This window comes from Pseudomonas sp. 1121_17 (assembly GCF_052850745.1).
Window position 1 is genome coordinate 56,155 of the sequence record NZ_VXCX01000014.1, and the last position, 49,863, is coordinate 106,017.

46 protein-coding genes (1 of these 46 only partly in view) are annotated in these 49,863 nt (G+C 62.9%); 21 read left to right on the forward strand and 25 right to left on the reverse strand.

Annotated elements, in window-relative coordinates; genetic code table 11:
* On the forward strand, positions 1-349 hold the 3' portion of the coding sequence (gene thpR / locus FW789_RS21420) for an RNA 2',3'-cyclic phosphodiesterase (protein ID WP_411562992.1). The gene continues 197 nt to the left of window position 1, outside the view; 349 of the gene's 546 nt are visible here — the last part of the coding sequence; the start codon falls outside the window, past its left edge; its stop codon occupies positions 347-349.
* Between the two features lie 8 nt (positions 350-357).
* Here thpR and FW789_RS21425 read toward each other — a convergent pair whose 3' ends face one another.
* The 4 genes from FW789_RS21425 to FW789_RS21440 all read right to left on the reverse strand — a co-directional run bounded on the left by FW789_RS21425 (position 358) and on the right by FW789_RS21440 (position 5,076).
* Entirely contained in the window at positions 358-2,793 is a 2,436-nt protein-coding gene (locus FW789_RS21425; RefSeq protein ID WP_446431994.1) for a TonB-dependent siderophore receptor, read from the reverse strand.
* A gap of 94 nt (positions 2,794-2,887) precedes the next feature.
* Entirely contained in the window at positions 2,888-3,862 is a 975-nt protein-coding gene (locus FW789_RS21430) for a FecR family protein (RefSeq protein ID WP_446431995.1), read from the reverse strand.
* A complete protein-coding gene (locus FW789_RS21435; protein WP_103437603.1) occupies positions 3,859-4,365 on the reverse strand; it encodes a sigma-70 family RNA polymerase sigma factor in 507 nt (168 codons plus the stop codon). The genes FW789_RS21430 and FW789_RS21435 overlap by 4 nt, the downstream gene beginning before the upstream one ends.
* Before the next feature lie 111 nt (positions 4,366-4,476).
* Complete coding sequence (locus tag FW789_RS21440) at positions 4,477-5,076, reverse strand: NAD(P)H-dependent oxidoreductase (protein WP_446431996.1); 600 nt, start codon at positions 5,074-5,076, stop codon at positions 4,477-4,479.
* A gap of 90 nt (positions 5,077-5,166) precedes the next feature.
* Here FW789_RS21440 and FW789_RS21445 point away from each other — a divergent pair, with 90 nt between their 5' ends.
* Positions 5,167-5,763, forward strand: coding sequence for a TetR/AcrR family transcriptional regulator (locus FW789_RS21445; protein WP_181107457.1), 597 nt, complete (start codon positions 5,167-5,169; stop codon positions 5,761-5,763).
* A gap of 30 nt (positions 5,764-5,793) precedes the next feature.
* Here the strand turns inward: FW789_RS21445 and FW789_RS21450 are convergent, their stop codons facing one another.
* Positions 5,794-6,729 carry an AraC family transcriptional regulator N-terminal domain-containing protein gene (locus FW789_RS21450; RefSeq protein WP_446431997.1) on the reverse strand — a complete coding sequence of 312 codons (936 nt, stop codon included), beginning with the start codon at positions 6,727-6,729 and terminating at the stop codon, positions 5,794-5,796.
* Between the two features lie 179 nt (positions 6,730-6,908).
* On the opposite strand from FW789_RS21450, the gene FW789_RS21455 reads away from it, so the two are divergent.
* Positions 6,909-7,961 carry an NAD(P)-dependent alcohol dehydrogenase gene (locus tag FW789_RS21455; RefSeq protein ID WP_101319963.1) on the forward strand — a complete coding sequence of 351 codons (1,053 nt, stop codon included), beginning with the start codon at positions 6,909-6,911 and terminating at the stop codon, positions 7,959-7,961.
* 15 nt (positions 7,962-7,976) lie between these two features.
* On the opposite strand, the gene FW789_RS21460 is transcribed toward FW789_RS21455, so the two are convergent.
* The gene (locus FW789_RS21460; protein WP_181107461.1) at positions 7,977-9,293 is read right to left on the reverse strand and encodes a hypothetical protein; all 1,317 of its coding nucleotides are present in this window, start codon (positions 9,291-9,293) and stop codon (positions 7,977-7,979) included.
* Between the two features lie 200 nt (positions 9,294-9,493).
* Between FW789_RS21460 and FW789_RS21465 the strand changes: the two genes are divergently transcribed.
* Complete coding sequence (locus FW789_RS21465; protein ID WP_427117233.1) at positions 9,494-10,696, forward strand: sugar transporter; 1,203 nt, start codon at positions 9,494-9,496, stop codon at positions 10,694-10,696.
* 8 nt (positions 10,697-10,704) lie between these two features.
* Here FW789_RS21465 and FW789_RS21470 read toward each other — a convergent pair whose 3' ends face one another.
* Together FW789_RS21470 and FW789_RS21475 are read right to left on the reverse strand one after the other, a co-directional pair.
* On the reverse strand, positions 10,705-11,289 hold the full coding sequence (locus FW789_RS21470) for a LysE family translocator (protein ID WP_446431998.1): 585 nt from the start codon (positions 11,287-11,289) through the stop codon (positions 10,705-10,707).
* A 50-nt stretch (positions 11,290-11,339) separates the two neighbouring features.
* Positions 11,340-12,170: an AraC family transcriptional regulator gene (locus tag FW789_RS21475; RefSeq protein ID WP_103437595.1), complete on the reverse strand. Its 831-nt coding sequence runs from the start codon at positions 12,168-12,170 to the stop codon at positions 11,340-11,342.
* Positions 12,171-12,361: 191 nt separating this feature from the next.
* On the opposite strand from FW789_RS21475, the gene nfsB reads away from it, so the two are divergent.
* Positions 12,362-13,012, forward strand: coding sequence for an oxygen-insensitive NAD(P)H nitroreductase (gene nfsB / locus FW789_RS21480; RefSeq protein WP_101319950.1), 651 nt, complete (start codon positions 12,362-12,364; stop codon positions 13,010-13,012).
* Here nfsB and FW789_RS21485 read toward each other — a convergent pair.
* Positions 12,999-13,934 (reverse strand): LysR family transcriptional regulator, encoded by a 936-nt coding sequence (locus tag FW789_RS21485; protein ID WP_446431999.1) that lies wholly within the window; start codon positions 13,932-13,934, stop codon positions 12,999-13,001. The genes nfsB and FW789_RS21485 overlap by 14 nt on opposite strands.
* A 113-nt stretch (positions 13,935-14,047) precedes the next feature.
* On the opposite strand from FW789_RS21485, the gene FW789_RS21490 reads away from it, so the two are divergent.
* Entirely contained in the window at positions 14,048-15,247 is a 1,200-nt protein-coding gene (locus FW789_RS21490) for an MFS transporter (protein ID WP_411563002.1), read from the forward strand.
* A gap of 15 nt (positions 15,248-15,262) precedes the next feature.
* Here the strand turns inward: FW789_RS21490 and FW789_RS21495 are convergent, their stop codons facing one another.
* Together FW789_RS21495 and FW789_RS21500 are read right to left on the reverse strand one after the other, a co-directional pair.
* Positions 15,263-16,417 carry a cysteine desulfurase family protein gene (locus FW789_RS21495; RefSeq protein ID WP_446432000.1) on the reverse strand — a complete coding sequence of 385 codons (1,155 nt, stop codon included), beginning with the start codon at positions 16,415-16,417 and terminating at the stop codon, positions 15,263-15,265.
* A 132-nt stretch (positions 16,418-16,549) separates the two neighbouring features.
* Entirely contained in the window at positions 16,550-17,476 is a 927-nt protein-coding gene (locus FW789_RS21500) for a LysR family transcriptional regulator (RefSeq protein ID WP_446432001.1), read from the reverse strand.
* A 139-nt stretch (positions 17,477-17,615) separates the two neighbouring features.
* Between FW789_RS21500 and FW789_RS21505 the strand changes: the two genes are divergently transcribed.
* The gene (locus FW789_RS21505; protein ID WP_103437589.1) at positions 17,616-18,845 is read left to right on the forward strand and encodes an acyl-CoA dehydrogenase; all 1,230 of its coding nucleotides are present in this window, start codon (positions 17,616-17,618) and stop codon (positions 18,843-18,845) included.
* Between the two features lie 39 nt (positions 18,846-18,884).
* Here the strand turns inward: FW789_RS21505 and FW789_RS21510 are convergent, their stop codons facing one another.
* Positions 18,885-19,976, reverse strand: coding sequence for a TerC family protein (locus FW789_RS21510; protein ID WP_225912981.1), 1,092 nt, complete (start codon positions 19,974-19,976; stop codon positions 18,885-18,887).
* A gap of 164 nt (positions 19,977-20,140) precedes the next feature.
* Positions 20,141-21,448: a substrate-binding domain-containing protein gene (locus FW789_RS21515; RefSeq protein ID WP_103437588.1), complete on the reverse strand. Its 1,308-nt coding sequence runs from the start codon at positions 21,446-21,448 to the stop codon at positions 20,141-20,143.
* A 193-nt stretch (positions 21,449-21,641) separates the two neighbouring features.
* Here FW789_RS21515 and FW789_RS21520 point away from each other — a divergent pair, with 193 nt between their 5' ends.
* The 4 genes from FW789_RS21520 (at position 21,642) to FW789_RS21535 (ending at position 23,703) form a co-directional block, all read left to right on the forward strand.
* Entirely contained in the window at positions 21,642-22,526 is an 885-nt protein-coding gene (locus FW789_RS21520) for an EamA family transporter (protein ID WP_103437587.1), read from the forward strand.
* A gap of 53 nt (positions 22,527-22,579) precedes the next feature.
* Complete coding sequence (locus FW789_RS21525; RefSeq protein WP_101319930.1) at positions 22,580-22,900, forward strand: YbjQ family protein; 321 nt, start codon at positions 22,580-22,582, stop codon at positions 22,898-22,900.
* Between the two features lie 138 nt (positions 22,901-23,038).
* Positions 23,039-23,227 (forward strand): hypothetical protein, encoded by a 189-nt coding sequence (locus tag FW789_RS21530; protein ID WP_103437586.1) that lies wholly within the window; start codon positions 23,039-23,041, stop codon positions 23,225-23,227.
* Positions 23,228-23,409: 182 nt separating this feature from the next.
* On the forward strand, positions 23,410-23,703 hold the full coding sequence (locus tag FW789_RS21535) for a hypothetical protein (protein WP_186700937.1): 294 nt from the start codon (positions 23,410-23,412) through the stop codon (positions 23,701-23,703).
* A 47-nt stretch (positions 23,704-23,750) separates the two neighbouring features.
* Here the strand turns inward: FW789_RS21535 and FW789_RS21540 are convergent, their stop codons facing one another.
* On the reverse strand, positions 23,751-24,080 hold the full coding sequence (locus FW789_RS21540) for a hypothetical protein (RefSeq protein ID WP_446432014.1): 330 nt from the start codon (positions 24,078-24,080) through the stop codon (positions 23,751-23,753).
* 296 nt (positions 24,081-24,376) lie between these two features.
* On the reverse strand, positions 24,377-25,516 hold the full coding sequence (ampC, locus tag FW789_RS21545) for a class C beta-lactamase (RefSeq protein ID WP_446432002.1): 1,140 nt from the start codon (positions 25,514-25,516) through the stop codon (positions 24,377-24,379).
* Positions 25,517-25,640: 124 nt separating this feature from the next.
* Here ampC and FW789_RS21550 point away from each other — a divergent pair, with 124 nt between their 5' ends.
* Positions 25,641-26,633 (forward strand): bile acid:sodium symporter family protein, encoded by a 993-nt coding sequence (locus FW789_RS21550; protein ID WP_446432003.1) that lies wholly within the window; start codon positions 25,641-25,643, stop codon positions 26,631-26,633.
* A 40-nt stretch (positions 26,634-26,673) separates the two neighbouring features.
* On the opposite strand, the gene yghU is transcribed toward FW789_RS21550, so the two are convergent.
* Positions 26,674-27,513 carry a glutathione-dependent disulfide-bond oxidoreductase gene (gene yghU / locus FW789_RS21555; protein ID WP_186700940.1) on the reverse strand — a complete coding sequence of 280 codons (840 nt, stop codon included), beginning with the start codon at positions 27,511-27,513 and terminating at the stop codon, positions 26,674-26,676.
* 261 nt (positions 27,514-27,774) lie between these two features.
* Between yghU and FW789_RS21560 the strand changes: the two genes are divergently transcribed.
* Genes FW789_RS21560 through FW789_RS21585 form a run of 6 tightly spaced genes read left to right on the forward strand, consistent with a single transcriptional unit; the run spans position 27,775 to position 33,207 of the window.
* On the forward strand, positions 27,775-28,626 hold the full coding sequence (locus tag FW789_RS21560; protein ID WP_446432004.1) for an STAS domain-containing protein: 852 nt from the start codon (positions 27,775-27,777) through the stop codon (positions 28,624-28,626).
* A 3-nt stretch (positions 28,627-28,629) separates the two neighbouring features.
* Positions 28,630-28,992, forward strand: a complete 363-nt coding sequence (locus FW789_RS21565) for an STAS domain-containing protein (RefSeq protein WP_101319914.1) — start codon at positions 28,630-28,632, stop codon at positions 28,990-28,992.
* On the forward strand, positions 28,989-29,393 hold the full coding sequence (locus tag FW789_RS21570) for an anti-sigma regulatory factor (RefSeq protein WP_101319912.1): 405 nt from the start codon (positions 28,989-28,991) through the stop codon (positions 29,391-29,393). Before FW789_RS21565 ends, FW789_RS21570 begins: the two co-directional genes overlap by 4 nt.
* On the forward strand, positions 29,384-30,400 hold the full coding sequence (locus FW789_RS21575) for an ATP-binding protein (protein WP_411563006.1): 1,017 nt from the start codon (positions 29,384-29,386) through the stop codon (positions 30,398-30,400). Before FW789_RS21570 ends, FW789_RS21575 begins: the two co-directional genes overlap by 10 nt.
* Positions 30,393-31,265 carry a sensor histidine kinase gene (locus FW789_RS21580; protein WP_411563007.1) on the forward strand — a complete coding sequence of 291 codons (873 nt, stop codon included), beginning with the start codon at positions 30,393-30,395 and terminating at the stop codon, positions 31,263-31,265. The genes FW789_RS21575 and FW789_RS21580 overlap by 8 nt, the downstream gene beginning before the upstream one ends.
* Entirely contained in the window at positions 31,255-33,207 is a 1,953-nt protein-coding gene (locus tag FW789_RS21585) for a response regulator (protein ID WP_411563008.1), read from the forward strand. Before FW789_RS21580 ends, FW789_RS21585 begins: the two co-directional genes overlap by 11 nt.
* 25 nt (positions 33,208-33,232) lie before the next feature.
* Here FW789_RS21585 and FW789_RS21590 read toward each other — a convergent pair whose 3' ends face one another.
* The 4 genes from FW789_RS21590 to pdxR all read right to left on the reverse strand — a co-directional run bounded on the left by FW789_RS21590 (position 33,233) and on the right by pdxR (position 39,749).
* Entirely contained in the window at positions 33,233-34,336 is a 1,104-nt protein-coding gene (locus FW789_RS21590; RefSeq protein ID WP_207073489.1) for a sigma-54 interaction domain-containing protein, read from the reverse strand.
* A gap of 10 nt (positions 34,337-34,346) precedes the next feature.
* Positions 34,347-35,564, reverse strand: coding sequence for an acyl-CoA dehydrogenase family protein (locus tag FW789_RS21595; protein ID WP_446432005.1), 1,218 nt, complete (start codon positions 35,562-35,564; stop codon positions 34,347-34,349).
* A gap of 225 nt (positions 35,565-35,789) precedes the next feature.
* Entirely contained in the window at positions 35,790-37,676 is a 1,887-nt protein-coding gene (gene mrdA / locus FW789_RS21600) for a penicillin-binding protein 2 (protein ID WP_186700944.1), read from the reverse strand.
* Positions 37,677-38,246: 570 nt separating this feature from the next.
* A complete protein-coding gene (gene pdxR, locus FW789_RS21605; protein WP_446432006.1) occupies positions 38,247-39,749 on the reverse strand; it encodes a MocR-like pyridoxine biosynthesis transcription factor PdxR in 1,503 nt (500 codons plus the stop codon).
* Positions 39,750-39,841: 92 nt separating this feature from the next.
* On the opposite strand from pdxR, the gene FW789_RS21610 reads away from it, so the two are divergent.
* Complete coding sequence (locus tag FW789_RS21610) at positions 39,842-41,071, forward strand: benzoate/H(+) symporter BenE family transporter (protein WP_446432007.1); 1,230 nt, start codon at positions 39,842-39,844, stop codon at positions 41,069-41,071.
* 49 nt (positions 41,072-41,120) lie between these two features.
* Here FW789_RS21610 and FW789_RS21615 read toward each other — a convergent pair whose 3' ends face one another.
* Together FW789_RS21615 and FW789_RS21620 are read right to left on the reverse strand one after the other, a co-directional pair.
* Positions 41,121-42,488, reverse strand: a complete 1,368-nt coding sequence (locus FW789_RS21615) for an APC family permease (protein WP_411563011.1) — start codon at positions 42,486-42,488, stop codon at positions 41,121-41,123.
* A gap of 138 nt (positions 42,489-42,626) precedes the next feature.
* Entirely contained in the window at positions 42,627-44,009 is a 1,383-nt protein-coding gene (locus tag FW789_RS21620; protein ID WP_446432008.1) for an aspartate aminotransferase family protein, read from the reverse strand.
* 241 nt (positions 44,010-44,250) lie between these two features.
* Between FW789_RS21620 and FW789_RS21625 the strand changes: the two genes are divergently transcribed.
* A complete protein-coding gene (locus FW789_RS21625; protein WP_207073502.1) occupies positions 44,251-45,741 on the forward strand; it encodes an aldehyde dehydrogenase family protein in 1,491 nt (496 codons plus the stop codon).
* A gap of 33 nt (positions 45,742-45,774) precedes the next feature.
* The gene (locus FW789_RS21630; RefSeq protein WP_446432009.1) at positions 45,775-46,626 is read left to right on the forward strand and encodes a response regulator transcription factor; all 852 of its coding nucleotides are present in this window, start codon (positions 45,775-45,777) and stop codon (positions 46,624-46,626) included.
* Between the two features lie 9 nt (positions 46,627-46,635).
* Here the strand turns inward: FW789_RS21630 and FW789_RS21635 are convergent, their stop codons facing one another.
* From FW789_RS21635 to FW789_RS21645, 3 genes are read right to left on the reverse strand one after another with little or no spacing between them, the layout of a single operon-like run.
* Positions 46,636-47,127, reverse strand: coding sequence for a DUF1543 domain-containing protein (locus FW789_RS21635; protein ID WP_103437569.1), 492 nt, complete (start codon positions 47,125-47,127; stop codon positions 46,636-46,638).
* A gap of 44 nt (positions 47,128-47,171) precedes the next feature.
* On the reverse strand, positions 47,172-48,425 hold the full coding sequence (locus FW789_RS21640; RefSeq protein ID WP_446432010.1) for an arsenic transporter: 1,254 nt from the start codon (positions 48,423-48,425) through the stop codon (positions 47,172-47,174).
* 7 nt (positions 48,426-48,432) lie between these two features.
* Complete coding sequence (locus FW789_RS21645) at positions 48,433-49,683, reverse strand: MFS transporter (RefSeq protein WP_446432011.1); 1,251 nt, start codon at positions 49,681-49,683, stop codon at positions 48,433-48,435.
* Positions 49,684-49,863: the final 180 nt, after the last annotated feature.

A 49,863-nucleotide genomic window follows, 5' to 3' on the forward strand; every position in this document is an offset into this window, starting at 1 on the left:
TCTGTGCGCTGCGGTCGACCAGATCAAACGCCCGGCCGCGCCGTTACGCGTGTTGCTCGATCAATTGCAGGTGTGGCCACGGGCCGAAGCGCTGGTGTTGCAGGCAAGTGATGCGCCGCCCGCCCTGCGCCAGTTGGTGTATGCCCTGGAACAGGCCGCGCTGGGCCTGGGCATCGCCCGCAGCAGCCGTGAGTACCGCGCGCACCTGACCCTGGCACGGGACTTTCAGGGGCAGGTGCCGGAGGCCAGCGTGCCGGCTGATTTTTACCTCAGTGCGCGGCACTTCACCTTGTACGAGTCACGCAAGGGCCGCTATTTGCCGTTGGCGCAGTGGCCGCTGAAGGTCTGAGAAGCGCTTCAGAACTGCGGCGTGTACTTGACTGAGAACATCAGATTACGCGGCTCGCCATAGTTGTTGCTGCCGTTGAGCTGGTTGAAGCCGGCGACCCAGTATTTCTTGTCGAACAGGTTGTTGGCGTTCAGCGCAAGATTCACTTCTGGGTTCAGCTGATACGCCACCCGCGCGCTCCATACCGTGTAGCCGGGCACCTCGTAGCTGCGCTCGTAACCCAGGGTGTGGCTCTGGCTGGTGAAGCCCATGCCGGTGCTCCAGCGCTGGCCGTCGACCGGCAGCTGGTAATCGGCCCACGTACGCAACATGTGCTTGGGCGTCCACTGGCTGAAAGTGCGGCCTTCGTTTTCCGGGTCATCAAGAAACGTGGTGGTGTTGTAGGTGTAGCCGGCGAACAGCTGCAGGCCGCTGACCAGTTCGCCGCTGATCTCGGCTTCGACGCCCTGGCTGCGGACCTTGCCGGAGGCCATCGAGCAGTACCAGCCATCACATTCCTGGCCCGATGCGATATCGGTAACCGCGCGGTTTTCCTGGTCATAACGGAAGATCGCCAGCGAGGTGTTGACCCGGCCATCGAGCAACTCGCCCTTGAGGCCGGTCTCGTAGTTGCTGCCAACGATCGGCTTGAGTGGGGCATTGCCCAGGGCACGTTCGGTCTGCGGCACGAACACATCGGTATAGCTGGCGTACCACGACCATTGCTCTGTGAGGTCATAGATGAAGCCGGCATACGGGGTGACCTCACCGGACTCGGTCATACGGCTGGTGGGGTAGCGCCTGCCCGGATCGGTCGGGTTGTTGAAGTCGATCGAGTCCCAGCTGTAGTCGAACCAGCTGACGCGGGTGCCTGCAATCAGCGTCAGGTCCTGCACCGGCTTGACGCGCCAGACGCCGTACAGGCCCTTTTGCCGAACGTCGTAGCTGGCTTGGTTATGGCGACCAAAAGGACCGGCCAGCAGGCTGTCGCGGCTCGGTTCCGGGCGGTCATGATCGATGTCGAAGATGTTGCCGCTGCCGGCGTTGAATTTGCGCCAGTAGGCGTCATCCGAGGTCAGCTTGGCATAGTTGCCGCCGACGGTGATTTCGTGCGCCACCGAGCCGGTATCGAAGTGGCCGACCACGTTCATATCCAGCCCCAGCTTGCTGGAGTGGAAGTCAGTGATCCAGTCGGCGTAGCTGACGCCATCGCCGTTGGCCTCCAGGCCTTCGCCGGACGTCTGCACGCGCTGATGGGTAGAGGTGTTGGTTTCGTCCATGCGCACGGCGGCAGTCTTGAATGTCCAGTCGTCGTTGAAGCGGTGCTCGAGGTCCAGGTAGTAGGTGGTGACGTCGGTTTCGGCGCGGCTCCAGCGTGCGCCGGTGAAGGTCGAGCGGGGTAGATCGACCGGCTTGCCGCTGGCGTAACGCGGGATACCGCGCAGCATCGGGCGTGACTGTTCACGGCTGTAGCTGATACCTGCGCCAACCGTGGTAGCGTCGTTCAGGTCGATGTCCAGCGCGCCATACAGCGAGTGGGTTTTGCTCCATTGATAGTCGATGAAGCTGTCGCTCTGGTCTTCATCCAGCACCATCCGCCCGCGCACCTTGCCATCGCTGGTCAACGGCCCGCCGGCATCCAGTTGCAGGCCGTAATGGTCCCAGGAGCCGGCCTTGCCGGTGATGGCCACGGTCGGCGCCGCCTGGCCGCGCTTGCGCACCAGGTTGATCGCACCACCCGGGCTGCCGGTGCCTTGCAGCAACCCAGAGGAGCCGCGCAGCACTTCAACGCGATCGAAGAACACCAGATCCTGGGTCGCCCAGTTGCCCAGCGAGTAGTTGTTGCGCTGGATCGGTACGCCGTCGTACTGCCAGTCATCGATCTGGAAACCGCGCGAAGTCACTACCATGCCCGGGCCGATACCCTGCGCGCCGACGATGCCGGTGGTGTGATTGAGCGCGTCCTTGAGGTCGGTGATGCCCTGGTCGTCCAACTGCTTGCGGGTGATCACCGTGACCGACTGGGGGATCTCTCGCAGGGTATGGGTACCTTTGCCCAAGGTGACTGCGCGCGCGGCATAGGAGCCGCTGCCTTCGCTGGTGGCGTCGAGGTAGTTGTCATTGATACTGGTCGCGCCCAGCTCCAGCGCGTCGCCGCCGACACTGGCCGGGGCCACGCTGAAATGGCCGCTGCCGGCCACCCGCAGTTGCAGGCCGCTGCCGCTCAGGGCGGTCTGCATGGCCTGTTCGGCGCTCATCTGGCCGACCACTGCTGGCGCCTGCTTGCCGCGCACCAGGTCTGGCTCCAGCGCAATAATGCTGCCGCTCTGGCTGGCGATGCGGTTGAGGGTGGCGGCCAGGCTTGCGGCCGGCAGATTGAAGGTCAAGGTCTGCGCCTGAGCCAGGGCACTCAAGCTGCTCAGAGCGAGGACCAGGGGCAGGGCGCGGGGCCAGGTGTTGTGCACGGTGTTCTCCCGTTGAAAAGTGGCTGTCAGGAGATAGGTGCGACGAGAAATGAAAACCGGACACGGCTGCGAATGATTTTTAAAGATATTCTCACTATGCTGGCATTGGCCCGATCAGTGTCAGCCACGGTGCGTAGTGCTCGACCTTTATAGGCAAAGCTTCGGCGAGGGCGGCCAAGGCCTGTTGCGGCTGGTCCAGCGGGAACACACCCTGCACGCGCAGGCCGCGCACTGCCGGGGCCAGGCGAATGTAACCACGCTGGTAAGGGCGCAGCGCCTCGACCACGGCGTGCAGTGGCTCATCGAGGACCTCCAGCTTGCCGCAGACCCAGGCGGCGCGCTGCAGCTGCTCACCATTGAGTAGCTGAATGCCGTCAGCGCCAAGCAGCGCGGCCTGACCTTGCTGCAGCACTTGCTCCTGTCCATTCGGCAGGCTGGCGCGCACGCTGTGCTGCAGCACGGTAACCCGTGTTGTGGCTGGTTCCTGGCCGACCAGAAAACGCGTGCCCAGGGCCTGGATCTGACCTTGCGCGGCGCGCACCCGCAGCGGCCGCAGTGGGTCTTTGGCAACGTCGATCAACAGCTCGCCGTGACGCAGCACCACCAGCCGTTGCTCGCGATCAAAGCGCAGGTCAACCGCGCTGGCGCTGTTCATGCTGAGACGGCTGCCGTCTTCGAGGGTGAAGGTGCGGCGCTGGCCGCTAGCGGTGTGCAGATCAGCCATCCAGTCCTGCGCCGCGTCGCTGCGCCAGCCGGCCCACAGACCGCCACCCAGCAACCCAAGCCCGGCGAGACTGCGCAGCACCTCACGGCGTGTGCGCGTCGGTTGCAGCAGCAGTTGGCGGGCCTCACTGGCTTGCCCGGGCACGCGCTGATCCAGTGCTCTCAGCGCTGCGCACGGCCGGCCCAGGCGTTGCTGTAACAGATCCCAGGCGTGTTGATGGCGCGGGTCTTGCGCCAGCCACTGGTCGATCCGGCGCAGCAGCGCTGGGTCCGGGCTAGCGGCATTGAGCTCGACCATCCAGTCGATGGCTTGCTCGATCACGTTGTCCAGGCTGCGCGCACTCATGGCTGCAGCTCGCTCAGGTAGCACTGGCGCAGCGCCTGCTTCATGTAGCGGCTGACGGTGCGTTCGGATAGCTGCAATTTGGCCGCGATGTCGACGTAGCTCATGCCGTCGAGCTGACTGTAAAGGAATGTGCTCTTGATGATCGCGGGGAGGCCATCGAGCGCCTGGTCGATAGTCACCAGGGCCTCGATCAGCAGCAGTTGTTCTTCAACTGACGGCGCCACTTGTTCCGGCAGATGGCTCAGGCGTTCCAGGTAAGCCTGCTCAAGTTGGCGGCGGCGGTGACGATCGAAAATCAGTCGACGGGCAATCGTCGACAGGTAGGCCCGCGGCTGCAGGATGCTGTCTGGATCAACCCGCGCACCGAGCATCTGGCAAAACGCTTCGGCAGCCGTGTCTTCAGCATCTGCGCGGTTACGCAGGCGCTTGTGGATGTGTTGGAGCAGCCAGCGGTGATGATCGCTGAAAAAGAAGCCCAGCTTGCGGGTCGAGGTGCTGTCCAACGGTTGATATCCGATCGTGAGTGTGAATCGTTCTCAATGGTAGCTGGATCGGTAGAACTCCCGCAATGGCAGCGTGCTGGCGGTTCACTGCCGTATCAGGGGGCAAAGAGGTCAGGCGCTTATCGCAACCTTGTCGAACAGCTTCTGCCCGATTGAGCGCGCGCTCGCCAGATGGGCAAGGCTCTGGCCGCTCTCGCTGTCATCCAGAAGCGTAGAGCCAAGCACCCGAGCACCGCAGTAATCAAAGATTCCATGCTCTATCTGAGTCGCCATGGCATGGCCGTAACCATGCCGAACGAACGTGCCCGCGTCGGCGCCAGCCAGGCCAACCAGCTGTACCGGCAGGCCGTGGAGCTTTTTGATCAAACGCCCGTCTGGCAAATAGTCGAACGCCCAGCCGTTGCTGAATACGCGCTCGACCCAGCCTTTGAGCAAAGCTGGCATCGACCACCAGTAAACGGGGTAGACCAGCACCAGAGCATCGGCGCATTCGATCCGCGCCTGTTCGCGTAGAACATCAGCCGGAGCTGTCGCCAGGCGCCGATGCACGGCGTGGTCAGCAAGGCCAAAGCGCGGGTCGAATCTCTCAGTGGCCAGGTCGGCGAGGCTGCTGCTGTGGCCCGCGTCGGCAAGGCCCTCGGCGATCTGCGCGGCGAGCGCATGGGTAAGGGACTGAGGATCATGGTGGCCGATGACGATCAGTGCGTGCATGAAGATTCTCCGGAAGGGGCTGCGAGACGGCAGGCGTCGCTATATACTAGCGGTAAGTTACCTTTGGTAAGTTACTTTTGGTAGGTTGCGATGTCAAGTGAGCAGAATCCGCAGTCGCGCAAGCGCCTGTCGCGGGAACAGCGCCGGAGTCAATTGCTGGAAGTGGCTCGGGAAATCGTCAGGCTGGAGGGCACCGATGCGCTCAGCCTCGGCCAGCTGGCACAGCAGTCCGGTGTGACCAAGCCAGTGGTCTACGACCATTTCGTATCGCGAAACGGCTTATTGGTTGCGCTCTATCAGGAATACGACGCGCGTCAGTCGGCGATGCTGGATGCATTGCTGGCGAGCTGTGAACCGACCCTGACGGACCGCGCACGGGTGATTGCCGCAGCCTATATCGATTGCGTGATCAGCCAGGGGCGGGAGATTCCCGGCGTCAGTGCAGCCTTGACCGGTTCGCCCGAGATGGAAGCGCTGAAAAACCAGTGCGAAGCGCCGTTTCTGGACAAGTGCCGGCTCGCGCTGGCTCCGTTCGCGCCGAGTGGCGATATTGCTGCGGCAGGGTTGCGCGTGCTGGTGGGCGCGGCGGATGCCTTGTCGCAGGCCGCAGCAAACGGCGCGCTTGAGCCGGAGCAGGCCAGGCAAGAGTTGCAGGCGACGATTGTCGACATGGTCTTGCGTCAGTAACGCCTGTAGCGCGCTGCATGGCTGAGGTGCTCAGACCGAAGCGGAAAAATCGTTCAGGCTTCCTGGCGCAAATCGTTGGTAAGTCTGCTCATCCCCTGGGCTCTGGGCAAACTGACGCTTGTATTCGCGGCTGAACTGCGAGGTGCTCTGATAACCGACCCGGTGCGCCGCCTGTGCCACGCCCAGGCCTTCGCCGATCAGCATCTGCTGCGCCTTGAGCAGGCGCAGGCGCTTGAGGTACTGCATTGGCGCCATGTCGGTGCAGCGCTTGAAGTGCTCATGGAAGGTCGACACGCTCATGTTGGCGCAGCTGGCCAAGGCTTCGACGCTGAGCGGCTCGGCGTAATGCTCGCGCAGATAAGCAAGCGAGGCGGCTACTCGGGCAAAGTGCCCTTGCTGCTCGACCAAGGCCCTCAGCACACCGGCCTGCGGCCCACGCAAAGCGGTGTAGAGCACTTCGCGCATACGTGCCGGGCCCAGCACCTGGGCATCCAGCGGGTCCTGCAGGCACTGCAGCAGGCGCTCGACGCTATCGCGCATGGCCGCATCGAGTGCCGCCGAGGTCATCGACTGCGGGGTTTGCGCCTGCACACAGGCATCTGGCGCCAGCTGCATGCTCTGCACCAGTTCGCTGAGTACGCTGCGGTCGATATCCACGGCCACGCCCAGCAGTGGCGCTTCGGCAGTCGCGAAGGTCTCGCACATGAACGGCACCGACAGCGCCTGCACCAGGTAATGACCCGCGCCGTACTCCAGGGTACGCGGCCCCAGCCTTGCCAGTTTGCTGCCCTGGGCGAGGATCATCAGGCTCGGTTCATAGATCTGCGGGCTGCTGGCGACGTAGTGATCCCAGCTAAGCACCTGCACCTGCGGCAGATGGGTGGGGACAAACCCCGGGCGCGTTGCCAGGCGGCGAATCAGGTCGCAGAGCGGGGCGTTGGCGTCGACGTGGCGGGTAAGCTGCATAAAGGGCCTGGGCAGAGAATCAGACACTGGCATTCTCGCAGATTTATAGCCTGGCGCTATATCGGATGTGGCGGTTTCGGAGAATCAGGCAAGCATGCCGGAGAATTCACGGTGGCCTCGCTCGCCATCTGGCAGGAGAATGGCTGGCATTGAATCGTTTCACTTGAGAGGTCTTCGCCATGTATACCGCAATCGGTTATGCCGCCCAAACCCCGACCAGCCCGCTGCTGCCGATGAGCTTCGAGCGTCGCAGCCCGCGTGCCGATGACGTCGCCATCGAGATCCTTTATTGCGGCGTCTGCCACTCCGACATTCACCAGGCGCGCAACGAGTGGGGCATCGCTGTGTACCCGCTGATGCCGGGCCACGAAATCGTCGGCCGGGTGACGGCGGTCGGTGCCAACGTCAGCAAGCACAAAGTCGGCGACCTGGTCGGCGTTGGCTGCATGGTCGACTCGTGCCGCGAGTGCCAGGCCTGCGCCAAGGACCTCGAGCAGTACTGCCTGGCCGGCCCGACCATGACCTACGCGACCCCGGACCGGGTCGATGGCAGCAACACCATGGGCGGCTACTCCAACAGCATCGTGGTCAGCGAGCATTTCGTCCTGCGCATGCCGCAAGGTCTGGACCTGGCCAGCGCGGCGCCGCTGCTGTGCGCCGGCATCACCACCTACTCGCCGCTCAAGCACCACGGCGTCGGCCCTGGCCACAAGGTCGGCATTCTCGGCATGGGTGGCCTGGGCCACATGGGCATCAAGTTCGCCAAGGCACTGGGCGCTGAAGTGACCTTGTTCACCCGCTCCGCAGCCAAGGCAGAAGAAGCTCGCCGCCAGGGCGCCGATCACGTCATCGTGTCCAGCGATGCCGAGCAGATGCGCGCCGCCGCCGGGCGTTTCGACTTCTTGCTCGACACTATCCCAGTGCAGCACGACCTCAATCCCTACCTCGACACCCTGACCTTTGATGGCGTGCACATCCTGGTCGGCCTGATCGAGCCGGTCGAGCCACCACTGCATGCAGCCAACCTGGTGCTCAAGCGTCGCGTACTGGCCGGTTCGTTGATCGGTGGCATCGCCGAAACCCAGGAAATGCTCGACTTCAGCGCCGAGCATGGCATCACCTGCGACATCGAGATGCTCGATATCCGCAGCATCAACGAAGCCTTCGAGCGGGTGATCGCTGGCGATGTGAAATACCGCTTCGTCATCGACATGGCCACGCTGAAAGCCTGACTGGCAGGTGACGGGTCACCAAGCCAGTGGCTTGTCCAGGCCCTTCCAGAACAGCCAGCGGCGTAGCTCGCCGTGCTCGCCAGTGCCGATCTGCCAGGCAGGGCGGCCGCTGTCGAGGGCGATCAGCGAGATGAAGCCGGCATAGCTGGCGGCGACCAGGGTTTTGCCATCTGCGCTGATGTCCATAGCGCACAAGGTCGAGCCCAGGTAGTGCTGCCAGTGCTCCTGACCGTCTTCGCCAAATGCCCGCAGATAGCCGTGCGCATCACCCACGATGTATTCGCCAGCGCGGGCTACGCCAGCGTAGATCCGCGCGCCATCCTCGACCAGCGGCGTGCGCGGGTCTTCGCTGTAGTAGTCGGTATCGAGCCCCGGCAGGTCAGCCGTGCGCACGCCCAGGGTGTTGCCGTTGTAAAAATGGCAGGCATTCAGGATCAAATGGTCGCCGCGCTGATTGAACAAGGCAAAGTGTGGGTATTCACCGACTGGGCCGACTTCGGCGACCACCTGCAGTTGATCATCCAGCACCAGATGGCGCGCGCCTTGTTCGCCGATGGCGAGCAGGCGGCCATCGGGCGAGACTGCGCCGTGTTCCATCGACAGGCCCAGGGCGATATCGTCGGGGTCGATCCCTTCTGCCAGATCATCGAGAATCGTCTGCTGCTGCGGCAACAGGCGAATCGCCCGTTCGCCGGTGAGCACAAATATCCCTTCGCTGCTGACCAGCAATACCCGCTGCCCATCCGGGAAGGGGATCAGCGCGCTCGGTGTGGGCGGCAAATCGAACGGTTCGAACGGATAGCCTCTGGGCAAACCCTCAAGGCCATGGGGCCAGGCCATCCGCGCGACCTGCGGGCCACCCCAGCCGTCAGTGACGCGGATACCCTCAGCGTTGGCCAGGGCGAAATAACGTCGCTGCGGGCAGCGGCCAAAGTGCTCGACGCCAATCACCGGGGTCACCGTGCGCCCATCGATGCGAACCACCTGGCCTTTTTCGTGAGGCATGCCAATCCGTGCCAGCAGGCTGCCGTCATCGAGCATGAGCACGCTGGCGATGCCTTGCCCGTGCTGTTCCAGCAGCGGTACCAGCGGCAGGTGGGCGGGCGGCCAGTCGCTGCGAAATGCGCGGCGTTGCTGCTCATCGATATAGGGCTGATTGATCGCCTGTAGCGCCGCCTGCCAGGCCGGCAGCAGGTGCTCGGTGGCAGGCGCGACCGGCTCCTCGAGGTTGTCCCAGCCTTGCGTGCGGCCTTGCGCGACGTAGTGGTTGATGGCCTTGGCATAAGCGATTACGGCCTGCTGCCATTGTTGCTGGGCGTGCTGCTTGTCCATGAACGGATCGGACTCCTTGTTCCGCGGTCTGTCTCTAGAGCGCACATGTTACTCCGCCCGCACTGCGGTTGTGAGGCCCTGGCTTGGCGCGTACCATGGCCGCCATCCTTGATACATATCTATCCGCACCTGCCGCATGCTTTCGCAGCGGGCTGGGTTGCGTGCTTGTCGTCTTTTTTCAGGAGCTGTAATTCCCATCCATGAATGGTCCGATCCCTACATCCATGCCCACACCGGTGGGCGGCGGCAGCTGGCTCAGTGTCATTGCGTTGGCCCTGGCTGCGTTTATCTTCAATACCACCGAGTTCGTTCCGGTGGCGCTGCTCAGTGACATCGGCCGTAGTTTCGATATGAGCACTGCGCAGGTCGGCCTGATGTTGACCATCTATGCCTGGATAGTGGCGCTGGCGTCGCTGCCGATGATGTTGCTGACGCGCAATATCGAGCGGCGCCGCTTGCTGCTGTGGGTGTTTCTGGTGTTCATCGTCAGCCACTTGCTGTCGTGGCTATCGCAAAGTTTCACCATGCTGGTGCTCAGCCGTATCGGCATTGCCTTGTCGCATGCGGTGTTCTGGGCAATTACCGCTTCGCTGGCCGTGCGGGTGGCGCCAGCGGGCAAGCAGGCCAAGGCATTGGGCCTGCTCGCGACCGGTACCACCCTGGCGATGGTCCTGGGCATTCCGCTTGGCCGGGTGGTGGGCGAGGCGCTGGGCTGGCGGGTGACGTTTCTGAGCATCGCCGGCGTGGCGCTGGTGACCATGCTCTGCCTGATGAAGTCGCTGCCATTGCTGCCGAGCCAGAACTCCGGCTCGCTGCGCAGCTTGCCGGTGTTGTTCAAGCGGCCGGCCCTGGTGATTACCTACCTGCTGGTGACGTTGCTGATCACCGCACAGTTCACCGCCTACAGCTATATCGAACCATTTGCCTTGCATGTCGCACAGATCGGCGGCGATCGCACCACCTTGTTGTTGTTGCTGTTTGGCGGTGCCGGGGTGATTGGTTCGGTGCTGTTCAGCCGCTACAGCGAGCGTTTCCCGCAGCTGTTCCTGCTCGGTTCGATGGGGTGTCTGGCCGCTTGCCTGCTGTTGCTCTGGCCACTCTCGGGCAACTTCACTGTATTCGCCGTGTTGAGCATGTTCTGGGGGGTGGCGATCCTCAGCTTCAGTCTGGCGTTGCAGTCCAAGACCCTCAAGCTGGCCTCGGACGCCACCGATGTGGCCATGGCGTTGTTCTCTGGCATCTACAACATCGGGATCGGCGGCGGCGCGTTGCTCGGCAGCATCGTCAGCGGCCAGTTGGGCGTGGCTTACATCGGCCTGGCTGGCGGTTCGGTGGCTGTGCTCGGCCTGATCCTGGCGCTGGTCAGCCTCAAGCGCTTGCGCGCGACGCCTGCGCTCGGCTGAGCCGGCCGCTACAGCAGCAGCGCCGTCCATGCCGAGGCAATCAGCAGCCACGCCAGCAGCTGATTGAACCGGCGCAGGCGCTGCGGCGACTGCAACCAGCGGGCGCTACCAGCACCGAGCAGGGCCCAACTGGTCATGCTCGGCAGGGCCACCAGCAGCAACACCAGCGCCAGCTGCCAGACCGGCTGGCCCGGCGCTGCATACACGCCGATTACCGCCACGGCCAGCAACCAGACTTTGGGGTTGATCAGTTGCAGCGACGCAGCACTGATCGCGCCGAAGGGCTGTTGTTCGGCACTCTGGATCGGCTCGCCGGCACTGCGCAGCAACTGCCAGCCCAGCCACGTCAGCCAGATCACGCCGAGCCAGCTCATCACTTGCTGCGCCAGCGGATAGCGCAGCAGCACTTCGCCCAGGCCCAGGCCAACCGCCCAGACGATCACCGCGGCAGCCGTGGAGGCCGCCACAATCGGCGCCACGCTGGCACGCAGCCCGGCGCGGGCGCTATGGGCGAGGATCAGCACGTTGGTCGGCCCGGGGCTGATGCTGGTGACCAGCGCAAACAAGGTAAAGGGCAACAGGGACTGCAGCATCAGCGGTAACTCCAGAGGGATGGGGCACCATGGTCGCTGCCGCCGCCGGTTCAGTCTGGAAGCTTTGAGCAGCGTCGTTGGTAGGCTGCTGGGGTCAGGCGATACGCCCGGCGGAACCAGCGGCCGAGGTGGCTCTGATCGGCAAAGCCAAGCGCCGTGGCCACTGCAGCGGGGCTCTCGCCCAAGGCCAGCAGGCGCCGCGCTCGAGCCAGGCGCAGCTGAATCAGGTAGGCGTGCGGGGCCAGGCCGAAGGCCGCCTTGAACGCGCGACTCAGTCGAAAACGATCGACCCCGCAGGCCTGAGCCAGCTCGACCAGGCCGATGTCCTGATCGATATGCGCGTGCAGGTAGTCCCGCGCACGCTGCGCGGTCAGCGGCAGGCGTGGGTCGGGATTGAGCCGCTTGCGCCAGTGCAGGTGCTGGGTCAGGCAGGCGAGCATGTCGTCCATGGCCGTCTGGCGCACGATGCGCAGGTCCTGACGGTGCACGGCGTCGAAGGCGCGCATGATCGCCCCGCTCAAGCGCAAATCGTTGCACTGGGTGTCGGCAAAACTGGGCAGGCTATTGGCCGGCGCTTGTTCGAACAAGCCCGGCAGTTCGGCCTGCAGCCAGTCTGGCTCCAGGTACAAGGTGAAGTAGGTGAAGCCGTCGGCAGTCGGCGCCAGGCCATCGTGGATCTCGCCAGGTTCGAGCAGAAATACCTGGCCGGGCGTACTCACATGGCGGGCGCGGCGGCAGTTGAACTGCTGCACGCCTTGCTCGGTGGCGCCGACCAGGTAGCTGTCATGCCAGTGCGGGTCGTAGGCGTGCCCGGTGAAATGCGCGCGCACCGACTCGATGCCGGTATCGGCGTCCTGGCTCAGATCAATCCAGTTGGTCATGGGCGGCAGCTGCTGGTGAGTGGGCCCACTACCTTAACCCACAAGGGCTGCTCAGGTTTAGAACGGATGTGCAGCAGGTTGCGCAGCATTTTCGTCATTGGCATGAAAGTGTTGCTGTATTTTCAGCGGTTTCTATTGGCTGCAACAGCGCTAAGATGCGCGTCGAATCTGCACACCTCAGGAGCTTTTCGATGGACACCGTTACCCTGGCCAAGCGCCGTTACACCACCAAAGCCTACGACGCCAGCCGCAGAATCCCGCAAGCGACCATCGATACCTTGCTCGAGCAACTGCGCCACAGCCCGTCTTCGGTCAATACCCAGCCTTGGCACTTCATCGTTGCCGACAGCGCTGAAGGCAAGGCGCGGATAGCCAAGAGCACCGAAGCGTTTGCCTACAACACCGCAAAGATTCGCGATGCCTCGCATGTGCTGGTATTTGCCGCGCGCACCGAGATGCCTGAAGCGCATCTGCAGGCCCTGCTGGAGCAGGAAGCCCGTGACGGCCGTTTCCACACCGAGCAGGCCAAGGCCGGCCAGGACCTGACCCGGCGCAGCTATGTCGACCTGCACCGCTTCGATCAGAAAGACCTGCAGCACTGGATGGAAAAACAAACCTACCTTGCTCTTGGCACTGCACTGCTGGGCGCTGCCGCGCTGGAGCTGGATGCCACGCCGATCGAAGGTTTCGACAGCAAACTATTGGACGCCGAACTTGGCCTGCGCGAGCGCGGCTTCACCAGTGTGGTGCTGCTCAGCCTGGGCTACCGCAGTGCCGACGACTTCAACGCTGGGCTGGGCAAGTCGCGCCTGCCGGCGTCGAGTGTATTCACCTTCCTTTGACCTGCGGGTCCAGCACCGTTATCAGCTGTGCGCTGAGCGCTTCGACCAGTGCGCTGACCTTTGGCAAATGGCGCCGATTGCGGCGCCAGGCCAGGTGAATCGGCAGGCCCTCGCTGGCGAACTCTGGCAGCACTTCGACCAGGCTGCCCTCATCCAGCTGGCGCTGAACCAGCCAGGTTGGTAACTGGGCGATACCGTGGCCGGCCATGATCGCTATCGCCTGGCCTTCGGCGTCACCGATGGCCAGGCGGCCGCTGATGCTTTTCAGTTGCGTCGCGCCTTGCCGGCCACTGGCGAAATGCAGGGGCGGTGTGCTGCCATCGGCGCAGGCGTACAACACGCAACCAAGTGCCTGCAAGTCGCGCTCATCACGCGGCGTGCCGTGCTCGGCGAGGTAGCTGGGGGCGGCGCAGAACACCGTGCGCTGGCTGCCCAGATAGCGATGTTCGACACCAGCTGGCCACACCTGCGGCCCGCCAATGCGAACGATGACGTCGATGGCGTCCTCGAGCATGTCGACAAAGCGATCGGACAAAGTGATGTGCGGCTGCAGGCGCGGATGGCGCCGGGCGAAGTCGAGCACGGCGGGCAGCGCATGCAGGCGGCCGAAGCTTGCGGGCAGATCGACCCGCAGCGGCCCGCATGGCTCGTTCAGTTCATCATGCAGGGCCATCTCGGCTTCGGCGATCTCGGCCAGCACTCGGCTGCAGGTTCGGTAATAGGCTGCCCCGCTGTCGCTGAGCAGCAGGCGCCGAGTGGTGCGTTCGAACAGCCTGACCTGCAAGCGTTTCTCCAGGCGCGCCACACCCTTGCTGACGGCTGAGCTGGTCAGGTTCATGCGCTCGGCAGCGGCGATGAAGCTGCCTGCGTTGGCGACATTGACGAAGAAGTCGATGTCCTTGAGATGCTCGGCGACAGGCATGGAGGAGGGCCTTGATTAGTGAAAATGGTTCAGCAAATTACGGAAAATCTACCCGTAATAGGCGTGTATTTCCATATTAAGCTTCGCGGCTGAAAGTTTCCGAGCGATAGACGATGCAAAATTCTTCCTTGACTGCTTCCGCAGTCGCCGACTCCGGGCAGCGCACCGGGTTGTCCATTCTGTTGTTCGCGGTCGGCGGCTTTGCCCTGCTGACCACTGAATTCATCATCCTTGGCTTGCTGCCGGGGTTGGCCCGCGACCTGGGCCTGTCGATTGCAGCAGCGGGCCAGTTGGTGACCCTGTTTGCGGTGACTGTCATGCTGTTCGGGCCGTTTCTGACCGCCTGGTTGTCAGCCTATCCGCGCAAGACCCTGTTCATTGCCATCGTGCTGGTTTTTGCCGCCTCCAACGCACTTGCCGCAGTGGCGCCAAACGTCTGGGTGCTGGCGCTGGCGCGTGTACTCGGCGCACTGGCGTTGCCGGTGTATTGGGGCACCGCCAGCGAGAGTGCAGGGCAGTTGGCAGGGCCCGGCCGTGAGGGTTGGGCAGTGGCCAAGGTGTACCTGGGCATCACAGCGGCGTTTGTCTTCGGCATTCCGCTGGGCACTGTCGCCGCCGGGCTGGTCGGCTGGCGTGGCAGCTTCTGGCTGCTGGCCGGGTTGTGCCTGCTGGTCGCGCTGCTGATGTGGGCCTGGTTGCCGAAGTTGCCGCCTGCGCCGCAGCGGGCGCAAGGCGAACGGCAGACAGTGATCTTGCGTGACCGGCGCTTTATTGCCCATGTGCTGTTGTCGGTGCTGGTGTTTACCGCGATGTTCAGCGCCTACACCTACCTGGCAGAAATCCTCGAACAGGTGGCGGGCGTGCCTGCGGCTCAGGTCGGTTGGTGGCTGATGGGCTTTGGTGTGGTCGGCATGCTTGGCAACAGCCTGGCCGGGCGCATCGTTGACCGTAGCCCGCTCGGGGCGACGGTACTGTTGCTTGTCATTCTCGCGATTGGCATGGGTGCGGTTGCTCCCGTGGTCGGCAATCCAGCGCTGCTGCTGATTGCCCTGGCGCTGTGGGGCGTTGCCTACACGGCGTTGTTCCCGGTGTGTCAGGTGCGCGTCATGCAGGCCGGCGCCAAGGCTCAGGCCCTGGCCGGGACATTGAACGTATCTGCTGCAAACGGTGGCATCGCGGTTGGCGCTGCGCTGGGCGGGCTGGTGATTCAATGGTACGGCACTGCAGCGCTGGGCTACGTAGCCAGCGCGGTGGCTGGCTTGGCCGTATTGGCCACGCTGCTGCTAATGGCAGGCGCGAGGCCGCGCGCCTGAACATGTCGCGTGTGGTTACCAGAAGGTCGGCGCAGCAGTCGCCAGCACGCGGGTAAACACCTTGATTGCAGCATCCACATCAGTCTCTGTGGTGTAACGGCCTAGGCTGATGCGCACACTGCTGCGAGCTTGTTGATCGGTAAGGCCCAGCGCCAGCAGCACATGTGACGCAGCATTGCTGGCGGAGTTACAGGCTGAAGTCGTCGACAACGCCAACTCGCTGGCCAGCGCTGCGCTGTTGAAGCCTGGGGTGGCGATGCGCAGGTTCAGGGTGTTGGCGATGCGTTGCTGCGGGCAGCCATTGAGTGCGACACCCGGCAGCGCCAGCAGGCCGTTGAGCAGGCGTTCGCTGAGTTGATGGATGCGCTGTTGCTCGGCCTCGGCGGGTTCGCCTGCCAAGGCGAAGGCGCTGCCCATGCCGGCGATCTGGTGGGTCGCGAGGGTGCCCGAGCGCAGGCCGCCTTCATGGCCGCCACCATGCATCTGGGCACGCATCAGTGGTCGCGCTCGCGGACCGACATACAGCGCACCGATGCCCTTGGGGCCGTAGACCTTGTGCGCTGAGAAGGACATCAGATCGACGGCCTGCTCGCGCAGGTCGAGCGCGATCTTGCCGACTGCCTGGGCAGCGTCTACGTGCAGTATCGCGCCATGGGCACGAACGATCTCGCCAATCGCGGCATAGTCGGTGACGGTGCCCAGTTCGTTGTTGACCGCCATCAGCGACACCAGCCGCGTGTCGTCGCGCAGCGCCTGGCGAACCGCATCGGGCTGAATCAACCCGGCCTGATCGGGCATCAGGCGGGTCACTGCCCAGCCTTGACGCTCAAGCTCGGCCACCGTGTCGAGCACTGCCTTGTGTTCCAGCGCGCTGGTAAGCAGGTGCCCAGGCTCGTCGGCGCCATCGGCGATGCCTTTCAGGGCGAGGTTGTTGGACTCGGTGGCTCCTGAGGTCCAGACCAACTCGTCTGGCTGCGCGCCAACCCGCTCGGCGACCTGCCGGCGGGCCTGCTCGACCACGGCACGTGCCGCTTGGCCATAGGCGTGACCGCTGGAGGCAGGGTTGCCGAAGTTGGCGTGGTGGCCGAGGCAGGCGAGCATGGTTTCGATAACCCGCTCATCGACGGGGGTTGTGGCGGCGTAGTCAAAGTACAGTGGGGCGCTGGGCATGATGGACTGATCCGGGCATGTCGCCTGATGGTGGCGAACGTTAGCGACATGCTATCGGTCTGCAGCCAAAAACTTTTTCCCTTGTTTTCCCGCTAATCCCGATCGGATAGGAGAAAATTCTCTTAAAACCTCTCAAACAGGATCAAACATTTTTTCCTCTTCCACCACAACCCGCTCACACAGCTCGATGATCTGTTCGCGCATCCAGCGGTTGGCTGGGTCCTGGTCGGTGCTTTCATGCCAGTACAGGTGAGTTTCCAACGGCGGTACGTCAACCGGCAGTGGCAAGTGGCGCAGTTGATGGCGGCGGGCGAAACGCTCTGGCACAGTCATTACCATGTCAGTCTGCTGCAACACTTGCGAGGCCATCAGGTAGTGTTGTGAGCGCAGCGCAACCTTGCGTTGCAGGCCCATCTTGCCCAGCGCCAGGTCGACATATCCCAGGCCGTTACGCCGGCTGGAGATATGGATGTGGCTCATGCCCAGGTACTGCTCCAGCGTCAGCTTGGTCTCGGCCAGTGGGTGGCCATGACGCATTGCGCAGACGAAGCGGTCCTGCATCAGTTTGACATGGCGCACCTGCGGGTCGGTGTTGAGCGGCGCATCGACGGCGAAATCGAGGCGGCCAGCGGCCAGTTCCTTGGTGGTTTCGCGCCGTTTGCACAGGAAGCTTTCGATCATCACCGCTGGTGCCAGCCGGCGCAGACGCTGGAACAGCGGCGGCAGCACTACCGCTTCGGTCAGGTCGGTCATGCTGATGCGGAAGGTTTTATTCGCCTGTTGCGGATTGAAGATGCGGCTTTCCTGCACCGAAACCCGCAGCAGCGCCAGCGCGTTGCGTACCGGGCCGATGATGTTTTGCGCCATCGGCGTCGGCACCATGCCTTGGGCGGTGCGCACGAACAGCGGATCGTTGAAGGTCTCGCGCAGCCGCGACAATGCGTTGGACACCGCCGGCTGGGTGATGCCGACGATCTGCCCGGCGCGGGTCAGGTTGGCTTCGGTGTAGATCGCATCGAAGACGATGAACAGATTGAGGTCAACCTTGCTGAGATTCATTGGGCGCCGCTCGACGTGATGTTATCGCTGGATCATATATCGGTTATGAATGTTTATACACGCTGAAAATAGGCTAGGTGGATTGGCGCGCTTGTTCTAGGCTCAGGCCCATGTTCTTCATCCTGTGAAGGTAAGCCCGATGGATTTCGCCTATTCGCCCAAGGTGCAGGCCCTGCGAGAGCGCGTCACTGCGTTCATGGACCAGCATGTGTATCCTGCCGAAGCAGTGTTCGACCGCCAAGTTGCCGCGGGCGACCGCTGGCAGCCGACGGCGGTAATGGAGGAGCTCAAAACCAAGGCTCGCGCTGAAGGCCTGTGGAACTTGTTTCTGCCCGACTCGGAATACGGCGCGGGCCTGAGCAACCTTGAATACGCGCCTTTGGCGGAAATCATGGGCCGCTCCCTGCTGGGGCCGGAGCCGTTCAACTGCTCGGCGCCCGATACCGGCAACATGGAGGTGCTGGTGCGCTACGCCAGCGAGGCGCAGAAGCGCCAGTGGCTGGAACCGCTGCTGCGCGGCGAGATCCGCTCGGCGTTCGCCATGACCGAACCGGACGTGGCTTCGTCCGATGCCACCAACATGGCGGCCACGGCCGTGCGCGATGGTGATCAGTGGCTGATAAACGGGCGCAAGTGGTGGACCTCCGGCGCCTGCGATCCGCGCTGCAAGGTGATGATCTTCATGGGCCTGTCCAACCCGGATGGCCAGCGCCATGAACAGCACTCGATGATTCTGGTACCCACCGACACGCCCGGGCTGAAGATCGTCCGGCCATTGCCGGTGTTCGGCTACGACGACGCCCCCCATGGCCACGCCGAAGTGCTCTTCGACAATGTGCGCGTGCCCTATGAAAACGTCCTGCTGGGCGAAGGCCGTGGCTTCGAGATTGCCCAGGGGCGGCTGGGGCCGGGGCGGATTCACCACTGCATGCGTTCGGTGGGCATGGCCGAGCGTGCGCTGGAATTGATGTGCCGGCGCTCGGTCGAACGCACGGCTTTTGGCCGGCCATTGGCGCGGCTTGGCGGCAACATCGACAAGATCGCCGACTCGCGTATGGAAATCGACATGGCCCGCCTGCTGACGCTGAAGGCGGCCTACATGATGGACACCGTTGGCAACAAGGTCGCCCGCAGCGAGATCGCGCAGATCAAGGTGGTCGCGCCCAATGTCGCGTTGAAAGTGATCGACCGGGCCATCCAGATCCATGGCGGGGCAGGGGTCAGCGGTGATTTCCCGCTGGCCTATATGTACGCCATGCAGCGCACCCTGCGCCTGGCGGACGGGCCGGACGAGGTGCATCGGGCCGCCATCGGCAAGTATGAAATCGGCAAGTATGTACCGGCGGAGTTACTGCGCATGGGCCGCTGAGGGTGGCGCGCCTGGGCAGCGCGCCGAACTTGCACTTGGCTAGCGGTTCCTCAGCGAGTCAGGATTTTCAGTGATCGCTCCCTCCTGAATTGAGCGTGGTGTTGGCCGGTGATGAGCCACGGGGTCTGGTCCATGACCAGGCTGGCCACCCGCTGTCGCATCATTGCGGGTCTTGAGCAACGACAGCACGACCCCGCCCAGCAACAGTGCAAAGGTCACCCCCAGCGAGAGCAGCGCCGGCACCTTGCCGATGAGGCCGTGATAGAAAATCTTGCAGCCGATGAAGATCAACACCAGGGCCAGCGCGTACTTCAGATAGACGAACCGATGCATCAGGGCGGACAGCGCGAAGTACAGCGAGCGCAAGCCAAGGATGGCGAAGATGTTCGAGGTGTAGACAATGAACGGGTCTTGAGTAATGGCAAAGATCGCCGGCACGCTGTCGACGGCAAACACCAGGTCGGCCAGTTCGATCAACACCAGCGCCAGAAACAGCGGTGTGGCGTAACGCAGCGCTTTGCTTTCACCGGGCGGCGTCAGCCGGACAAAGAATTTTGCTCCGTGCACGTCGTCAGTGACGCGCATATGCCGGCGTACAAACCTCAACACCGGGTTGTTGGCCAGGTCCGGTTGGCTATCCTCCTTGGACAGAGCCATTTTCACCCCGGTAAACAGCAGGAACGCGCCGAACAGGTAGAGCACCCAGGCAAAGTTCTGCACCAGCGCAGCGCCAACGCCGATCATGATCGCGCGCAGCACCACCACCCCGAGGATGCCCCAGAACAACACGCGGTGCTGGTAGCGGCGTGGGATGGCGAAGTAGCTGAAGATCATCGCCATGACGAACACGTTGTCCATCGACAGCGATTGTTCGACCAGGAAGCCGGTGTAGAACTCCAGCGCCGACTGCGCGCCCAACTCGAACCAGACCCAGGCGCCGAAGAGTACGCCCACGCTGAAATAGCCTGAATACAGCAGCAGGCTTTCACGCATTTCGATTTCGCGTTCTTTGCGGTGCAGGACGCCAAGGTCAAGCACCAGCAGCCCAACCACGATGACGACGAAAACCAGCCACAGCCAGGCGCTGGTACCGAGTACGGGAGTAGCGAGGTAGGTCTGTAGAGCTGTCATGAGCCCCTCCTTGATTGTCGATGTTGCATGGCAACAGTGATCCGACATGGCGGCGTGGCAGCCGTCAGAGGGGCCCGGTATCACATGGGTTAGAGCCTAGACCCAGATGCCGGAGCTGCCGAGTGGCAGCCTGTTACATTTCTTTGCGTGGCCATCTGCATTCCTCAATACACCCACACCTCGACCCGGCGATTGCGTTGGCGGCCTTGCTCTTGCTCGTTGCCCGCTACCGGCAGCTCGGCGCCCATACCCAGCACGTCGATGTTCTGCAGGCCTTCATGGGCCAGTTCGCGGCGCACTGCCATGGCCCGCAGGCGCGAGAGCAAGGCGGCCCTGCCCGGTGTTTCCTTGGGATCGCCGAAGCCGACCAATAGCGTCCTGGTTTGCTCGTGGCCGGCCTGCTGCAGGAAGTCTGCGACCCGGTGTACGTCGCGCAGCGCTTTGCTGTCCAGGCTCGCACTGCCTTCCTGGAAGCGAAAGTTCACGGTCAGTCGACGTCCTTTCAGAGCAAGGCTGCGGTAGCGCGCTGGCATGTCTGCCTGGGCGGGGATCGGCAAAGCTTTGACTTGCTGATTGACGAAGCCTTGCTCAGCAACGATGACCTGGCCTGCCGGGCTTTGGGCAAAATCAGCCAGCGCCTGGGCCAGCGGCTGCGGACTGGCCGGCAGGTAGAAGTACAAGCGCCGCGACAGCGGATAATCTTCACTGGCAACCAGCGCGCGGCTGGGCGGCAGGGCCGGCGCATCGCCAGCAGCAATGGCCAGGACCTTGGCCCCATGCACGGCCGCAAGGCTGCTGAAGCCAATCGCTTGGCGGTCGCTCTGGACCTGCTCGACCAGCGCGTCGCTGGACTCGAAGCGCCTGGCCTCGCCACTCAGTGCGCTACGTACAGGGTCGAGGACCAACGCCTTGAAGGTCTCGAAGGTACCGGAGCGGTCATCGCGCGCATACAGTCGGATAGCACCGCCCGCTACGCCCAGTTGCTCCCAGCGGGTTACCTGACCGGCAAACACCTGGGCCAGCTGCGCTGTGGTGAGGCTGGTCAGTGGATTGTCTGGATGGACGATCACGGCGACGCCGTCGAGGCCGATGACCTGCTCGGAACGGCCGCTGCGCAAGTCGCCGAACGCCTGCAACTGATCTACCTCGACGTCACTGATCGGTCGCGAGGATGCAACCAGGTCTGCCGCGCCACTGCCCAGTGCAGCGAAACCGGTACTGCTGCCGTGAGCTGCGATCAGCACGCTGAGGAGTTCGCCATCGCGACCCTGCGCCGTAATGGCGATTTCGTTGGGCACAGCCCCTGTGGAATGCTCGATCGCCGTCGCGTCCTTGCTGCGCAGCATCCCCTGAACCAGCGCAGGCCCAAGCGCAGTGCCGATGGTGTTAGAACCCTGAATGCGCAATTGCACCGGCTCAGCCAGGCAGAGCAGTGGCAGCGACAACAGCAGGAGTGAGAGCAGACGCGGCATGCCGGAAACCTGGGGCACAGTGATGCCCCGCAGATTACGACAGTTGCATGACTGGCAGATGACGGTGCTGGCTCAGCCGTGCTGCGCCAGACTGTAGCGCAACCCTGGCCAGCAACTGTGCGGGTCACGAGCGGCAAAAACCCCTTATGCTGTTACGAAATATGTCTATAACAGTTTGGATAAGGACCTGATGATGCCGCTCAAGGACCTGTTGATCGCTCTAGTGGTGATCATCATCTGGGGAGTCAATTTCGTGGTGATCAAGGTAGGCCTCGATGGCTTGCCGCCGATGCTGTTGGGCGCCTTGCGCTTCTTGCTGGTGGCGTTCCCGGCCGTACTGCTGGTAAAGCGACCGAACCTGCCGTGGCGCTGGCTTATCGCCTATGGCGCGACGATCTCCCTGGGCCAGTTCGCCTTCTTGTTCCAGGCCATGCACAGCGGCATGCCGCCTGGGCTGGCGTCGCTGATCCTGCAGTCGCAGGCGTTCTTCACCCTAGGCTTTGCCGCGCTGTTTCTTGGCGAGCGCTTGCGCCCGGCCAGTGTCCTTGGCTTGCTGGTAGCGGCAGGCGGGCTTATGTTGATCGGCAGTGAGCACAGCAGCCATGTGCCGCTGATTGCGCTGTTGTTGACGCTATGTGGCGGTGCGATGTGGGGCATGGGCAACATCATCACGCGGCGCTTTGGCTCGGTGAATCTGGTGGCGCTGGTGGTGTGGGGCGGGTTGATTCCGCCGCTGCCGTTTCTGGCCTTGTCGTGGATGCTTGAGGGCCCCGAGCGAATCAGTCAGGCGTTGACCCATATCAGCTGGAGTTCAGTGGGCGCGCTGCTGTTTCTGGCGTATGCGGCAACCATGCTTGGCTACACCCTTTGGAGCACGCTGCTGTCGCGCCATCCGGCCGGCAAGGTTGCGCCGTTTTCATTGTTAGTGCCGGTAATCGGCCTGAGCTCATCGGCGTGGTTGCTGGGTGAGCGGCTCAGCGCTATTCAGGGCTGGGGCGCGCTGCTGGTAATGGTCGGCTTGTTGATCAATGTGTTTGGCAGTCGGCTGAGCCAGCGCCTGCGCGCGGCGCTTTGCTAAGATCGCTTCTTTTGCCCCGGCCATGCAGGCCGGGCAGCAGCAGGAGTATGTGCATGATCATCTCTACCACCAGCCAGCTCGATGGCCGTCCGATCGGTGAATACCTGGGCTTGGTCAGCGCCGAATCGGTGCAGGGGATCAACTTCGTCCGCGATTTCTTTGCGCGCTTTCGGGATTTCTTCGGGGGGCGTTCGCAGACCCTTGAAAGTGCATTGAAGCAAGCCCGCGAGCAGGCTACCGCTGAGTTGATCGCCCGCGCGCGGCAGATGAATGCTGATGCAGTGGTCGGCGTGGACTTCGAAATCAGCATGCCCTCGGTGCAGGGCGGCATGGTGGTGGTGTTCGCCACGGGTACTGCAGTCAGGCTCAGATAAGGCTAAATGCCACTGGTCAGTTATGGGTTTTTCGCCCGAGCAGTCCGAGAATGACCGGCTAGTCTCAGTTCAGCAGCCGGGCTTTATCGGGCAAGCGAGGGGCTTGCCGGCGCGGTTAACTGTGCAGGGAGTTGGGCGATGAGCGAAGCCTTTGTCGAAGACCTTAATGACGTGTTTCCGATCAACAATCAGGTGCGCTGCGGGCAAGCGGTGTTTCGCCTGGGTTTTGCCCATATGACCCTGGATGACTCCGAGCAGATGCAGCCGGTGGCGTTGCAGCGCTGCAAGAAAGGGCGGTTCACGCCGCGGATTCCGGCGCGCAAGTAAAACAGTGTCATTGGCAGCGTGCAGCGGTCCCGAGCCAGGAATGCCTACAGGATTTTCGCCCAACGGCACGCTTATGATGAGCTTTGTTGATTTTGCGCAAGTTAACAGTGAGTTGCACTCGCAGATGTAACAATGCTGTGGTCTGCTTGCGCTGTACTTTCACAAAAGGAGGATGGACTGCAATGCGCATCAGGGAAGAAGCCTACCGGCATTGGGCCCAATCACAGCTGCCCAGCCGCAGCCATGAAGAACAACTCAGCGACGGTATTACCATTGACGTGCAGGTCCGCCTGTCACGGCTGGGCGCCACGCAGATGTTCATCGGCATGTACAGCGACAACGGCACAGCATTGCTGGAAGAGTACTATCCGACACGGCCCGGCGAGACGACTACGCGGGCGATGGTGTGGGGTGTCAACCGGGCGCGGGCCATGAGCCTTGACGCTGCGCCGCAGCCGCAGCGGCTACGCGCATGAAAAAGCCCGGCCTTTGCAGGCCGGGCTCAACACCACAGTGAGGCCGCTCAGTTCAGTGGCTCGATCAGCCTGGCTTCTTGCCGCTCACGGGCTGCAGGCCATTCCTGTTGCAGCGTTTCCAGCACGCGGCCAACGAACTCGGTGTCGGCTGCAGCCTTTTTGCCAACAAAGCCCTGGCCGCGACGGTAGACCCTGAAGCTGGCGCAGGTGCTGGGCAGGTGCGCTGCAAATTCGTCTTCAAGGCTGTTCGGCGGCAGACGATCAAGGCGAACCTCGCCAGTCTGGCTGATCCACAGCAGGTGATCGTCAAGGCTGTCCTTGCGTGCAGCGAACAGCTCGGCCAATTGGTCAACAGTCGGTTTGTCGTTCAAATTCATGTTCATCATAAAGCCCCTATTACCCGTCGTTTAGTGATTTCACACTTGGCGCTCTACACATGTAGCGCGCTACCAAGGCTGCTACCGCAGCGTTGCAACAGGGGCTTTTCACATGCTGCCTTTTGGACAGTTCCCTCTCCACGAACGCCTTGCGTTACCGCGCAAGCCGTCTGGACTACCCTTGCCACCGCTCCCGATCAGGGAGACGGCTTAATCATGCCCAACGCCGATCAACGGCGTCAACAGTTTTGTAGTGAATATTTTTCCTCACTACATAATGTCCGACAATCCATCAGTCACTGCCCGGAAAGGATCTGGTAGGCCGCTTCGACACGGGCCTCATTGGGGTAATTGCGGTTGGCAAGCAGGGCGATACCCAGGCCTTTGCTGGGGATAAATGCAACGTAGGCACCGAAGCCACTGGTTGACCCTGTCTTGTTGTACCAAGCGCCAGCAGCGGCGGGGCTGGCCGGGCTCAAGCGGGTTACAGCCTGCGGCTCGCGGACCATACCGGCACCGTTGCCCGCGAGTAGTGTGGGCAGAGTCACGGGATGAGGGTAGCGCTCCCAACCAAGGCCCTGAGTCATGCGGCCCACCTGAAAGTAACCTTGGTGAGTGAGGGCGATGGCTTGCTTGAGTGGTGCAGTCAATTGCTCGGGCTGTACCTGCACGCGCACATAGCGCAGCGCGTCGACGATCGTCGTCTTGATGCCGTAGGCCTCATCAGCGAAGGCGCCGGGCGTGACCCGTACTGGCCGCTGCTGAGCGTCATAACCCTGGGCGTACTGGCTGTGTGCGCTGGCAGGCACCTGCAGGTAGGTGTGGTTGAGGCCAAGCTTTGGCAGCAGCGACTCTTCCATCAACTTCGCGAAGGGCCGCTTCTGCGCGCGCGCTGCCAGGTCGCCAAACAAGCCGAGGCTGGGGTTGGAATAGCAGCGCTGCGTGCCTGGCGCAGCCTTGCGTTGCCATTGCTGGAGGAACACCAGCGCCTGGGCGTCGCTCTCGACGTCATCCGGGAACTGTAATGGCAGGCAGTCGGCGCTATACGCGCCCAGCTCCAGCAGGGTGGCCTGGCCCAACGCCTTGTTGCTCAGCGCAGGTTGATAGCGGCTGGCTGGCGCGGCCAGATCGACTTTACCCTCGGCACTGGCCAGCGCCACCAGTGTCGCGGTGTAAGTCTTGCTCAACGACCCGACTTCAAACAGGGTCTCGCGGCTTACCGGCTGGTGGTCGACCTTGTTAGCTTCGCCATAGGTAAAGATATGTTCTCGGCCATCGGCGAACACAGCAACTGCCATGCCTGGGATCGCGTGTTTTTCCATCAACGGTTTGACCACAGCATCGACCCGAGATTGCAGATCATCAGCAAGGCTGTGCGTACTGGCCAGCGAGCAGGTGAGGCCAAGCAGGGTGAGAAATGTGCGGGAAGTGAGCATGGGGATTCCTGTCTGCAGCGTACGCGGTGTCCGTTGCGCGACACTGGCGGGCGTTCCAGCGTTAGCGCAGATAAGCCGCAGACCTTATCGTCGTGCGCTGCACGATGACAACAAGGAATGAGTAATGAAGTACTTCCGCATGCTGTTCGACAACTTCACCCTGGCCCTGCTCGGCGTGGTGCTGATCGCTACGCTGCTGCCGTGCTCGGGCCAGGGTGCAGTGGTGTTCGGCTGGTTGACCAACCTGGCTATCGGCCTGCTGTTCTTCCTGCATGGGGCCAAGCTGTCGCGCGAGGCAATCATCAAGGGTGCTGGCCACTGGCGTCTGCACCTGCTGGTGTTCTCCTGCACCTTCATCCTGTTTCCGCTGCTGGGGCTGGCGTTCAAGCCGCTGTTCGTGCCGTTGGTAGGCAACGAGCTATACCTGGGCGTGCTCTATTTGTGTGCCTTGCCGGCCACGGTGCAATCGGCAATCGCCTTTACCTCGCTGGCGCGCGGCAACGTCCCGGCTGCGATCTGCAGCGCAGCGGCTTCGAGCCTGCTGGGGATTTTCCTCACCCCGCTGCTGGTGATGTTGCTGCTGGGTGCCGACGGCAATACCGGCTCGGGCCTGGATGCGGTGCTGAAAATCACCCTGCAGTTGTTGGTGCCATTCGTGGCCGGCCAGATCGCTCGGCGCTGGATCGGCGACTGGGTCAAGCACAACGCGCGCTGGCTGAAGATCGTCGATCAGGGCTCGATTCTGCTGGTGGTATACACCGCGTTCAGTGAAGCGGTTGTCACCGGGCTCTGGCACACGGTGTCGCCGCAACATCTGGCCGGCCTGTTCGCCGTGTGCGGGATACTGCTGGCGGTAGTGCTGTTGGGCGTGCGGGTGCTCGGCCGAGCGCTCGGCTTCAGTGTCGAAGACCGCATCACCATCCTGTTTGCCGGCTCGAAGAAAAGCCTGGCTACCGGTGTGCCCATGGCGCAGGTGCTGTTCGTCGGTAGCGGGATCGGCGCGATGATCCTGCCGTTGATGCTGTTCCATCAAATTCAATTGATGGTCTGTGCAGTGCTGGCCCAGCGTTACGCCAGCCGCAAGGAAGAGGTCGAGGGCGAAGCTGCTTCATCCTGAACGTAACTGGCCGGGGCGCAGCCCCGGCACGTATTACTGGTTAATCCAGATCTTGCGCAGAGTGACGCTCTGCAACCTGCGTGGCCTCATCGCCCCAGGTGCGGTTGACCCGCGTGCCGCGTTGTACTGCCGGGCGCTGGGCAATTTCTTCGGCCCAGCGTTGCACGTTGGGGTATTCCTCGACGGCGAGGAACTGCGCCGCGTCATACAGGTTGCCGCGCACCAACTGGCCGTACCAGGGCCATACGGCGATGTCAGCGATGCTGTACTCGTCGCCGCCCAGGTAAGGGCTTTCGGCCAGACGCCGCTCGAGAACATCCAGCTGACGCTTGGCTTCCATGGTGAAGCGGTTGATGGCGTACTCGATCTTCTCCGGCGCATACACATAGAAGTGGCCGAAGCCGCCGCCCAAGTAGGGTGCTGCGCCCATCTGCCAGAACAGCCAGTTGAGTGTCTCGGTTCGTGCGGCTGGGGCGCTCGGCAGCAGCGCACCGAACTTCTCTGCCAGATACAGCAGGATCGAGCCCGATTCAAACACCCGCACCGGTGGCTGTTGGCTGCAGTCAAGCAGTGCCGGGATCTTCGAGTTGGGGTTGACCGCCACAAAACCGCTGGAAAATTGCTCGCCCTCGCCAATGCGGATCAGCCAGGCGTCGTACTCGGCGCCGCTATGGCCGAGTGCCAATAATTCTTCAAGAAGAATGGTCACCTTGACGCCGTTGGGCGTCGCCAGCGAGTACAACTGCAGCGGCTGTTTGCCCTGTGGCAAGGCCTGCTCGTGGGTGGCGCCTGCCACCGGACGGTTGGTGCTGGAGAACTTGCCGGCATTGGCGGGCTCGTTGCGCCAGACCTTGGGCGGTACGTACTGTGGGTTGCTCACAAAGAAATCTCCTCAAATGCGCGGTTTCTGTTAAAAAGCTGACCTATAGATCTATGCCACGGCGGTGTCGTTCAGGGCAATGCCTTGTCGGCATGCCGTGCTGGCCCATGAATGGCAAACATGACCTAGAGTTAGCTGCAGCGCAGCGGGCATACGAGCGATTTATTGCAGTTTTTTCCCAACTATTCATATCCGCGGATGTCATTCAATGCGAAGTGAATGATCGATGGCATCTCAGCAAGTTTTCGGAGTTAACGGCATATGGCAGCACTGCAAGGCAGCACCCTGGAAGCGATCGTCGGCAATCAGCCACAGTTGCTCAATGATTGGCAGGCAGCGCTCGAAGCCAGTGGCGCTTCGCGTAATGTCAAAGAGCACGACCTGCGTCAGCAAAGCCGTGAGTTTCTGCAACTCATCGTAGATGGCTTGCGCCATGAGGGCAGTGCTAACCCAGCGGCTGCGGGCTGGGAAGAAACACGCCGCTTCCTCGACAAACTCTCCGCCAGCCGTGCCCAGCTCGGCCAGGAGTCGCATCAGACTGCCTCGTTCATCTTTTCGCTGAAAGGCCCGCTGTTTGCGCTGCTGCAAACCCAGTATCGCGCTCAGCCAGCCGAGCTTGCCGAACAACTGTGGCAAATTTCCGAGCTGTTCGATGCGTTTGGCCTGCACACCATCCGCACCTATCAAAAGACCCGTGAAGGAGTGATCAAGCGCCAGCAGGAAGAACTGCTCGAGCTGTCCACTCCAGTGGTCAAACTATGGGAAGGCGTGCTCGCGCTGCCATTGATCGGCACACTTGACTCGCACCGCAGCCAGACCGTCATGGAGTCGCTGCTGCAGCGCATTGTCGAGACCGGTTCGGAAATTGCCATCATCGACATCACCGGCGTGCCGACCGTGGACACACTGGTTGCTCAGCACCTGCTCAAGACCGTCACCGCAATCCGCCTGATGGGCGCTGATTGCATCATCAGTGGCGTGCGCCCGCAGATCGCCCAGACCATCGTGCACCTGGGCCTGGACCTGGGCACCCTGACCACCAAGTCGAACCTGGCCGATGCACTGAAACTCGCGCTCAAGCGCCTGGGCACCGACATCGGCGAGCGGGCGTAAACGATGGAGCGTATCCCGATCCTGCAGATGGGCCAGTTTTTGCTGGTGACCATCCAGGTAGACATGCATGACGAGCTGGCGCTGCGCCTGCAGGATGACCTGACCAGCCGCATCGACCAGACCAACGCCCGCGGCGTGCTGATCGACATCTCGGCGCTGGATATGGTCGATTCGTTCATCGGCCGCATGATCGCCACTATTTCCGGACTGTCGCGCATCCTTGACGCCGAGACGGTGCTGGTCGGCATGCAGCCTGCGGTCGCTATCACCCTGGTCGAACTGGGGCTGACCTTGCCCGGTGTCAGCACGGCACTTAACGTTGATCGCGGCATGCACCTGCTGCGCCAGCGGGTAGGCCAGTCATGAACGTCCGCGATAGCGGCAGTCAACCGGTACGCATCGAGCAGGATGTGGTGCTGGCGCGTCAACTGGCGCGCAAGCTGGCCAGCGAATGCGGCATGCGCCTGGTCGACCTGACCAAGATGGTCACCGCTGTCAGCGAGCTGGCGCGTAACACCGTGGTGTATGGCGGTGGCGGCGACATGGACTGGGAGATCATCGACGGCCTTGGCCGGGTGGGTCTGCGTCTGGTGTTTCGTGACGAAGGTCCGGGTATCCCCGATACCAAGCTGGCCCTGACCGATGGCTGGACCTCTGGCAACGGCATGGGTCTGGGCCTGACCGGGGCGCGCCGATTGGTCGACGAGTTCGAGTTGGATACCGCCCCAGGGCAAGGCACTCGGGTGACCATAACTCGATGGACATGACTTTTGCGGCCAGCCTGACCCAGGTGTTGACGCTCGATGACAGCAGCCAGGTGGGCCATGCTCGGCGCACCGTGCAAAAGCTTGCCCAAGACCACGGTTTTGATCAGGCCGACGCAGGCCGTGCGGCGCTGGTTGCCACCGAGCTTGCCAGCAATGTGCTCAAGCATGCCGAACGCGGCGAACTGCACCTGCGTGTCTTGCCGCATGGCGCGGCACATGCACTCGAGCTCTTGGCCATCGATCGAGGCCCTGGCTTTGACGTGCACGCCTGCCTGACGGACAGGTATTCCACAGCTGGTACCCAAGGCATCGGCCTGGGCGCGGTCAGCCGCCAGGCGCAGGTGTTCGATGTGTATGCGGACGAGCGCGGCGCGGCGGTGCTGGCGCGTTTGCATCGTCGCGATGTCAAGGGCGCCGACGTACGCATTGGCGTCAGTCAGCATTCACTGCACAACGATCCAGCCTGTGGCGACACCTGGTATGTCGCCCGCGATCAGCAGCGCCTGAGTGCCCTGGTGGTCGATGGCCTCGGTCATGGCAGCGAGGCTGCCTCTGCCGCCCTGGCGGGCGCTACGGAGTTTGCTCGAACCCCCTTCAGCGAACCCGAACAGTTGCTCGCCGAAATGCACCACGCCATGGGCGGCACGCGCGGCGGCGCGGCGGCGATTGCCCAGTATGACGCTGCAGCGGACAACCTGGCCTTTATCGGTATCGGCAACATCGGTGCGACGCTGGTAGGCGGCGAACGTCCGCGCGGGCTGACCTCGTATCCCGGCATCGTCGGCGGTCAATACCGCAAGGGTCAGGTGTTCAACTACGCTCAGGTACAGGGAAATCTGTTGATCATGTACAGCGACGGGCTGCAATCGCGTTGGAACTTGCAAGCCTACCCGGGCCTGGCCCCGCGCCACCCGGCGATCATTGCTGGGGTTCTGCACCGAGATTTTTGCCGCGGTCGTGATGATGTCACCGTATTGGTCATCGACCTGGAGGCTGCTTATGCCTGAACAGATTCCCGATTCGGCGGAGCAGGCCGCCCTCATCAGCCGCTTGCAAGCCGACAATGAAGCCTTGCGCGACGAGCTTGAAGAGACCAATCAGGGCGTGCTCGCACTGTATGCCGAGCTGGACGTGCAGGCTGAGCAATTGCGCCAGGCATCCGACCTCAAGAGCCGCTTCCTGGCCTACATGAGCCACGAATTCCGCACGCCGCTGGGCTCGATCCTGAGCATCACCAGCCTGCTCGCTGACGAAATCGACGGGCCGCTGAGCAAGGAACAGCAGTTGCAGGTCGGCTTCATCAGCTCGGCGACCCGCGAGCTCAGCGACATGGTCGACGACTTGCTCGACCTGGCCAAGATCGAGGCCGGGCGGATCAATATCTCGCCAGCCTGGTTCGATATGCTCGACCTGTTCGCCGCCTTGCGCGGGATGTTCCGGCCGATCGTCGACATGGGCGCGGTCGACCTGATCTTCGAAGAGCCGCAAGGCTTGCCGCAGCTGTATACCGATGACAAGAAGCTGGCGCAGATCCTGCGCAACTTCATTGCCAACGCCCTGAAATTTACCCTGCGCGGCGAAATCCGCGTGTCGGCCCGTCTGCACGGTACTGACCGCATCCGCTTTGCCGTCAGTGATTCGGGTATCGGTATTGCCTCGGAACTGCTCGTCGCCCTGTTCGAAGACTTCGCCCAGGTCGACTCGCCTTTGCAGAAACGCCTGCGCGGGACTGGCTTGGGCCTGTCCTTGTGTAAACGCTTCGCTGCGCTGCTGGGCGGAGAAGTGGGCGTAGAAAGTGAACCCGGGGTAGGCTCGACGTTCTTTGTAATCATCCCGCTTGCCATCGCCCAGGAGAGCGCCGATGAGCTCTGAGATCCGCCTGCTGATCGTCGACGACAACGCCACCACCCGTTACGCGCTGCGTCGGCGGCTGGCCCTGCACGGCTATCAGGTGCTCGAGGCAGGCACTGGCGGCGACGGCCTGGAGATGATCCGCAATGAACAGATCGATGCGCTGATCCTGGATGTGAACCTGCCGGACATGAGCGGTTTCGATGTCGTGCGCCTGTTGCGCGCCGATCCCGAGACGGCGTTGCTGCCGGTGATCCATGTCTCGGCTGCGTCGATCCTGACCGGCGACATCATTACCGGTCTTGAGGCCGGAGCCGATGCCTACCTGGTGCACCCGGTCGACCCGGATGTGCTGCAGGCGACTCTGCGCACCTTGCTGCGGGTGCGTGACACCGAGCGCGCCCTGCGTGAAAGCGAGGCGCGTTTTCGCGAGATTTTCAGCAACGTGTCGGCGCCGATTGCAGTGCTGGATGCGCAGTTCAAAGTGCACGAGTGCAACCAGGCATTCGCCCAGCTGATTCAGGATAATCAGCAGCCTGAAGTGCTGCTGGAATGCTTCACCCCGGGCCAGGAACTGGCCCTGGCTGCCTTGCGTCGGCACCTGGCAGACGGCGAGCGCTGGCGCGGTACCTTGGGCATGACGGTGAGAGGCCAGTTGCGCGACACCGACTGGCAGTTGTCGCCATATCGCACCCCCGGTTTGTGCCTGGTGTTCGTTGAGGACGTCACCGAGCATCGCCACCGCGAGCGCTCGCACCTGGCCAAGCTCGATGATGCCAACACCCAGCTGGCCCGCGAAGTGGCCCAGCGCGCCCGCACTGAAGCGCAGCTGCTGCAACTGCAGAAGATGGACGCTCTGGGCAGCCTGACTGGCGGTATCGCCCACGACTTCAACAACTTGCTCACCGGGATCATCACCAGCCTCGAGCTGATCCGTAAACGCGTCGGCGAAAACCGCTTGGAAAAAGTGCCCAACTATGCCGATGCGGCGCTGAGCTCGGCGATGAGCGCGGCCTCGCTGACTCATCGTCTGCTGGCCTTTGCGCGGCAGCAGCCGCTGGATACGCATCCGGTCGATGTCAACGAGCGCGTACGTTCGCTGCAAGAGCTGCTGACCCGCACCATCGGTGAACGCATCGATCTGCAGTTGCAGCTGAGCGAGTGCCCGGCGACTGCGCTGGTCGATCCGGTGCAACTGGAAAGCGCCGTGCTCAACCTGGTGATCAACGCCCGCGATGCGTTGATCAAAGGCGGGCATATCTGGGTCACTACCTCCGCAGTGGTGGCCAGTGCCGACCCCAATCTTCAGGATGGCGCTTACATCGCCGTGACGGTACGCGATGACGGCAGTGGTATCGCCCCGGACCTGCTGGAGAAGGTCTTCGACCCATTCTTCACCACCAAACCTTTGGGGCAGGGCACCGGCCTTGGTCTGTCGACCATCTACGGCTTCGCTCGCCAGTCCGGTGGCCATGTCGCGTTGCGCAGTGCCCAGGGGCAGGGCACGGAAGTGACCCTGCTGTTGCCTGCCAGCAACCGCGAAGCGGTCAGCGAGGCGCTGGTGGCCCACGTCGATCAAAGAGGCGCAGGTGAGCACGTGCTGATCGTCGAGGACATGGCTTCGGTACGCCTGTCGGTGGCTGAGGTGATGGCTGACGCTGGCTACCGCTATACCTTGGCGGAAACCATCGAGCAGGCGCTGGACCATCTGCGCAACGACAGCAGTATCGAACTGCTTCTCACCGACGTCGGCCTACCGGGTATCAGCGGTCGCGAGCTGGCTGATATGGCCCGGGTTTACCGGCCAGGCTTACCGGTGCTGTTCATGACCGGCTACGCCGAGACCGCGCTGGATCGGCAGGCGTTTCTCGGCTCGGGCATGGATATGCTGATCAAGCCGTTCCAGATTGGCGAGCTGCTGGACAAGGTCCGTCGTTCCCTCGTGCGGGTCAGCCCAGACTGACCCTGGCTGCAAGCAGGGCTGCAGGTCAGATGGACAAACCCACCACCCGGCTATGCACGCTTTCCTCCTGATTGCGGCGCTTGTTCACCACCAGTTCGCCAATCGCGATCAAGCGGGTGCGCGTGACATTGCGCGACAGCCCCAGCAACTGCGCGGTATGCACCTGGTTGTAGTGACAGAAGTGATACGCCGAACGCAGCAGGGCGTTCTCGACTTTCTCGAACAACTCACCGGACTGCTCCTCAAACAGCCGGCTGAACGCTTGCTCCAGCAGCTCTTCTGCCGAACCACCATGGCTGGCGGCGGCATCCTCCTGGCGCTCCAGGCGCAGGTTGGACATGCGCAGATCCTGCGCCTGGATTTCACCGTTGCCGCAGGTCAGCAGGCTGTGATGGATGACGTTTTCCAGCTCGCGAATATTGCCCGGCCAGCTGTATTCGACCAGCTTGGCCTGCGCGCGTGGGCTGAGCTCGACCGGGCCATAACCCAAGCGTTCGCTGTAGCGGCGGATGAAGTGGCGCACCAGCGGCATGATATCGCCGGGGCGATCGCGCAGAGGGTGCAGCGACAGCGTCACTACGCTCAGGCGATAGTACAGGTCTTCACGAAAATGCCCGGCATTGATGGCTTTTTCCAGCTGCACGTTGGTGGCTGCCAGCACCCGCACATTGATCGGGATGCTCTTGCGCGAGCCTAGCCTGACCACCTCGCGCTCCTGCAATACGCGCAGCAGCTTGACCTGGATCGGCAAGGGCAGGTCGCCGATCTCGTCGAGAAACAGCGTGCCGCCATTGGCTTCCTCGAACCAGCCGGCCTTGGCGGCGAGCGCGCCAGTAAAGGCACCTTTCTCGTGGCCGAACAACTCGGCCTCGACCAGCGACTCGGAAAACGCCCCGCAGTTGACCGCGATGAACGGCCCGTTGCGACGCCTGCTAAGGTCGTGGATATGGCGCGCCACCAACTCCTTGCCCGTGCCGGTCTCGCCGATGATCAGCACGCTGGCCTCACTTGGCGCAACCTGTTGCAAGTGGGCCAGCAGCGCCTGCGACCTGGGGTCTTCGAAGACCTGCGCAGTCGCCCGGATCGAGGTGGCCAGTGACGGTGACGGGGGGAGGGTGAGCAATTGCATGGGCGTGCCTTTAGGAATAGAAGGACGGGACAGGGCGCTTGCCGTTGAGAGCCCACTCGCCGAGCTCGTGGATGCGGTAATCCACGGGGTCGTGCAGGGTTTGCGTGCGCAGGTTGCGCCAATGCCGGTCGAAGCGCAGTGAGGCATGGGTGGCGCGGGCACCGGTGACTTCGAACAGGCGGTTGCAGATATCCAGGCCGTGGCGGGTTGCCGCGACCTTGGCGGTGCCGATGGCCAGGGCGAGGTCGCCGCGTTGCTCTGCACTCAACGCATGCTCCTGCTGCCAGGCAGCATCGAGCTGGTCGGCGGCGCGTTCGATCAGCAAGCGCACGCTTTCCAGGCCCACCCAGAACTCGCCATAATGGCGCAGCACATAAGGGTCTTCGCTGACCTGTGCCGCGCTGGAGCGGAACCAGGGGCGGCTTTCCTTGAAGCTGTACTGGCGCGCTTCTGCAAAGGCGCCTTCGGCGATGCCGAGGAACAGGTTGGCGAAGTGCAACTGAGCAATCAGCGGGCGCAATGCAGCGAATGGCGTGCTCAGCGGGCCAGGGTCGAGCAGTAGTTCGTCTTGCTCGACCCGCACCCGTTCGAAGGTGGCGCTGCCGCTGTCGGTCTGGCGTTGGCCAATGTTGTTCCAGTCGTTGTGCAGGCTGATGCCGGTGCGGGCGCTTGGGATGGCCGCGATCAATAGCTTGCCGCCGGCACGTTCGTCCACGGCCGATGCGATCAGCATCTCAGAATCGCTGGCGCCGGAACAGAAGCTCTTTTGCCCGGAGAACTCGCACCAGCCGTCGAAGTGCTTGACCACGGTGCGGGTGTCCAGAGGGTTGAGGGCGTTGCCCCAGAACCAATGCTTGCGCGCCGTCTGCTCGAACCATGGTTGCCATTGCTCGGGGCGCGAGAACAGGCGCACGGTGGCCAGCATCAAGTGATGGAAGCCGAACACATGGGCAATCGAGCTATCGACCCGGGCGAATTCGCGCACCACTTCGAGCGTTTCGCGCCAGTTGGCGCCCTGGCCGCCATAGGCGGTGGGGATGGTCAGCGCGAGCAGGCCACTGCTGCGCAGGGCGTCACGCTCGCGCTTGGGCGTGCCGCCGCGTTCGTCGCGCTCGACTGCGGTTTGAGCAAACTGCTCAGCCAGCTCGCGGGCAATGCCAAGGGCCGAAGAGCGAGCGGGGTGGGCAATACCGCCGGCCAGGGCAGCGTTGTCGAGCGGGTTGCTCATGTGCGAGTCTCCAGGTCAATTGAGTGGGGGACTTTGCTTGAGCAATCGTCGAGGCTGTTGGGGCTTGCTGTTGATGGGGTGCTGCGCTGCAGACAGTTGGCCAGCTGTTGGCGGCTGTACAGTGCAGACAGTTATAGAAGAACTGGGTTTATTTAAAAAGGAATAAGAAAGAATACTCTTATTCCTTTAAAGGGGTTCTGTATGCGTGGCCGTCTGCGCAGCGAGTCAGGAATGCGGCGAAGCGTGCTCACCACCGGCATATTCGGGCTTCAGATGGCCCTGGCTGTCCAGCAGCCAGGCATCCATCACCTCGCGCACCACCGGCCCGGCGACGCGGCCGCCGGCTTCGCCATTTTCGATCATCACCGCCACCACAATCGAGGGATGCTCGGCAGGGGCGAAACCGACGAACAAGGCATTGTCGCGGTGCCGCTCCAGGGTCTTGTTGCGGTCGTAGCGCTCGCCCTGACGAATCGCCACTACCTGCGCGGTACCGCTCTTGCCGGCAATCCGGTACTGGGCGCCAGCCGCCGAGGCGCGGGCGATGCCGCGCGGGTCGTGCATGACCATCTGCATGCCCTGGCTGACTTGGTCCCACGCGCGCTTGTCGTGCAGGACGATATCCGGCATCGGGTGCGGATCCCGCGGCGGCTCGCCACCAATGCTCCGGGCCAGGTGCGGGCGGTGCCACACGCCTTTGCTGGCGAGCAGGCTGGTGGCCTGGGCCAGCTGCAACGGGGTGACCTGCATGTAGCCCTGGCCAATCCCCAGGATCAGCGTTTCACCGGGGAACCACGCCTGACGGCGAGTCGCGCGCTTCCATTGCTGCGACGGCATCAGCCCGGCGGCTTCCTCGAACATGTCCAGGGAGACCTTCTGGCCGAGGCCGAACTCGGCCATGTAGTCATGCAGGCGGTCGATGCCCAGCTTGTGCGCGAGGTCATAGAAGTAGGTGTCGTTGGAGCGCATGATCGCGGTGTACATGTCTACCCAGCCATCGCCGCTGCGGTTCCAGTTGCGGTACTTGTGGTCGTAGTTGGGCAGCTCGTAGTAGCCGGGGTCGAACACCCGGTTGGCGGGCGTCATTACGCCGCTGTCGAGGCCGGCGATGGCCACCTCCGGTTTGATCGTCGAACCCGGCGCATACAAACCGCGCAGCACCCGGTTGAACAGCGGCCGGTCGATCGAATCGCGCAGCGCGGCGTATTGCTTGAAGCTGATGCCTTTGACGAACAGGTTAGGATCAAAGCTTGGGTTGCTGACCATCGCCAGCACATCGCCGGTGGCGGGGTCGAGCGCCACCACCGAGCCACGGCGATCGCCCAGGGCTTTTTCGGCGGCCTGCTGCAGCTGCACGTCAAGGCTGAGGATGATGTCCTTGCCCGGGATCGGGTCCTGATGGCGGAGCACGCGCATGACCCGGCCCTGGGCGTTGGTCTCGACCTCTTCGTAGCCGACATGGCCGTGCAACCGATCCTCGTAGAAGCGCTCGACGCCAGTCTTGCCGATCGACTGGGTACCGCGGTACTCGGTGCTGTCGAGGGTCTTGGCTTCCTTCTCGTTGATCCGGCCGACATAGCCCACCGAGTGCGCAAAGTGCTCATTGAGCGGGTACTCACGGATAAACTGCGGCTCTACATCAAGCCCCGGCAGGCGGAACTGATTGACGGCAATCAGAGCGATCTGTTCTTCGCTCAGGCCCACCATCAAGGTCACCGGTTCGAACGGTTTACGCCCACGGCGCAGATCCTTGTTGAACTGCTGACGGTCGTCGTCGGCCAGGCCGAGGATCTGCGTCAGACTGTCGAGCACCTTGGCTGAATCGCCAGCGCGCTCGCGGGTCATGGTCAGGTTGAAGCTGGGCTTGTTGTCGGCCAGCACGACGCCGTTGCGGTCGTAGATCAGGCCGCGCTCGGGCGCGATCGGCAGGACGTGCACGCGGTTGTTTTCGGAAACGGCGCTCTGCTGGTCGTGCTGCAGCACCTGCAGCACGTACAGGCGAGCGATCAGCACCGCAACGAGGCTGCAGGTCAGCACGGCGCAGACCAACAGGCGGCGGTTGACCAGCTGCTTTTCCTGTTCGTGATCCTTGAGGGGGATGGGTTGGGGCATGCGCGTTCTTCGGGGTGGAGAGGTCACCGGGTCGGCGATGCTACGCAAGCACCCGCTGCTGCTCAAGCAAACCGCCCCCGGCGAGCCTGCCCGGATGGCCCGTCAGCCCCGGCAGCACTGAGCCGCAGCCTTGCATGAATATTCATTCATGTGACTCATCAGGGCACGGCTTGCTGCACTGCTACTGCATGGCGTGCTCGTCTGATCGAGGCCTCTTGCAACAGGGTCATCACCCGGTATCGGACTTCTGCCCCAGGTAGCCACAGCGCACTGGGTCAGCCACCTGACATCATGGCGCTGGCGGAGCTGTTCCAGGTGTTGCCACAGCTGTTTGGTGTCGGCTAAGTCGAGCTTGGCCTGGCCTTGAGCGTCTTTAACACCGCCAAGGGTGTGTACCGAAAAAGCCTTGCCCATGTGCGCCGGGTCGATGCCTTGCGCAAGCGCCTCTGCTGCTCAAGTCAATGCTGCGCTGAGCAGCGCCGTTGGGCACGCATGTTAATCAGCTTGTGGTCGCGTCTGGCAGTCCGATTTCAGCCGAATAACCAGACCACTCCGGGCTTGGCGGCAGGCTTATTGGCTTCTCAAAGCCTTGGCCAAACAAGACATGGCCGTCTCGATTTCATGCTCGGTCAGGGACGAGTAACCTAGCAGCCAGCCTTGCTGCTTGTGCTCGCCCGCGTAGAGCCGGCTCAGGCCAGGCAACTGCACGCCGGCGCTGGCCGCTACGCGGATGGTGTCCTGCTCGCTCCAGCCCGCCTCGAGCAGGCAGGGAATCTGCAGCCCGCCTTGCGGGTGCAGGGCGGTGGCAATGCCTGGCAGGTACCTGGCGATGGCATCGAGCATGTACAGGCGGCGCCGGCTGTAGAGTTTGCGCATGGCGCGCACGTGGGCGTTGTAATGGCCGTCTTCCATGAAGCGCGCCAGGGTCAGTTGCAGGATCTGCGGGGTATGCCCGTCGATGATGCTGCGGGCGCAGGCAAACGGCTGCACCAGTTGTTCGGGCAGGATCATGTAGCCCATGCGCAGGCCGGGGAACAGGGTCTTGCTGAAGGTGCCGAGGTAGATCGAGCGCTGGTAGCGGTCCAGCCCTTGCATGCAGGCGGTGGGCAGCCCGTCGTAGTGAAACTCGCTGTCGTAGTCGTCCTCAATGATCCATTTGCCGTGCTCGGCCGCCCAGCCGAGCAGCTCCAGCCGGCGCGCCAGCGGCAGGGTGGCGCCGGTGGGGTATTGATGCGACGGCGTCACGTACAGGCAATTGGCACCGCTGCGATCGGCACGCAGCAGGTCGATGCGCACGCCTTGTTCATCGACGTCGATCGGCACGACCTTGGCCTCGGCCGCTTCGAAAGCTTTTTTCGCGCCAAAATAGCCGGGGTTCTCCAGCAGGATGGGTTTGCCCGCGTCTACCAGCAACTGCGCGCACAGGAACAACGCTTGGCGGGTACTGCTCAGCACCAGAATTTGCTCGGGCTTGCAGTTGGCGCCGCGCTCAAGGTTGAGGTACGTGGCGATGGCCTTGCGCAGCGGCTCGGCACCCTGCGGGTCACCATGCAGCAAGACGTTGCCGCGGTAGTCCTTCATGACCTGGCGTTGCAGGCGCTCCCAGGTCTCAGTGGGGAAGCTGCGGGTTTCCGGCAGGCCTGTAGCGAAGGCCTTGATCGCCTGCTGGTCATGGATGCCGCCGCTAGCGAGGATCTGCTGGCCGCGCTGGCTCAGCCCGGCCGCTTGCGTGGCGGCTTGAGCACGGCGTGCGTCGCGTTGCTGCATGCGCCGGCGAGCGGCGCCATGCAACTCGCTGCCCAGGGTTTGCGCGACGTAGCTGCCGGCGCCGCCGCGGCGGTTGATGTAGCCATCGCGCTGCAACTGCACATAGGCGTTTTCGACGGTGTCGCGGGCCACGCCGAGCGAGCGCGCCAGCACTCGCGTGGCGGGCAGCTTCAGGCCGGCACTCAGCGAGCCTTCGAGAATCAGTGCACGCAGTGCGCGCTGGATTCGCTGGTGCAGATCGAGAGTGGCAAATTCGCTGTCGGCCAAGCGCATCTGCAGAGTTTCGAGTTCGAACGTTTTTGCCATGTGGTCTGCCCTGACTGCATGAATTGGCCTGAAGCGGCAGGCCAGTCTATCCGTAGACTCTGCGCCTCGCCACTGCCTGGAGCTTGTTCACCATGTCACTCAATGCCTCTCGCTGGTCGCTGCGCCCGAGCGATCTGCTGCACCCGATCATCGCCGGTCTGGTATCGGTCATCGTCAACTATGGCGGCACCTTCATCCTGGTGTTCCAGGCGGCCAAGGTGGCCGGCCTGAGCCCTGAGCTGACGGCCTCGTGGGTCTGGTCGGTGTCGATTGGCGTGGGCATTACCGGGATGTACCTGAGCTGGCGCTATCGCGCACCGATCATCACCGCCTGGTCGACCCCGGCTGCGGCGTTTCTGGTCGTTGCGCTGGCAACTACGACTTATGCCGAAGCGGTAGGCGCCTACATGGTCTGTGCCGCGGCCTTCGTGCTGCTGGGCTGTTCCGGCTGGTTCGACAAGGTCATCGCGTTGATTCCACCAGGAGTAGCAGCAGGGCTGCTGGCCGGGATTTTGCTGCAGTTTGGCATTGGTGCGTTCAGCAGCGTCAGCATCGATCCGCTGCTGGCCGGGCTGCTGATTGGCTGCTACCTGCTGCTCAAGCGCTTCACTGCGCGTTATGCAGTGGCCGGCATTCTGCTGCTGGGGTTGAGCTTTTTGCTGGTGCAGGGCCGGCTTGACCTGTCCGGCCTGCACTGGCAACTGACCGAGCCGGTGTTCACCGCGCCGCAGTTCTCGCTCAATGCGCTGCTGAGTGTGGCTTTGCCGCTATTTCTGATCACCCTGACCGGGCAGTACATGCCGGGCATGCTGGTGCTGCGCAACGATGGCTACGACACTAGCGCCAGCCCCATCGTGACGGTGACCGGGCTGGGTTCGCTGTTGATGGCGCCGTTCGGCTCGCATGCGTTCAACCTGGCAGCGATCACTGCAGCCATTTGCACCGGCAAGGAAGCCCACGAACAGCCGTCCAAGCGCTGGATCGCCGGCATTGCCGCTGGTTTGCTGTATGTGTTGGTAGGGGTGTTCGGGGCGACCCTGGCGGCGCTGTTCATGGCCTTGCCGGCAAGCTTCATCACCACCCTGGCCGGGCTGGCCTTGCTGGGCACCATCGGCGGCAGCCTGGCCAGCGCGACCGCCGATGCGAAAACCCGTGAAGCGGCGTTGATCACCTTTCTGGCCGCTGCCGCCAACATTACCTTGCTGGGTATCGGCGGTGCGTTCTGGGGCTTGCTGATTGGTCTTGCTGCGCATGCGCTGCTTAATGGGTTCAAAAACACCGATGCGCGCGCCTTGGGGAGCAAGGCTGCGGTCACTCGCTGACGGCTTTGCCGTAGGCCAACCTGAACAGCGCTGCCGCGCTGTTCGCTGGTCACTCAGCCAGCTGCAACTCCGGCAGCTTAACCTGGAACGCCCGAGTCAGCCCAAGCAGGCACAGCAAGCCCAACCCCATCCAGCTCAAGCCGATCGTGAATGACATGCTCGACAGGCTGCTCCACAGCCACAAGGTACTGAGAAAACCCAATGCCGGAATGGCCCCATACAGCAGGTAATTGCGCGGTCCGCGCAGTTGCTGGTCGACCAGGTAGTGCTTGACCACCGCCAGGTTCACCGCCGAGAAGGCAAACAGCGCGCCGAAGCTGATCATGTTGGCCACCGTGTCCAGGGTCAGCACCAGTGCCAGTAACGACATCACACTGACCAGCAGAATGGCGCTGGCCGGCACCCGCTTTTTCGTGCGCAACTGGCCGAACACCCGCGGCAGCGCGCCGTCGCGGCCCATGGCGAACAGCACCCGCGACACGCTGGCCTGGGACACCATCGCCGAGGCAAAGCAGCCGGCGACATAGGTGGCAGTGAAGGCGCTGACCAGCAGCTCGCCGCCGACCCGGCGCATGACATCCACCGAGGCCGAGTCGGGGTCGGCGAAGCTGGCCCAGTCGGGGAACACCTGCTGGGCAAAATAGGACACCAGCAAGAACAGCAGGCCGCCCACCAGCGACACCACCATGATCGCCAGCGGGATGCGGTACTGCGGGTTGCTGGTTTCCTCAGCCATGGTTGAAACCGCATCGAAGCCGAGGAATGACAGGCACAGCACGGCCGCGCCGGTCATCACCAGCGGCACACTGAAACCGTCGTGGTAGAACGGCTTGAACAGCGACACTGGCTCGCCCTGGCCACTCAGGCTGCTGACCGACAGCGCCACGAAGACCACGATGAACACCAACTGCACCACTACCAGAATCCAGTTGACCCGAGTAATCGACTCGATGCCGATCAGGTTGAGAAAGGTCACCAGGCTGATCGAGCCGAGCACCCAGACCCAGGCCGGCACTGCCGGGAAGTACTCAGACATGTAGATGCCGATCAGCAGGTAGCTGAGCAGCGGCAGGAAGATGTAGTCGAGCAGCAAAGTCCAGCCGGCCATGAAGCCGAAGTAGCTGCCGAAGGCTTTACGGGTGTAGCTGTACACCGAGCCAGAATAGGGATGGGCCTGGACCATGCGGCCGTAGCTGTAAGCGGTCAGCAACATCGCGCCGAGGGTCAGCAGGTAGGCCGTGGGCAAGTGCCCTTTGGTCATCTGGGTGACCAGGCCATAGGTGGTGAACACGGCCAGCGGGACCATGTAGGCCAGGCCGAACAGCACCAGCGCGGGTAGGCCCATGGATTGGCGAAAGCGGCGAGACGCCGGGGCTTGCGCACAGTGAGTGTCGGCTGAGCTTGTTGTTATAGTCATTGCGAACTCCTGGAAGGCGAATACAGGACGCTGCAGTAGGCGAGGTGTACTCGCTACCGATGATGAAGCCGTGTCGAGAGGGTGCGCAGCGCTGCACGCAAGGCGCCCAGCCGGATCGGGCTGGGCGTTGCGCTCGGGTCAGAGGCGGCCGATGCTGCGCGCGGTGCGGTCGACGGCCAGGCGGGTTTTTTCGACCAGCTCATCAAGCTCGCTGCGGCTGGCGATCAGCGCCGGGGCCATGATCATGCGGCCCAGGGTCGAGCGGATGATCACGCCTTCCTCAAAGCCATAGGTGCGGCACTGCCAGGCCAGGTCGTTTTCATGGGCGAAGCGTTTGCGGGTTGGTTTGTCCTCGGCGAACTGCAACGCCGCCAGCAGGCCAGTGCCCTGAATCTCTCCAATAAGCGGGTGAGCGGCAAACGCCTCGTGCAGGAGTTGCTGCAGATAAGGACCGGTGTCGTCCTTGACCCGGCGCACGATGCCTTCGTCACGCAAGGCCTTGAGGTTGGCCACCGCCACTGCCGCCGCAACGGGGTGGCCGGAGTAAGTCAGGCCGTGGGCAAATACACCGCCGCGCTCGACCAGCGCCTCGGCGATGCGCTTGCTCAACACCAGCCCGCCCATGGGGATATAGCCGCTGGTCAGGCCCTTGGCGATCGACAGGGTGTCGGGCTCGAAGCCGAAGTGCTGGTGGGCGAACCATTCGCCGGTGCGGCCAAAGCCGCCGATCACCTCATCGGCGCACAGCAGCACGTTGTACTGGCGGCAGATGCGCTGGATCTCGGGCCAGTAGCTTTCAGCCGGGAAGATCATGCCGCCGGCGCCCTGGAACGGCTCGGCAATGAAACCAGCGACGTTGTCCGCGCCCAGTTCGAGGATTTTTTCTTCAAGCTGCAGCGCGCAGCGTCGGCCGAATTCGGCGGGGGTCAGCTCGCCGCCGTTGGCGTACCAGTACGGCTCGTCGATGTGGGCGATGTCGGGGATCATCCCGCCCATCTCATGCATGAACTTCATCCCGCCCAGTGCGGTGGCGGCCAGGGTCGAGCCGTGGTAACCATTCCAGCGGCCGATCATGACCTTCTTCTGCGGCTTGCCCAGCACCTGCCAGTAACGGCGCACGGTGCGGATCAGCACTTCGTTGGCTTCGGAGCCGGAGTTGGTGTAGATCGCGTGGCTGTAATGGCCCGGCAGTAGGCTGAAGAGCAGTTCGGACAGCTCGATTACCGCCGGGTGAGTGGTGTGAAAGAACATGTTGTAGTACGCCAACTGATCCATCTGCGCGGCAGCGGCGCTGGTCAGGTCCTTGCGGCCGTAGCCCAGTTGCGTGCACCACAAGCCGGACATGCCATCCAGATAACGGTTGCCGTCGTTGTCCCACAAATTCAAACGCTCGCCGCGGACCATCACTCGCGGCCCTTCGGCGTTGAGGGCCTTTTGATCGAGAAACGCATGGATGTGGTGGGCCGCGTCGGCCTTTTGATAGTCCTGGGTGTTTCGTTGCGGGATGAAGGGTGCGTTCATGACGTTTGTTCTCTTTTTTGGGAGTCGCGCAGGGCGGATGCAACTGAAGTCCCGGAAATGCTCCCACACCTCGAAAACCACCGAAATCACCCTTTGGGGTGAGCTGCGAACTGGTGTGGCTGCAGAGCTTTTTCATGGGTCCGGACCACATTTTTGCGAATTTGCCTGCCGCTGCGAGTGGCGCACGATTGTCTCCAGTCAATAACAACGGACCGGCAAACGGTCGCAAGAGGAGTGCAGCGTGTTCGACCTCAACTACTGGCAACAGCGGGCCCAGCGCCAAACCTTCATCGACACCGCGCTCATCGGCGGCCGGGCGGTGCAGTCGTCTACAGGGGCGACTTTTACCGCTATCAACCCCGCAACCAATCAGGAGTTGGCGCAGGTTGCAGCCTGCGGTGAGCGTGAAGTGGACCTGGCAGTGCGTTCTGCGCGCCAGGCCTTCGACCAGGGGCCGTGGGCACGCATGGCGCCAGGTGAGCGCAAGAAGATCCTGCTGAAACTGGCCGAACTGCTGCTGGTGCACCGTGAGGAGTTGGCCTTGCTCGACTCGCTGAACATGGGCAAGCCGGTGATGGACGCCTACAACATTGATGTGCCGGGCGCAGCCGGAGTGTTCGCCTGGTATGGCGAGGCGCTGGACAAACTCTACGATCAGGTCGCGCCGACGGCTGCCAACACGCTGGCCACCATCACCCGCGAGCCACTGGGCGTGATCGCTGCGGTGGTGCCGTGGAACTTCCCCCTGGACATGGCGGCCTGGAAGCTGGCGCCGGCACTGGCTGCCGGGAACAGCGTGGTGTTGAAGCCAGCCGAGCAGTCGCCGTTTTCCGCCTTGCGTTTAGGCCAGCTGGCGCTGGAGGCGGGCATTCCAGAAGGGGTGCTCAACGTTGTCCCGGGCCTCGGCGAGCAAGCCGGCAAAGCCTTGGGGCTGCACCCGGATGTCGATTGCCTGGTGTTCACCGGCTCGACTCAGGTGGGCAAGTACTTCATGCAGTACTCGGCCCAGTCCAACCTCAAGCAGGTCTGGCTGGAGTGCGGTGGCAAAAGCCCGAATCTGGTGTTTGCCGACTGCCAGAATCTCGATCTGGCAGCTGAAAAAGCTGCGTTCGGGATCTTCTTCAATCAAGGCGAAGTGTGCTCGGCCAATTCACGGTTGTACGTGCAGAGAGCTATTCACGACGAGTTCGTCGAGCGGGTGATTGCGAAGGCGCAGGCGTGGCTGCCGGGTGATCCGCTCAACCCGGCGAGTGCCGCCGGGGCCATTGTCGACAGCGAGCAAACCGCGCGGATCATGCGTGCTATCGGGCAAGCGCAGGAGGAGGGCGCGCAGCTGCGTTGCGGAGGCCAGCAACTGACGTTCAATGGCTCATCCAACTTTATCCAGCCCACTGTATTTACCGAGGTAAAACCGGGCAGCAAGCTGGCCCGTGAAGAGATTTTCGGCCCAGTGCTGGCCGTCACCGCCTTTGACGATGAGGTGCAGGCGGTAGCGCTGGCCAATAACAGTGTCTACGGCCTGGCGGCCTCGGTGTGGAGCGACGACCTCAACCGCGCGCACCGGGTTGCCAGGGCGCTGAAGGCTGGTACGGTGTCGGTCAACACCATGGACGCGCTGGATGTCAGCGTGCCGTTCGGTGGCGGCAAGCAGTCCGGCTTTGGTCGTGACCTGTCGCTGCATTCGTTCGACAAGTACACCCACCTGAAAACTACCTGGTTCCAGCTGCGTTAAGCGCTGACCCAAGGCGCACATGAGACGCCCGTGATGAGTACAGACCGGCTTGGATCCGAACAGTGGTTTCAGCACATGGCACAGGTGACCGATTGCATCGGCACCTCGGCCTTTGTCGAGTCGCTGTATTCAGCGCTGATCCTGCTGGCGCCGGCCAATGCCATCACGGTGTTTCTGTTTCCCCATGAAGGCCTGCCGTCGACGCTGTTCGAGCGCGACGATGAGGGGCCGTGGATGCCTGAGGGTAACGTGCGCAAGTATCTGGAAGGCTTCTATCTACTGTGCCCGTTCTACCGCGCGAGCCTGGAGGGCATTGCGCCCGGCTGCTATCGCCTCAGCGATGTCGCGCCGGACCACTTCAAGCGCAGTGAGTACTACCTGTTGTTTTATCAGCATGCGCGGCTGGAGGAAGAGATCAATTACCTGGTGCCACTCGGGCCGAAGCTGACCATCGCCGTTGCGCTGGCCAGCACCTCGCGATTGAGCAGGCAGCAAGTTGCCGAACTCAAGCGCATCGCACCGTGGGTGCTGGCGGTGGTGCGTCGGCATTGGGGCGACCTGGATGCGCACATGCTTGGTGGGCGTTTCGAGAGTGCGCTGGGGCGGCAGATCAATGCAGCGTTGGTGAAGTTTGGCTCGTCGTTGCTGACCGAGCGGGAATGCCTGGTCGCGCAGTACATGCTGCGTGGGCACTCTATACGCTCATTGGCAGAGCGACTCGGTATCAGCGAGGACACGGTCAAGACCCATCGCAAACACTTGTACGCCAAGCTCGACATCGGCAAGCAGTCCGAGCTGTTCTCGCTGTTTATCGCCTCGGTCGCACAGGCGCAGGAAGGGTTGAGCAAAGACCCGCTGGAAAGCTATCTGCGCCGCCGGCCCTGAGCGGGTGGCTTAGATAAGGATGTAGTCGCTGCGCTGGCGAATGCCCTGATGCTCGCCCTCGACCAGATGCACATAGCGCCCAGCCAGCAGATCGATCGGCAGGCAATCATCAACGTCGAGTATTGCGTCGGTATGCGGCTTCAACCAGCCAGCGGCCATGCGCTGTTTACCCAACTGCTTGGCCTCGGCTTTGTCCCTGGCAGCCACCAACAGATAACGGTGCGCTTCGCCGAACACCTGCCGCTCGTAACCGCCCAGATTGAGGAAGAACAAGCGCAGTGCCCCGGGTTGCGGCGCTGCCTGGCTGAACTCGACGCGGTAATTGTCGATGCCGTGCACTTCCAGCCAGGAGTCGACGTGCAGCCCTTTCAGGCTGCCGAACCAGGCATTGCGTAGTTCAGGGTAGAGCTGCTCGAGCGAGTCGCCCTGGGCAAAGACTACATCGTGGACTTCGATGCTGGCGCGCGGGTGGCGCCCGCCGAGCATGACAACGTAAAGCATGCATTATCCTCGCGCTGGGCGCTGCGGCTTACGCCAGCGCCTGTTCAAAATGTCACGGCCCACAGCGCAGCCGCCAATGCCGGCGGCATGACCAGCAAGCCCAGCCGCAGGAAGCGCCAGGCGCTGACATTCTCCCCCTCACGGCGGATGGCTACCAGCCACAGCAGGGTCGCCAGTGAGCCGGTGATCGACAGATTGGGACCCAGGTCGACGCCGATCAGCAGCGCCGCCGTGGTTTGCCCAGGCAACTGCACAATGTGCCCCATCGAGCCTGCGATCAGCCCGCTGGGCAGGTTGTTCATCAGGTTACTGGCAATCGCCACACCGAGCCCGGCAGCCCAACTGGCTTGCGCTGGCGACTGTTCGGCGAGTGCCGCCAGGGCATGCGCGAGATGATCGATGACGCCGGTCTGGGCCAAGGCTTCGACCAGCACGAACAAACCGGCCACCAAAGGCAGTACGCCCCACGCGACATGGCGCAGCACCGGCATCGGGCTGCGGCGCTGGCTCAGGTGAATCAAGGCGGTGGTGGTCAGGCCAGCGCAAAAGGTTGGCAGGCCCAGCGCAGTGTCCAGCGCCGAGGCGGTCAGCAGCAGCGCCCCGGTCAGGACAATGCCCAGCGCGCACAGCTTGGCCCCGGGAGTCAGCGGCTGCGAGTCGACGGTCAGCGCCAGTGGCTTCATGATCTGTTTACGCTGGGTCAGGCGCAGCACTATGTAGGTCAGGCTGATCGCTGCCAGCGAAGGCAGGCTGAACTGCCTCAGCCACTCCAGCAACGGCGGCATCTGGCTACCGAAGACCACCAGGTTGGCCGGGTTGGAAATCGGCAGGACGAAGCTCGCGGCGTTGGCGATGAATGCGCAGATGAACAGATAGGGCAGGGGCTCGGCTTTGGCCGCCTTGCACGCCGCATACACCGCCGGGGTCAACACCACGGCGGTGGCATCGTTGGAGAGGAATACGGTGACTAGGGTGCCGACCAGAAAGACCAGGTCGAACAAGCGCTGCCCGGAGCCGCGGGCGTGGCTTACGGCATAGCGCGCCAGCCAATCGAACAAGCCTTCCTGGCGCGCCAGTTCGGCCAGTACCATCATGCCGATCAGAAACAGGTATACGTCGCCGCCTTCGGCCATCGCAGCCAAGGCTTTTTGTGGCGCAATCAGGCCGAGCATGGTGAGCAGCAGCGCGCCACCCATGGCCCAGACGTATTCGGGGATGCGCCAGGGACGCAGGATGACGCCACAAGTGGCGAGGGCCGCCACCAACCAGATGATCAGAGCAGTATCTACAACAGGCATGGTGGATTCAGCTTCCTGCCACAGTAGGGACGACCGTCGGCGCTTCGGCCGAGCGGGAGGAGGTTTCCGGCAGCGCGACCAGTACCAGCACGAACGCCGCAGCGGCGATGCCAGCCAGGGTCAGGAAGGCTGCGTCATAACCGGCCGACTGTACCACCAAACCAGCGATTCCCGGGCTTAGTGCAGCGCCGAGGCTGAACACCGCGGTCAATGCGCCGAGGCTGACATTGAAGCGCCCGGTACCCTCGGTCAGGTCCTTGACCACGATCGGGAACAGCGCGCCGAAGATCCCCGCGCCGATGCCGTCGAGCAGCTGCACGCCGACCAGCCAGAAGGGATTGTCCGAGAGGACGTATAGCGCGCCTCGTAGAGGCAGGATCAAGAATCCCACCAGCAGAAACGGCTTGCGCCCCCACTGCTCGGCCTTGGCGCCAACCAGTAGTGCCATCGGCACCATCACCAGTTGCGCCGCGACAATGCAGGCTGAGGTCAGCGGTGTGGCCAGGCGCAGGTCCACCTGGGCCAGCTTCTGGCTTACCAGCGGCAGCATTGCTGCGTTGGCCAGATGGAAAAGCGCGCAGCACACGGCGAACAGCAGCAGTGTGCGGTTGTGCAGCAGCAGGCTCAGTCCGGCTGGCTGGGTGTCGCCGGTTGGCGTGTGGGACAGGCCACGGGCCAACTGGTGGTCGATGGCTGCTGGCGGAACTCGTTTGACGGCAATGATGCTGGCGATTGTCAACGCGGCCATCAGGTAGAACACCACCACCGGCCCATATACATAGGCCAGGCCGCCGGCGAGCAACGCCGAGAACGCATTGCCGGCATGGTTGAAGGTCTCGTTACGGCCCACGCGACGGGTAAATGCCTTCGGGCCGGTGATGCCGAGAGTGATGGCGGCGATCGCCGGGGCGAATACCGAGCCTGCTATGGCGCTGATGGTCTGGGTCAACGCCACCAGCCCGAACGATGAGATCAGCGGCAGCAACAGGCAGCTACCGGTAACCAGCAGCGCGGCAATCGCCACCACTGCACGTTTGGCTGGCGTGCGGTCGATCAATGCCCCGGCCGGTGCCTGCGCCAGCAGCGCGGTAACCCCGGCGATGGTCATGACCAGGCCGATGCTCGCCGGTTGCCATTGGTGCACGGCGAGCAGGTAGATCGCCAGATACGGCCCCAGGCCATCGCGAACATCAGCCAGAAAGAAGTTCAGCCAGTCGAGCGCACGATCATGAGAGCCGGTTTGCCGGTGGTTGTCCAAGGTTTGAGTCTCGCAGGGGGGGCGTGGGGATGAAGCGTTATCGACATCCGTCAGGTCACACCTCACTTGAGCAGAATGACTGGTGTAATGAGCAATAGGTTCCAGACTCACAGCGCCTGTAGGAGCGGTCGCGAAAGGGCTGCGCAGCGGCCCCAGATCTCAGCTTCGCCGCCGAAATCT

What these genes read in the sequence shown, in the direction of transcription:
- FW789_RS21430 (WP_446431995.1), bottom strand. Translation starts at nt 3,862, where the DNA reads ATGAGTGCGCGCAGCCTGGACAACGTGATCGAGCAAGCCATCGACTGG.
- FW789_RS21440 (WP_446431996.1), bottom strand. Translation starts at nt 5,076, where the DNA reads ATGCACGCACTGATCGTCATCGGCCACCATGATCCTCAGTCCCTTACC.
- FW789_RS21445 (WP_181107457.1), top strand. Translation starts at nt 5,167, where the DNA reads ATGTCAAGTGAGCAGAATCCGCAGTCGCGCAAGCGCCTGTCGCGGGAA.
- FW789_RS21450 (WP_446431997.1), bottom strand. Translation starts at nt 6,729, where the DNA reads ATGCAGCTTACCCGCCACGTCGACGCCAACGCCCCGCTCTGCGACCTG.
- FW789_RS21455 (WP_101319963.1), top strand. Translation starts at nt 6,909, where the DNA reads ATGTATACCGCAATCGGTTATGCCGCCCAAACCCCGACCAGCCCGCTG.
- FW789_RS21460 (WP_181107461.1), bottom strand. Translation starts at nt 9,293, where the DNA reads ATGGACAAGCAGCACGCCCAGCAACAATGGCAGCAGGCCGTAATCGCT.
- FW789_RS21465 (WP_427117233.1), top strand. Translation starts at nt 9,494, where the DNA reads ATGAATGGTCCGATCCCTACATCCATGCCCACACCGGTGGGCGGCGGC.
- FW789_RS21470 (WP_446431998.1), bottom strand. Translation starts at nt 11,289, where the DNA reads ATGCTGCAGTCCCTGTTGCCCTTTACCTTGTTTGCGCTGGTCACCAGC.
- FW789_RS21475 (WP_103437595.1), bottom strand. Translation starts at nt 12,170, where the DNA reads ATGACCAACTGGATTGATCTGAGCCAGGACGCCGATACCGGCATCGAG.
- nfsB (WP_101319950.1), top strand. Translation starts at nt 12,362, where the DNA reads ATGGACACCGTTACCCTGGCCAAGCGCCGTTACACCACCAAAGCCTAC.
- FW789_RS21485 (WP_446431999.1), bottom strand. Translation starts at nt 13,934, where the DNA reads ATGCCTGTCGCCGAGCATCTCAAGGACATCGACTTCTTCGTCAATGTC.
- FW789_RS21490 (WP_411563002.1), top strand. Translation starts at nt 14,048, where the DNA reads ATGCAAAATTCTTCCTTGACTGCTTCCGCAGTCGCCGACTCCGGGCAG.
- FW789_RS21495 (WP_446432000.1), bottom strand. Translation starts at nt 16,417, where the DNA reads ATGCCCAGCGCCCCACTGTACTTTGACTACGCCGCCACAACCCCCGTC.
- FW789_RS21500 (WP_446432001.1), bottom strand. Translation starts at nt 17,476, where the DNA reads ATGAATCTCAGCAAGGTTGACCTCAATCTGTTCATCGTCTTCGATGCG.
- FW789_RS21505 (WP_103437589.1), top strand. Translation starts at nt 17,616, where the DNA reads ATGGATTTCGCCTATTCGCCCAAGGTGCAGGCCCTGCGAGAGCGCGTC.
- FW789_RS21510 (WP_225912981.1), bottom strand. Translation starts at nt 19,976, where the DNA reads ATGACAGCTCTACAGACCTACCTCGCTACTCCCGTACTCGGTACCAGC.
- FW789_RS21515 (WP_103437588.1), bottom strand. Translation starts at nt 21,448, where the DNA reads ATGCCGCGTCTGCTCTCACTCCTGCTGTTGTCGCTGCCACTGCTCTGC.
- FW789_RS21520 (WP_103437587.1), top strand. Translation starts at nt 21,642, where the DNA reads ATGCCGCTCAAGGACCTGTTGATCGCTCTAGTGGTGATCATCATCTGG.
- FW789_RS21525 (WP_101319930.1), top strand. Translation starts at nt 22,580, where the DNA reads ATGATCATCTCTACCACCAGCCAGCTCGATGGCCGTCCGATCGGTGAA.
- FW789_RS21530 (WP_103437586.1), top strand. Translation starts at nt 23,039, where the DNA reads ATGAGCGAAGCCTTTGTCGAAGACCTTAATGACGTGTTTCCGATCAAC.
- FW789_RS21535 (WP_186700937.1), top strand. Translation starts at nt 23,410, where the DNA reads ATGCGCATCAGGGAAGAAGCCTACCGGCATTGGGCCCAATCACAGCTG.
- FW789_RS21540 (WP_446432014.1), bottom strand. Translation starts at nt 24,080, where the DNA reads ATGAATTTGAACGACAAACCGACTGTTGACCAATTGGCCGAGCTGTTC.
- ampC (WP_446432002.1), bottom strand. Translation starts at nt 25,516, where the DNA reads ATGCTCACTTCCCGCACATTTCTCACCCTGCTTGGCCTCACCTGCTCG.
- FW789_RS21550 (WP_446432003.1), top strand. Translation starts at nt 25,641, where the DNA reads ATGAAGTACTTCCGCATGCTGTTCGACAACTTCACCCTGGCCCTGCTC.
- FW789_RS21560 (WP_446432004.1), top strand. Translation starts at nt 27,775, where the DNA reads ATGGCAGCACTGCAAGGCAGCACCCTGGAAGCGATCGTCGGCAATCAG.
- FW789_RS21565 (WP_101319914.1), top strand. Translation starts at nt 28,630, where the DNA reads ATGGAGCGTATCCCGATCCTGCAGATGGGCCAGTTTTTGCTGGTGACC.
- FW789_RS21570 (WP_101319912.1), top strand. Translation starts at nt 28,989, where the DNA reads ATGAACGTCCGCGATAGCGGCAGTCAACCGGTACGCATCGAGCAGGAT.
- FW789_RS21575 (WP_411563006.1), top strand. Translation starts at nt 29,384, where the DNA reads ATGGACATGACTTTTGCGGCCAGCCTGACCCAGGTGTTGACGCTCGAT.
- FW789_RS21580 (WP_411563007.1), top strand. Translation starts at nt 30,393, where the DNA reads ATGCCTGAACAGATTCCCGATTCGGCGGAGCAGGCCGCCCTCATCAGC.
- FW789_RS21585 (WP_411563008.1), top strand. Translation starts at nt 31,255, where the DNA reads ATGAGCTCTGAGATCCGCCTGCTGATCGTCGACGACAACGCCACCACC.
- FW789_RS21590 (WP_207073489.1), bottom strand. Translation starts at nt 34,336, where the DNA reads ATGCAATTGCTCACCCTCCCCCCGTCACCGTCACTGGCCACCTCGATC.
- FW789_RS21595 (WP_446432005.1), bottom strand. Translation starts at nt 35,564, where the DNA reads ATGAGCAACCCGCTCGACAACGCTGCCCTGGCCGGCGGTATTGCCCAC.
- mrdA (WP_186700944.1), bottom strand. Translation starts at nt 37,676, where the DNA reads ATGCCCCAACCCATCCCCCTCAAGGATCACGAACAGGAAAAGCAGCTG.
- pdxR (WP_446432006.1), bottom strand. Translation starts at nt 39,749, where the DNA reads ATGGCAAAAACGTTCGAACTCGAAACTCTGCAGATGCGCTTGGCCGAC.
- FW789_RS21610 (WP_446432007.1), top strand. Translation starts at nt 39,842, where the DNA reads ATGTCACTCAATGCCTCTCGCTGGTCGCTGCGCCCGAGCGATCTGCTG.
- FW789_RS21615 (WP_411563011.1), bottom strand. Translation starts at nt 42,488, where the DNA reads ATGACTATAACAACAAGCTCAGCCGACACTCACTGTGCGCAAGCCCCG.
- FW789_RS21620 (WP_446432008.1), bottom strand. Translation starts at nt 44,009, where the DNA reads ATGAACGCACCCTTCATCCCGCAACGAAACACCCAGGACTATCAAAAG.
- FW789_RS21630 (WP_446432009.1), top strand. Translation starts at nt 45,775, where the DNA reads ATGAGTACAGACCGGCTTGGATCCGAACAGTGGTTTCAGCACATGGCA.
- FW789_RS21635 (WP_103437569.1), bottom strand. Translation starts at nt 47,127, where the DNA reads ATGCTTTACGTTGTCATGCTCGGCGGGCGCCACCCGCGCGCCAGCATC.
- FW789_RS21640 (WP_446432010.1), bottom strand. Translation starts at nt 48,425, where the DNA reads ATGCCTGTTGTAGATACTGCTCTGATCATCTGGTTGGTGGCGGCCCTC.